Origin of the sequence: Kitasatospora sp. NPDC059088, assembly GCF_042738155.1 — a bacterium.
Classification (GTDB): domain Bacteria; phylum Actinomycetota; class Actinomycetes; order Streptomycetales; family Streptomycetaceae; genus Kitasatospora.
The window spans coordinates 16,825-62,827 of sequence record NZ_JBHYGR010000050.1 but is presented as its reverse complement, the minus strand read 5'-3'; the positions used below and the strand labels follow the sequence as shown (position 1 = coordinate 62,827).

Annotated in this window: 35 protein-coding genes; 11 read left to right on the top strand and 24 right to left on the bottom strand. The window is 74.2% G+C overall.

Annotation, left to right across the window (positions count from 1 at the left end; all coding sequences use genetic code 11):
* Positions 1 to 75: 75 nt before the first annotated feature.
* Entirely contained in the window at positions 76 to 720 is a 645-nt protein-coding gene (locus ACFWXO_RS22980; RefSeq protein WP_380525595.1) for a hypothetical protein, read from the bottom strand.
* Between the two features lie 44 nt (positions 721 to 764).
* Positions 765 to 1,271, bottom strand: coding sequence for a GNAT family N-acetyltransferase (locus tag ACFWXO_RS22975; protein ID WP_375895587.1), 507 nt, complete (start codon positions 1,269 to 1,271; stop codon positions 765 to 767).
* A gap of 108 nt (positions 1,272 to 1,379) precedes the next feature.
* Between ACFWXO_RS22975 and ACFWXO_RS22970 the strand changes: the two genes are divergently transcribed.
* Entirely contained in the window at positions 1,380 to 1,868 is a 489-nt protein-coding gene (locus tag ACFWXO_RS22970) for an LURP-one-related/scramblase family protein (protein WP_375895590.1), read from the top strand.
* A gap of 1 nt (position 1,869) precedes the next feature.
* Here ACFWXO_RS22970 and ACFWXO_RS22965 read toward each other — a convergent pair whose 3' ends face one another.
* The gene (locus ACFWXO_RS22965; RefSeq protein WP_375895592.1) at positions 1,870 to 2,202 is read right to left on the bottom strand and encodes a winged helix-turn-helix transcriptional regulator; all 333 of its coding nucleotides are present in this window, start codon (positions 2,200 to 2,202) and stop codon (positions 1,870 to 1,872) included.
* 96 nt (positions 2,203 to 2,298) lie between these two features.
* Here ACFWXO_RS22965 and ACFWXO_RS22960 point away from each other — a divergent pair, with 96 nt between their 5' ends.
* Both ACFWXO_RS22960 and ACFWXO_RS22955 read left to right on the top strand, forming a co-directional pair.
* Entirely contained in the window at positions 2,299 to 3,189 is an 891-nt protein-coding gene (locus tag ACFWXO_RS22960; RefSeq protein ID WP_380525594.1) for an NAD(P)-dependent oxidoreductase, read from the top strand.
* A 23-nt stretch (positions 3,190 to 3,212) separates the two neighbouring features.
* On the top strand, positions 3,213 to 3,782 hold the full coding sequence (locus ACFWXO_RS22955; RefSeq protein WP_380525593.1) for a GNAT family N-acetyltransferase: 570 nt from the start codon (positions 3,213 to 3,215) through the stop codon (positions 3,780 to 3,782).
* 43 nt (positions 3,783 to 3,825) lie between these two features.
* Here the strand turns inward: ACFWXO_RS22955 and ACFWXO_RS22950 are convergent, their stop codons facing one another.
* A complete protein-coding gene (locus ACFWXO_RS22950) occupies positions 3,826 to 4,230 on the bottom strand; it encodes a type II toxin-antitoxin system VapC family toxin (RefSeq protein WP_380525592.1) in 405 nt (134 codons plus the stop codon).
* Positions 4,227 to 4,502 carry a type II toxin-antitoxin system Phd/YefM family antitoxin gene (locus ACFWXO_RS22945; protein ID WP_375895603.1) on the bottom strand — a complete coding sequence of 92 codons (276 nt, stop codon included), beginning with the start codon at positions 4,500 to 4,502 and terminating at the stop codon, positions 4,227 to 4,229. Before ACFWXO_RS22945 ends, ACFWXO_RS22950 begins: the two co-directional genes overlap by 4 nt.
* A gap of 189 nt (positions 4,503 to 4,691) precedes the next feature.
* On the opposite strand from ACFWXO_RS22945, the gene ACFWXO_RS22940 reads away from it, so the two are divergent.
* From ACFWXO_RS22940 to ACFWXO_RS22930, 3 genes are all read left to right on the top strand, one after another.
* Positions 4,692 to 5,687 carry a hypothetical protein gene (locus ACFWXO_RS22940; protein WP_380525591.1) on the top strand — a complete coding sequence of 332 codons (996 nt, stop codon included), beginning with the start codon at positions 4,692 to 4,694 and terminating at the stop codon, positions 5,685 to 5,687.
* Between the two features lie 64 nt (positions 5,688 to 5,751).
* Positions 5,752 to 6,747, top strand: coding sequence for an NAD(P)/FAD-dependent oxidoreductase (locus tag ACFWXO_RS22935; RefSeq protein ID WP_380525590.1), 996 nt, complete (start codon positions 5,752 to 5,754; stop codon positions 6,745 to 6,747).
* A 94-nt stretch (positions 6,748 to 6,841) separates the two neighbouring features.
* Positions 6,842 to 7,741, top strand: a complete 900-nt coding sequence (locus ACFWXO_RS22930) for a class I SAM-dependent methyltransferase (RefSeq protein ID WP_380525589.1) — start codon at positions 6,842 to 6,844, stop codon at positions 7,739 to 7,741.
* 28 nt (positions 7,742 to 7,769) lie between these two features.
* Here ACFWXO_RS22930 and ACFWXO_RS22925 read toward each other — a convergent pair whose 3' ends face one another.
* The gene (locus ACFWXO_RS22925) at positions 7,770 to 8,420 is read right to left on the bottom strand and encodes a LuxR C-terminal-related transcriptional regulator (RefSeq protein ID WP_375895613.1); all 651 of its coding nucleotides are present in this window, start codon (positions 8,418 to 8,420) and stop codon (positions 7,770 to 7,772) included.
* The gene (locus tag ACFWXO_RS22920) at positions 8,384 to 9,748 is read right to left on the bottom strand and encodes a sensor histidine kinase (protein WP_375895616.1); all 1,365 of its coding nucleotides are present in this window, start codon (positions 9,746 to 9,748) and stop codon (positions 8,384 to 8,386) included. Before ACFWXO_RS22920 ends, ACFWXO_RS22925 begins: the two co-directional genes overlap by 37 nt.
* A 263-nt stretch (positions 9,749 to 10,011) precedes the next feature.
* On the opposite strand from ACFWXO_RS22920, the gene ACFWXO_RS22915 reads away from it, so the two are divergent.
* Entirely contained in the window at positions 10,012 to 12,054 is a 2,043-nt protein-coding gene (locus ACFWXO_RS22915) for a serine hydrolase domain-containing protein (protein ID WP_380525588.1), read from the top strand.
* Positions 12,055 to 12,654: 600 nt separating this feature from the next.
* Here the strand turns inward: ACFWXO_RS22915 and ACFWXO_RS22910 are convergent.
* The 11 genes from ACFWXO_RS22910 to ACFWXO_RS22860 form a co-directional block, all read right to left on the bottom strand.
* On the bottom strand, positions 12,655 to 13,764 hold the full coding sequence (locus ACFWXO_RS22910) for a methyltransferase (protein ID WP_375895624.1): 1,110 nt from the start codon (positions 13,762 to 13,764) through the stop codon (positions 12,655 to 12,657).
* A 46-nt stretch (positions 13,765 to 13,810) separates the two neighbouring features.
* Positions 13,811 to 14,551 carry a 3-oxoacyl-ACP reductase FabG gene (gene fabG, locus ACFWXO_RS22905; protein ID WP_375895627.1) on the bottom strand — a complete coding sequence of 247 codons (741 nt, stop codon included), beginning with the start codon at positions 14,549 to 14,551 and terminating at the stop codon, positions 13,811 to 13,813.
* On the bottom strand, positions 14,548 to 15,588 hold the full coding sequence (locus ACFWXO_RS22900; RefSeq protein ID WP_375895630.1) for a beta-ketoacyl synthase N-terminal-like domain-containing protein: 1,041 nt from the start codon (positions 15,586 to 15,588) through the stop codon (positions 14,548 to 14,550). The genes fabG and ACFWXO_RS22900 overlap by 4 nt, the downstream gene beginning before the upstream one ends.
* Positions 15,585 to 16,817, bottom strand: a complete 1,233-nt coding sequence (locus ACFWXO_RS22895; protein WP_380525587.1) for a beta-ketoacyl-[acyl-carrier-protein] synthase family protein — start codon at positions 16,815 to 16,817, stop codon at positions 15,585 to 15,587. Before ACFWXO_RS22895 ends, ACFWXO_RS22900 begins: the two co-directional genes overlap by 4 nt.
* Positions 16,814 to 17,062, bottom strand: coding sequence for an acyl carrier protein (locus ACFWXO_RS22890; RefSeq protein WP_375895633.1), 249 nt, complete (start codon positions 17,060 to 17,062; stop codon positions 16,814 to 16,816). Before ACFWXO_RS22890 ends, ACFWXO_RS22895 begins: the two co-directional genes overlap by 4 nt.
* A gap of 58 nt (positions 17,063 to 17,120) precedes the next feature.
* Positions 17,121 to 17,327: an MbtH family protein gene (locus tag ACFWXO_RS22885; protein ID WP_030289532.1), complete on the bottom strand. Its 207-nt coding sequence runs from the start codon at positions 17,325 to 17,327 to the stop codon at positions 17,121 to 17,123.
* Positions 17,328 to 17,431: 104 nt separating this feature from the next.
* Positions 17,432 to 24,658: an amino acid adenylation domain-containing protein gene (locus ACFWXO_RS22880; RefSeq protein WP_380525597.1), complete on the bottom strand. Its 7,227-nt coding sequence runs from the start codon at positions 24,656 to 24,658 to the stop codon at positions 17,432 to 17,434.
* 71 nt (positions 24,659 to 24,729) lie between these two features.
* Positions 24,730 to 32,592, bottom strand: a complete 7,863-nt coding sequence (locus ACFWXO_RS22875) for an amino acid adenylation domain-containing protein (protein ID WP_380525586.1) — start codon at positions 32,590 to 32,592, stop codon at positions 24,730 to 24,732.
* Positions 32,589 to 33,593 (bottom strand): 2,3-diaminopropionate biosynthesis protein SbnA, encoded by a 1,005-nt coding sequence (gene sbnA / locus ACFWXO_RS22870; protein WP_380525585.1) that lies wholly within the window; start codon positions 33,591 to 33,593, stop codon positions 32,589 to 32,591. Before sbnA ends, ACFWXO_RS22875 begins: the two co-directional genes overlap by 4 nt.
* Before the next feature lie 247 nt (positions 33,594 to 33,840).
* On the bottom strand, positions 33,841 to 34,152 hold the full coding sequence (locus tag ACFWXO_RS22865) for a hypothetical protein (protein ID WP_380525584.1): 312 nt from the start codon (positions 34,150 to 34,152) through the stop codon (positions 33,841 to 33,843).
* Positions 34,153 to 34,405: 253 nt separating this feature from the next.
* On the bottom strand, positions 34,406 to 34,708 hold the full coding sequence (locus tag ACFWXO_RS22860) for a hypothetical protein (RefSeq protein ID WP_375895646.1): 303 nt from the start codon (positions 34,706 to 34,708) through the stop codon (positions 34,406 to 34,408).
* 236 nt (positions 34,709 to 34,944) lie between these two features.
* Between ACFWXO_RS22860 and ACFWXO_RS22855 the strand changes: the two genes are divergently transcribed.
* Positions 34,945 to 35,874: a LuxR family transcriptional regulator gene (locus ACFWXO_RS22855; protein ID WP_375895648.1), complete on the top strand. Its 930-nt coding sequence runs from the start codon at positions 34,945 to 34,947 to the stop codon at positions 35,872 to 35,874.
* Positions 35,875 to 35,963: 89 nt separating this feature from the next.
* On the opposite strand, the gene ACFWXO_RS22850 is transcribed toward ACFWXO_RS22855, so the two are convergent.
* Both ACFWXO_RS22850 and ACFWXO_RS22845 read right to left on the bottom strand, forming a co-directional pair.
* Positions 35,964 to 36,782 carry an ABC transporter permease gene (locus ACFWXO_RS22850; protein WP_380525583.1) on the bottom strand — a complete coding sequence of 273 codons (819 nt, stop codon included), beginning with the start codon at positions 36,780 to 36,782 and terminating at the stop codon, positions 35,964 to 35,966.
* Positions 36,779 to 37,876 carry an ATP-binding cassette domain-containing protein gene (locus ACFWXO_RS22845; RefSeq protein ID WP_380525596.1) on the bottom strand — a complete coding sequence of 366 codons (1,098 nt, stop codon included), beginning with the start codon at positions 37,874 to 37,876 and terminating at the stop codon, positions 36,779 to 36,781. The genes ACFWXO_RS22850 and ACFWXO_RS22845 overlap by 4 nt, the downstream gene beginning before the upstream one ends.
* 461 nt (positions 37,877 to 38,337) lie before the next feature.
* On the opposite strand from ACFWXO_RS22845, the gene ACFWXO_RS22840 reads away from it, so the two are divergent.
* Both ACFWXO_RS22840 and sbnB read left to right on the top strand, forming a co-directional pair.
* On the top strand, positions 38,338 to 40,569 hold the full coding sequence (locus tag ACFWXO_RS22840; protein ID WP_375896276.1) for an MMPL family transporter: 2,232 nt from the start codon (positions 38,338 to 38,340) through the stop codon (positions 40,567 to 40,569).
* A 72-nt stretch (positions 40,570 to 40,641) separates the two neighbouring features.
* A complete protein-coding gene (sbnB, locus tag ACFWXO_RS22835; RefSeq protein ID WP_375896278.1) occupies positions 40,642 to 41,649 on the top strand; it encodes a 2,3-diaminopropionate biosynthesis protein SbnB in 1,008 nt (335 codons plus the stop codon).
* Positions 41,650 to 41,770: 121 nt separating this feature from the next.
* Here the strand turns inward: sbnB and metG are convergent, their stop codons facing one another.
* The 3 genes from metG to ACFWXO_RS22820 all read right to left on the bottom strand — a co-directional run bounded on the left by metG (position 41,771) and on the right by ACFWXO_RS22820 (position 44,671).
* Positions 41,771 to 43,492: a methionine--tRNA ligase gene (gene metG / locus ACFWXO_RS22830; RefSeq protein WP_380525582.1), complete on the bottom strand. Its 1,722-nt coding sequence runs from the start codon at positions 43,490 to 43,492 to the stop codon at positions 41,771 to 41,773.
* Positions 43,493 to 43,625: 133 nt separating this feature from the next.
* On the bottom strand, positions 43,626 to 43,826 hold the full coding sequence (locus ACFWXO_RS22825) for a DUF397 domain-containing protein (RefSeq protein WP_375896283.1): 201 nt from the start codon (positions 43,824 to 43,826) through the stop codon (positions 43,626 to 43,628).
* A complete protein-coding gene (locus ACFWXO_RS22820) occupies positions 43,823 to 44,671 on the bottom strand; it encodes a helix-turn-helix domain-containing protein (RefSeq protein ID WP_375896286.1) in 849 nt (282 codons plus the stop codon). Before ACFWXO_RS22820 ends, ACFWXO_RS22825 begins: the two co-directional genes overlap by 4 nt.
* Positions 44,672 to 45,028: 357 nt before the next feature.
* Between ACFWXO_RS22820 and ACFWXO_RS22815 the strand changes: the two genes are divergently transcribed.
* Positions 45,029 to 45,184: a hypothetical protein gene (locus ACFWXO_RS22815; RefSeq protein WP_380525581.1), complete on the top strand. Its 156-nt coding sequence runs from the start codon at positions 45,029 to 45,031 to the stop codon at positions 45,182 to 45,184.
* Positions 45,185 to 45,204: 20 nt separating this feature from the next.
* On the opposite strand, the gene ACFWXO_RS22810 is transcribed toward ACFWXO_RS22815, so the two are convergent.
* Positions 45,205 to 45,807: a GNAT family N-acetyltransferase gene (locus ACFWXO_RS22810; RefSeq protein ID WP_375896291.1), complete on the bottom strand. Its 603-nt coding sequence runs from the start codon at positions 45,805 to 45,807 to the stop codon at positions 45,205 to 45,207.
* Positions 45,808 to 46,003 lie beyond the last annotated feature (196 nt).

Sequence of the window (46,003 nt, the reverse complement as noted above, 5' to 3'; positions counted from 1 at the left end):
GGGCGGTGGCCCGCGCGCCCGTGGGGGGTGGGGAGGGGGAGGGGGTGCTGTGGGTGGGGTGGGTGCGGGGTGGGGTCAGGGGAGGAGGCGGAGGTCGGTGGGGGGTTGGGTGGCGGTCTGGTGGCGGAGGAGGTGGGGGCCGAGCCGGAGGGTGAGGTCGAGTTGTTCGCCGGGGCGGGTGAGGGTGGCGGTGAGGTGGTCGGCGAAGGTGTCGAGCTGGTCGGGGGTGATCTGGCGGCCGGTGTAGCGGGTGGTGTGCTGGGTGGGGGTTTCGGTGCCCCAGCAGAGGGTCAGGTCGATGTCTGCGGGCTCCGGGGCGAGCAGGGTGCGGGCGGCCGTCCAGTAGTCGTCGGCGCCGGGGGAGTCGATGCCGAAGGCGGCCTCGATCAGGCCGTGGGGGCGGAGCAGGGTGATGGTCTCGCGGGCGTGGGCGCGGAGTACCGCGTAGGTGTCCAGGGGGTACGGCTCGCGGCGGGCGGTGGTGAGCAGCAGGCAGTGGTCGTAGCGGTGCTCGGCGCCCCGGCCGGGGCGGGGGCCGAGGAGGTCGGCGGGGTCGGTGGAGATGCGGATCCGCATGGTGCTGCGGCCGTCCGGGGCGGTGGCCTCGCCCCAGGGGCCGCCGTCCGCCCCGTACCGGAGGCCGAGCAGGGCGGCCAGTTCGCCGGTGGTGGGGGCGAGGCCGTCGGGCCAGCGCAGGTGGAGGTCGGCGTCGACGGACACGGGGTGCTCCTGGGCTGCCGGGCGGGGGCGGGGTTGCTCGGATGCTACGGGTGCGGAAGATCGGCCTGCCAGCGGATTTCGCCGTCCACGGTGTGCGGGGTGGGGTGCAGGCCGAGGGTGCGGGCGATGCGGGCGGAGGCGTGGTGGTCGGGGTGGACGTGGGCGACGGCGGTGGTGATGCCGGCGGCGGTGAGGTGGGCGAGCAGGGTGCGGGCCGCCTCGGTGGCCAGGCCGCGGCCCTGCCAGGGGGTGCCGACCACCCAGGCGAGTTCGGCCTCGGCGGCCGCGGGGTGGACGGTGGCCTGGACGTAGCCGGTCAGGGCGTCGTCGGTGCGGAGACGGAGGACCCAGTTGCCCCAGATCTCGGCCGGGTCCGGGGAGCCGGCGGCGAGCCGGGTGCAGCGGGCGCGCCACTGGGCGGGGGTGGCCGGGCTGCCGCCGGTGAAGGTGTGCAGGGCCGGGTCGGCGAGGGCGGCGGCGAGGTCGTCGGCGTGCTCGGGGGCGAGGGGGAGGAGGTCGAGGCGCTCGCTGTGGAGGGTGGTGATCAGCATGGCGGTATTCAAGCGGGTGGGGGTGGCGGCCTCGGCGCGGCGTCCTTTCCGGTGGGCGCGGGGGAGGGTCGAATGGGTGGTTCGAGTCGGACGACGGAGGAGGCCCACGTGCGGTACCTGGTCAGGGAGAAGCTGTTCGCGGTCGGCGACGACTACTGGATCGAGGACGACCGGGGGCACAAGGCCTACCTGGTGGACGGCAAGGTGCTGCGACTGCGGCACACCTTCGAGCTCAAGGACGCGCACGGGCACGTGGTCGCGGTGGTGAAGGAGAAGATGCTCACCGTCCGGGACGCGATGAAGATCGAGGACGCCGAGGGCGAGGTCGTCGCGACCGTCAGGGAGAAGCTGTTCACGCCGTTCCGGGACAAGTACCTGGTGGAGCTGGCCGGCGGTGGTGAGCTCAGGATCCACGGTGACCTGGTCGACAAGGACTACCGGGTCGAGAACCAGCACGGGGACCGGCTGGCCCGGATCTCCCGCAAGTGGTTCCGGGTCCGCGACACCTACGGGGTGGAGGTCGCCGACGGGGCGGACACCGGGCTGCTGCTCGCGATCGCGGCCTGCGTCGACCACCTGGTGGCGGAGGAGCACTGAGTCAGCGGTTCAGGACGTGGTCCCGGCCCCAGGCGCCCAGCGGGGCCAGGGCCGCGTTCAGCTGCCGCCCGGCGTCGGTCAGCGCGTACTCGACCCGGGGCGGCACCTCGTCGTAGGCCTCCCGGCGCACGATGCCGTCCGCCTCCAGTTCGCGCAGGTGGGCGGCCAGCACCTTCTCGGTGATCCCCGGCACCAGCCGGCGCAGCTCGCCGAAGCGGCAGTGCGGGCGCTCGCCGAGGGCCCAGAGGATCAGTACCTTCCACTTGCCGCCGATCACGTCCATCGCGGCGTCGATCCCGCAGACGTGCGCCCCCGGCCTCGGCACGGTCGCCATGCCCACCCCTTCCGACCTCGTCGCTCACCCCAGGGTAACCACCCACTCCGAAGTGCGTACTTGATCACGGGTGGGGCCGGGACGAGGCTGATCGGCATGGCACAGAAGACAGTTGAGACCTCACCCGAGACCCACGTCACCCTGCTCGGCCTCGGCGCGATGGGCACCGCGCTGGCCCGCGCCTGGCTCGCCGCCGGGCACCCGCTCACCGTCTGGAACCGCACCGCCGCCCGCGCCGAACCGCTCGCCGCCGAGGGCGCGGTGGTGGCGGCCACCGTCGGTGAGGCCGTCGCGGCCGGGCGGCTGGTGGTGGTCTGCCTGCTCGACGACGACTCGGTGGAGCGGGCGTTGGAGGGGGTGGAGCTGGCCGGGAAGGACCTGGTCGACCTGGTCACCAGCACCCCGGGGCAGGCCCGCGCCCGGGCGGCCTGGGCCGAGGCGCGTGGCGCCCGCTACCTGGACGGCGGGATCATGGCCGTGCCGCCGATGATCGGCGTACCGGCGGCCGGGGCGTATGTCTTCTACAGCGGTTCGGCGGCGGTCTTCGAGGAGCACCGGGAGGCGTTGGGCGTGCCGGCGGGGGCCCGGTACGTGGGCGCGGACGCCGGGTACGCGGCGCTGCACGACGTGGCGCTGCTCAGCGCGATGTACGGGATGTTCGCCGGGGTCGCCCACGCCTTCGCGCTGGTCCGGGGCGAGGCGGTGGCGCCGGGTGACCTCGCGCCGCTGCTGCGGGACTGGCTCACCGCGATGGCCGGATCGGTCGAACGGACGGCGGCGCAGCTGGAGAGCGGGGACCTCACCACCGGCGTGGTCTCCAACCTGGCGATGCAGGTCGCGGGCCGGGGGACGCTGCTGCGCACCGCCGAGGAACAGGGGGTGAGCGTCGAACTGCTGGCCCCGTACTTCCGGTTGATGGAACACCGGTTGGCGCTCGGCAGCGGCGCCGAGGACCTCACCGGGGTGGTCGACCTGCTGCGGCGGTGAGGGCCGGCCGGTAACGTACCGGCATGGCTGACCTTGAAGAACGCGCCAATGTCGTCGCGTCCGGACCTCGGCAGACCGGTGCGGGGGTGGGCGTCCGACGGCGCCGCGCCGCCGATCTCGCCGACTGCGTACGGGCCCTGGGCGACGTCCACACCATCGACGGCTACCCCGCCGAGTGGCCCGAGCGGCCCGCCGCCTGGCTCAGCCCGGACGGCCTGCTGGCCGCCTGGGTCGCCGAGGCGGACGGCCGGATCGTCGGCCACGTCGGCCTGGTCCGCTGCGGCCCCGGCGACCTCGCCCCCGGGCTGTGGAGCCTGCGCACCGGCGGCAGACCGGAACTCACCGCCCTGATCGGCCGCCTGTACGTCGCCCCGGCCGCCCGCGGCCGCGGGGCCGGCACCGGGCTGCTCGCCCACGCCGTGGTGCACGCCCGGACCCTCGGCCTGCACCCCGTGCTCGACGTGCTCGCCACCGACACCGCCGCCCTGGCCCTCTACCGGCGCCTCGGCTGGACCCTGCTCGGCAGCGGCGAACAGCGCTGGGCCTCCGGCCGCACGGTCGACGTGCACTGCTTCGCCGCGCCGCGGGGGTAGCGCGCGGGTGGCTCCGGCGGCCCGGCGCCCGGGCCGCCGGACGTCAGAGCGGAACGACCTGGACGCCCGCTTCCAGGCCGATGAAGTCGGCGGCGTTCCGGGTGTAGAGCGGCAGGCCGTGGGCGGCCGCCGTCGCCGCGATCATCAGAGCCATGCGGCGGGGCCGGGGATCACGCTTGGCCTGGATGGTGAGCGCCGTCAGTGTGCCGAACCTCCGGGCTGCCTCGCGGTCGAACGGGAGCGCGGTGAACTCCGCCTCCACGTCCGCGAGCCGCTGTGCCCTGGCCAGCACCTGCACGGGATCCTTGGCCATCGCGACGCCCTGGGCGAGTTCGGCCAGCACGATGGATGCCACCGCGGCCTCGACCGGCAGGAGCCGTGGGTCGATCCGCGGCAGGTCGATCACGACGCAGGTGTCGAGCAGTCCGCGTTGGTGTCGCCCGGTCACGCCTGCTCCCACGGGTCGTCGCCGCCGACCCGGTCCTCGTCACCGTAGAAGGCATCGGCTTCGGCACGCATCTCCGCTGCGTCGATCACGGGTGCGTTCTGCCACTTCCGCTGGAGCTCTTCGACGGGGACGAACCGGCGGCGACTGCTGATCGGCCGGACCTCGGCGATCTCGGTGCCGTTCCGGGTGATGTGGTAGATCTCTCCGGCTTCGACGTCGTCGAGCACGGCCTTGGACCGCGCCGCGAGCTCGCGCTGCGTGATGGTCTTCATGGAGCCATTGTATCGCGCTGTAATGCGCCGTGTAGCAGTTTGCGTGGAGCCCCGGGCCGGTCGGGATGCGGGGCGGTCCGGGGCTCCACGAGGGCGGCGGGTCAGGGACGCGGGGATCCCCCGGTGGGGGGAGGGGGATGGTCACGCCGGGGGAGGCCGGGGCCGGGGCGGGCGGGTGAGCCTGGGGCCATGATGATCGGGGAGTGGGTGCGGGACGGTCGGGCGGTGGCCGGCTGGGGCCTCGGGTACGCGGGGTTCGGGGCGGGCTGCGGGTTGGGCGGGACGGCGCTGTGGGGGGCCGGCTGGGTCGGGTGGGCGGTCGCCGGGGTCGGGGCGGTGGCGGTCGGGGCCGGGTGGGCGGCGGCCCGGGGGCGGCCGGGGCGGGGGCTGACCCGGGGGGTGTGGCTGCTGTGCGGGTTGGCCGCGGTGGCGTCCTGGAGCCTGCTGATGGACGTGGTGACGCTGCTGTTCGGGCAGGGCGTGGACAGCGTCCCGGACGCGGTGCACAAGGTGCTGGCCGCGGCCGGGGCGCTGCTGCTGGCGGGCACCGCGCGGGCCCGGGGGCCGGTCGCGGCGCGGACGGCCTTCCGGGCGGCGCCCTCGGCGGCCCCGGCCACCGTCCAACTCGCGGCCTGGGCGGGGACCTTGGCCTTCGTGCCGTATGTGGTGATGAAGCTGGTCTGGGCCTTCGGCGGCAGCTTCGCGGGGATCAGCGGCGACCGGATGTACGCCGACTACGTGCGCAACGGCTCCTCCGGGATCTGGCTGGCCCTGGAGCGCCGGGGGCTGGACGGCACCGTGCTGCTGGCGGCGCTCGGGGTGTTCCTGCTGTGGGGGCTGGTGCGGCCGTGGGGGCAGGTGTTCCCGCGCTGGACCCTGCCGCTGCGCGGCCGGCCCGTACCGCGTTGGCTGCCGCTCGCCCCGGCGCTGATCGGCGCGGTCACGCTGGCGCCGTACGGGCTGCTCGGGATCGGCTACCTGTCGCTGTGCGCCGCCGGGGTGACCGGGATGCGGGTGGGCGCGCTGGGGACGCCGGAGCAGGCGATGCAGATCGGGTGGGTCGGGATGGGCGCCTTCGCCGGGTACGGGGTGGCGCTGGCGGTGGCCACCCGCTCGTACTGGCGGCGGACCGGACCGGGGCGTGAGCGGGGGCGGGGGCGGGGAGGGCAGGGAAGTGTTTGCTGAGGCGGCAACAAAGCTTGCCGATACGGGATGGTCGGTCGCAGCCTGGCGGTGGAGGTGAGCGACGATGACCGAGAAGACGACGACCGGGAAGAACGGCGCGAACGGCACGGCGGAGGGCTACGACGCGGTGGTGGTCGGCGCCGGTGCGGCGGGACTGAACGCCGCCCTGGTGCTGGGCCGGGCCCGGCGCCGGGTCGCGGTGGTGGACGCGGGTGAACCGCGCAACGCCCCCGCCGCCCACATGCACGGCTTCCTCAGCCGGGAGGGCATGCCCCCGGCCGCGCTGCTCGCGGTCGGCCGCGAGGAGGTCGCCCGGTACGGGGTGCACCTGATCGACGGCCGGGTCGAACACGTCGAGCGGGCCGGACCGGCCGAACCCGGCTTCGTGGTCCGGCTGGCCGGCGGGCCGGTGCTGCACGCGCGCCGGCTCGTCGTCGCCACCGGGCTGCGGGACGGCCTGCCCGACCTGCCCGGCCTCGCCGAACGCTGGGGCCGGGACGTCCTGCACTGCCCGTACTGCCACGGCTGGGAGGTCCGCGACCGCCCGCTCGGGGTGCTCGGCACCGGCCCGGGGGCCGTCAACCAGGCGCTGCTGCTGCGGCAGTGGTCGGACGACGTGGTGCTGCTCGCCCACACCCTGGAGCCCACCGCCGCCGAGCGGGAACGGCTCGCGGCGCGCGGCGTCCGGGTCGTCGAGGGCCGGATCGTCCGGGTGGTCGCCGACGACGGGCGGCTGCGCGGCGTCGAACTCGACACCGGGCGGGTGGTCACCCGGGAGGCCGTCTTCGTCGCCCCCCGGCCGGTGCCCCGGGACGCGCTGCTCCTCGGACTGGACTGCGCCCGGGACGACGACGGCTGGGTCACCACCGACCGGACCGGCCGCACCAGCGTCCCCGGCGTCTGGGCCGTCGGCAACGTCGCCGACCCGCGCGCCCAGGTGGTCGTCGCCGCCGGGGCGGGAGCGGCCGCCGCCTTCGTCCTCGACCACGACCTGGTGGACGAGGAGATCGGACGGGCGGTCGCCCTGTGCCGCGCGTCCGGGCCGGCCCTGCCGGTCTGAGCGGGGAAGCTACCAGCGACCGACCGACCGACCCACGCACCCAGCCACGCACCCAGCCACCCACCCACGCACCCACCACCGGAGAGGCACCACCATGTCCGCACACCAGCACGGTCAGCACCAGCACGGGCACCAGCACCAGCACGGCCCCGGGCAGGTCCCGGCCGCCGACCTCGACTGGGACGCGCTCGCGGCACACCTGGAGCGGGAGGCCGACCTGCGGGCCGACGCCGTCACCGCGGCCGGGCAGTGGCTGTCCGGCCTAGCCGGGGACGGCACGGTCCGCCGGGTCCTCGACGTCGGCGCCGGACCCGGGGTGATCGCCCAGCAGCTCGCGGCGGTCCTCCCGGCCGCCGAGGTGGTCGCCGTCGACCGGTCGGCCGCCCTGCTGGAGCGCGCCCGGACCCGCTCCGGCGGCCGGCTCGGCATCCAACAGGCCGACCTGCCCGCCGAGTTCGACAAGCTCGGCGAGGCCGACCTGATCTGGTCCGGCAACGCGATCCACCACCTCGGCGACCAGCAGGCCGCGCTCACCGCGCTGGCCGGCCGGCTGCGCCCCGGCGGCCTGCTCGCCGTCGCGGAGAGCGGCCTGCCGCCGCGCTTCCTGCCCCGCGACTTCGGCCTCGGCCGGCCCGGCTTCCAGGCCCGGCTGGACGCCGCCCACGAGGACGGCTTCGCCGCCATGCGGGCCGAACTGCCCGACGCCACCGAGGAGGTCGAGGACTGGCCGGCCATGCTCCGGCGGGCCGGACTGGAGCCCAGCGGCACCCGGACCTTCCTGGTCGACCACCCGGCACCGCTGGCCCGCCCGGTCCGCGAGTACCTGCACACCCAACTGGTCCGGCGCCACGACCAGTTGGCCGAGGCGATCGACCCGCGGGACCGGGCGACCCTGGAGGCGCTGATCGACGAGGACGCGCCGACCGGGATCCTGCGGCGGCCGGACGCGTTCTACCTGTCGGCGATGACGGTGCACACCGGGCGCAAGGCCTGAGGGGGTCGCCGCGCCCTGCCGGGGCGGCTCAGGGAGCGACCTGGAGGAAGGCCAGGACGGCCAGCACCCGGCGGTGGTCCTCCTCGGAGGGCGGCAGGTCGAGCTTGAGGAAGATGTTCGCGGTGTGCTTCTTCACGGCCCGCTCGGTGATCACCATCCGCTCGGCGATGGCCCCGTTCGAGCGCCCCTCCGCCATGAGCTCCAGGACTTCGCGCTCACGCGGCGTCAGGCGCTCCAGCGGCTTGCTGCGGCCGGTGTTGTTGACCAGCATCGCGATCACCTGCGGGTCCAGCGCGGTGCCGCCCGCCGCCACCCGGTGGACCGTCGCCACGAACTCGTCGGGGTCGAAGACCCGGTCCTTGAGCAGGTAGCCGATCGCGCCGGTGCCGTCGGCGAGCAACTCCTTGGCGTAGAGCTGCTCCACGTACTGGGAAAGCACGAGCACCGGCAGACCGGGGATCTGCCGGCGCGCTTCCAGAGCCGCCTGCAGGCCCTCGTCGGTGAACGTCGGGGGCAGTCGTACGTCGACGACTGCCACGTCCGGCCGTTCGGTGAGGAGGGCCTGCAACAGGTCCGGTCCGGTGTCCACCGCGGCCACGACCTCGAAGTCGTAGGCCTGCAGCATCCGGACCAGGCCGTCCCTCAGGAGGAAGAGGTCCTCCGCGAGTACAACTCGCACGGCAGCTCCATCGTCAGGGTCGTGGGGCCGCCGAGCGGGCTGCGGACGGCCAGGACTCCGTCGAAGGTAGCAAGTCGGCGCTCCAGGCCGCGCAGGCCGGTGCCGCGGGAGGGGTCGGCGCCGCCGGTGCCGTCGTCCGTGATCTGGGCCTTCAGGGTGCCGTTCTCGTACCAGAGTTGGACGTCGACGTGGCTCGCGCCGGAGTGCTTGGCGGCGTTGGTGAGCGCCTCGGAGACGGCGAAGTAGACGGCGGACTCGACCGGGGCCTCGGGGCGGCCGGGCAGTTCGGCGGAGACCGTCACGTTCAGCGGGCTGTCCATGCCCAGGGCCCGGACGGCGTCGGCCAGGCCGCGGTCGGCCAGCACCGGCGGGTGGATGCCGCGGACCAGGTCGCGCAGCTCGTTCAGGGCGGAGGCGGAGGCCTGGCGGGTCTCGGCGAGCAGCTGCTTGGCGGCCTCCGGGTCACGCTCGACCAGCCGCTCGGCGACGCCCAGGTTCATGCCCATGGCCACCAGCCGGGCCTGCGCACCGTCGTGCAGGTCGCGCTCGATCCGGCGCAGCTCGGCGGCCTGGGTGGTCAGCGCGTCGCGCCGGGTCTCGGTGAGGTGGGCGACCTTGCGCTCGGCGGCCAGCGCCTCGGCCCGGGCGGTCGGGCCCAGCAGCGCCTTGGCGAGCGCGGTGTGGCCGCGCAGCGCGGCGGGGGCGATCGCCAGGCCGGCCAGCATCACCGGGACGCCGAACAGGGCGGCGGTGCCGGCGGCACCCGAGTCGGTGACGTGGATCCACAGGTACCAGGTGTTGCCGCCGTTGTCGGCGATCGACTGCCAGACCTGCGGCAGCACCAGGCCGAAGGCGCCGTAGGCGACCACCAGGAGCGGGAACAGCGCCACCGTGAAGCCGACCACCGGGTCGACCACCAGCCAGAGCAGGTCGCGCCAGGTGGCCTGGTCCGCCAGCATCGCCTGGCAGCGCTTCCAGGCCCCCTGGAGGCCGGGTGCGGCCTCCGGCAGCGGCTGGTAGGGGTCACGGATCTCGACGCCGTTCCAGCGGGCGGCGAGCCGGCGCCGCAGGCCGGCCAGGCCGCGGACCGCGAGGAGCGTGGGCGGCACCAGCAGCGCGCCGACCGCGAGGCCCATCAGCGAGGCGGTGACCGAGGCGGCGGTGAGCAGCAGCAGCTGCGGCACGGCGAACGCGGCCAGCGCGGGGCCCCGCAGCAGGGACCGGACGGCGTTGCCCAGCATGCCGAGCGGGTTGCGCCGGCTGCGGCCGCCCGTGGTGTCGGTGTTCTGCACGTTGTTCACAACTCCCGTGGTGATGCTGCTGGTCATGACCGCTCGGCCCTTTCCGTGACGGCCTCGCGGCCGGTATCCCTACCCGTTGCTTGCTGACGACATCCAGACTGCCGTCCGCCGCCGTTCCGATCACTGGGCCCTGGACCCCTGTTGGTGGTACCTGGGTACACCCCCCGATCGACGCCCAGAGGCCATGTCCCGGAAACGGTGCCCGGCCTAGTGTTGCGGGTGTCGGGGAGCGACCCGCCGCAAGGGCGCCGGAGCTTCCGTAAATCACTTGTATCGAACGGGAGTTCATCATGAGCGCGCGACGTGGCGAGGCGAACCGGCCGCTGGCCCGGCGGGGTTGGGTGCGACTGGTCCTGGTGCTCGCGGCGATCGGCCTGTTCCTGTACGGGCTCACGCCGGACCGGGCCCACGCGGCCACCGCGACGGCGGGCAGCGGGAGTTCGGCGGCGGCCGGCGGCTCGGCACCACCCGACCCCGGATCGGTGAAACGGCTCTTCGACGAGATCGTGCCGAAGCTGCTCGCCGAGCACCGGATCCCCGGCGCGGCGGTCAGCGTGGTGGCCGGCGGCCGGCAGGTCTTCGCCGGCGGCTACGGCGTCTCCGACGTGCCCGGGCACAAGGCCGTCGACCCCGACCGGACCGCGTTCTTCACGGGCTCCAACGCCAAGGTGTTCACCGCCGTCGCCGTCCTCCAGCAGGTCCGGGCCGGGAAGTTGGACCTGCACGCGGACGTCAACACCTACCTGAGCACATTCAAGGTCAGGGACAGCTACCCGGGACACCCGGTCACCGTCGAGAACCTGCTGACCCACACCGGCGGCTTCGACGACACCTTCATGGGGCTGGCCCAGGCCGGGCCGCAGCACGTCGGGAGCCTCGGCGACGCGCTGGCCGCCCACCAGCCGGACCGGGTCCGGGCGCCGGGGGTGGTCGCCGCGTACGACAACTACGGTGTCGCGCTGGCCGGTTACCTGGTCGAGGTGGTCTCCGGACAGCCCTTCGACCAGTACGTCGCGCAGCACGTGCTGCAACCGCTCGGGATGGAGCGCACCACCTTCACCCAGCCCCACCCGGCTGCCATCGACGCCGAACTCGCCCACGGCTACCGGCCCGAGGGCGACGGCCAGACCGAGACCGAGGGGCTGTACGGGCCGCTCACCCCGACCGGCGCGGCCGCCGTCACCACCGTCACCGACATGGGACGGCTGATGCTGGCCCTGCTGAACGGCGGCTCCCTGGAGGGCCGTCCGGTCCTGGACCGGGACGGCACCGCGCAGCTGCTCGCCCGGCACTTCGGGCCCGACCGGCGGATGCCCGGGATGGCCTACCTGCTCGAACAGCGCGACCGCAACGGGCAGCAGCTGCTGGTCAAGGACGGCGACGTGCCCGGCTTCCACAGCAACCTGGCGCTGCTGCCGGAGCGGGGGGTCGGACTGTACGTGACCGTCAACGGGGACGGCGAGGACTCCACCGGCGGGTGGGCGACCCAGCAGGTGCTCAACGCCTTCGTGGACCGGTTCTACCCGGCTCCGGCCGCTGCCGCCCCGGCGGTGGTGGGCGGGGACCTGGGGAAGTTCACCGGCGACTACCGGTCGACCCGGGTCAGCCAGTCCAACCTGACCAGGGCGTCGGCACTGATGGGGTCCGTGCACGTGGGGGCGCGGGGCGCGGAGCTCGTCGTGAGCGGGCCGGTCGTCCGGGACCCGCAGGCGGGCGAGACCCGGTGGCAGCAGGTGGAACCGGGGCTCTTCCAGCAGGTGGGCGGGAGCGCCCGGATCGCCTTCGAGCTGAACGGCGACGGGGACGTGGTCTCGATGCTGACGGACGGCGACCCGACCGTCGCGTACCAGCCGCTGGCCTGGTACCAGGCCCCGGAACTGCACCAGCGGGTGGCCCTCGGGAGCCTGGTGGTGCTGGGTCTCACGGTGATCGGGTGGCTGGTCGCCGCGGTGGTGCGGTCGGTGCGGGGCAAGGGGCGGGCCGGGGCGCCGGCGGCCCGGCTGCTGGGGTGGGTGACGGGACTGCTGCTGGTCGTGGCGACCGGGTGCTTCGCGCTGCTGACCTCGGACTCCAACGCCCTCAACCAGACGCTGTTCCTGGGGGATTCGCCGCTGCTGACGGTGGTGCCGGCGATGTACCTCGGGGCCCTGGGGCTGACCCTGCTGACGGTGCTCTGCGCGGTCCTCGCCTGGGTGCGGGGCTGGTGGGGGGTGTTCGGTCGGCTGCACTACACGGTGCTGGCCGTGGCGGCGGTGCTGTTCCTGGTGCTGGCCGGGGGCTACGACCTCATCGGGACCGGGCACGTGGCGGGCTCCTTGGATCTGATCGGGTGAGGCGGGGCGGGGCGGACGGAAGGGGACGGCCACGGCCCCCGGCGGCGACGCCGGGGGCCGTCGGGTGTCAGGCGACGATCTGCCAGGAGGTGGTGGGGACCGGCGGGCGGAGCGAGACGTCGTGCCAGCGGACGGTGCGGCGGGTGGGCCCCCGGGGGGGGGTCGGGGGGGGGCGGGGGGGTGTGGGGGGCGGGGTGGCGGGGGGGGGGGGGGCCCGGGGGGGGGGGGGGGGGGGTGGGGCCCGGGGGGGGGGGGGGGGGGGGGGGGGGTCGCGGCGGCCGCCGCGGCGAGGGTGGCCCTGTGCTGGAGCAGGAGCACGGTGAGGGCGGCGATCTCCTCGGGGGTGAGGTCCTGGTCGGTGCGGAAGAGGACGGGGCGGAAGAGGTCGGTGCGGAAGAGGGCGGGGCGGAAGAGGGCGGGGCGGTCGGTCACGGGAGCCTCCGGGTGGGGGAACCCCGACGGGGCGCCCCCCCGCGCGGGGGGGGGGGGGGGGGGGGGGGGCGGGGGGGGGGGGGGGGGGGGGGGGGGGGGGCGGGGGGGGGGGGCCCCCCCGCGCGGCCGCGGGGGGGGGGGGGGGGCCCGTCGAGGGGGGTCGTCGGATCAGGCGTGCTTGACCAGGAGGAGACGGTGCATGGGGGTGTCGAGCAGGGCGACGCGGCGCAGCCCGGCGTCGGCGAGCCACTGGTCGTAGTCCTGGACGGTGAAGGCGTCGCCGCCGCCGGTGGCGAGCATGGAGGCGGCGAAGAGGCGGAAGAAGCGGTTCTGGGTGTTCCCGTCGGTGCTGTCCTCGTCGACGATGTGGTCGGCGATGGCGATGACGCCGTCCTCGGTGAGGGACTTGGCGGAGCGGAGGAGGAGTTCGCGGGCCGACTCGGGGGTCTGGAGGTGGAAGATGTTGACGAAGAGGGCGACGTCGACGCCGGTGCCCCAGTCGTCGGACCAGAAGTCGGCGATCTCCGGGTTGAAGCGGTCGGCGACACCGAGGCGGTGAGCCTGGGCGTTGGCGATCGGGACGATCCGCTCGGCGTCCAGGGCCCGGGCGTTGAGGCCGCTGAACTCCTGGAGCAGCAGCTGGCTGTAGATGCCGGTGCCGCAGCCGACGTCGAGCAGGGTGCGGCCGGCGCCGTCGGTCCAGCCCTGCTCGCGCAGGGCATCGGCGAGGGTGGCGGCGATCGGCGGGGCCCAGAAGTTGATGCCGCGGACGAGGGAGGTGTAGTCCTCCTCGGAGATCTGGTTGAGCTGCTGGGAGCCCTCGGAGTTGCGGGCGCCGGAGCGGACGTTGCCGGCCAGGTTGCGCCAGGCGCCCCAGGCGACGTTGCGGTCGTGCCGGATCTTGCCGACCAGGCTGTACAGGCCCTCGGGGGCGAAGACGTCGTGCATCTCCGGTGGCAGGGTGTAGACGGCCTGGCCGTCCGCCGCGCGGCTGCGCTCGACCACGTCGTAGGCGGCCAGGCCGTCCAGCAGGACGCGGGTGGCGCGCAGGTCGGTGCCGAGCCGGCTGGAGAGCTCCCCGGCGGTGGCCGGGGCGGCGATCAGGGCGGTGAAGGCGCCGAGGTCGTGGGCGGCCTCGATGACGCCGGTGGCCCAGATGCCGATGAGGTGCTCGTACATCCGGTGGGCGGCGTTGACGCCGGTGCCGCGGCCGGGGAGCAGCTCGGTGTCGACGAGCGGGGTGTGGTTGTCGAAGGTGCGCACGGCGGGGATGGTCATGGTCGTTTCTCCTAGTCGAGGTGGACGGTGCGTCTGGTGCGTCTGGTCACAGGACGATTCCGCCGTCGATCTGCAGGACCGAACCGGTGAGGTAGGCGGACTGCGGGCCCGCCAGGAAGGCGACCGATTCGGCCACCTCGTCCGCCGTGCCGAAGCGGCCGAGCGGGATGTGCTTGAGGGCGTCGGTGCGTTGGGCGTCGGTGAGCACCGAGGTCATGTCGGTCTCGATCATGCCGGGGGCGACCGCGTTGACCCGGACCCCGTAGCGGCCGACCTCCTTGGCCAGCGCCCGGGTGAGCGCGATGATCCCGGCCTTGGAGGCCGCGTAGTTGCTCTGGCCGGGGTTGCCGTAGACGCCGGAGACGGAGCTGAGGGTGATGATCGAGCCGGCGCGGCGCTTGACCATCGGGAAGGCCACCGCGCGGCAGAGGTTCGCGGTGCCGGTCAGGTTGGTGTCGGTGACGGACCGCCAGTCGTCGTCGGACATCAGGAGGAGCGGCTTGTCGCGGGTGATTCCGGCACTCGCGACGGCGACGGTGATCGGGCCGAGCTCCTCCTCGGTGCGGGTGACCCAGGCGCGGACGGCGGCGGCGTCGGTGACGTCGACCTTCTCGGCCAGGACGGCGACGCCGAGGGCGTCGAGTTCCTTGGCCAGGACGTCGGCGGCCTGCCGGTCGGACTGGTAGCAGAAGCTGATCGGGTGCCCCTCGGCGGCGAGCCGCAGGGCGGCGGCCTTGCCGATGCCGCGGGAGCCGCCGCTGATCAGGACGGTGCCGGGAGTGCTCATCGGTCACCGCCGGTGAGGCGCAGGACGGCGCAGGCGGCCAGGCCCTGGTGGTCGAGCGAGGCGATCACGGCGAGGCGGCCGGCGGCCGCGGGATCCTGCTCGGCCAGGGACAGGACGGTGGTGAGGGAGAAGACGGTCGCGGCGGATCCGGTGTCGCCGAGCAGGTCGGGGACCCGGTCGACGGCCTCGGAGCCGACCAGCTCGGCGAGCCGGTCGCGGGCCGGCTGCCCGGTGACGGCCGCGGCCCAGACCTGGTCGGCGGTCGCGTCGGCCTGGGCGAGGGCGTCGAGGACGGTGGCGGCCAGGGCCGCCTGCGGGTCGTCGTCGACGTCCAACCGGACGTCCAGGGCCAGCAGTTCGGCCAGCACCCGGCGGCCGGGCGGCAGGGTCCGCCCGGTCTCCACCAGCAGGACGGCGCTGCCCTCGCCGCTGGGCCGGTCGCTCTCCCCGGCCAGCCACTCGCGGGTCTCGGACTGCTCCTCCACCGCGCCGACCAGGGCGCGTTCGGCGCGGCCGGCCGCCAGCAGGCGGCGGGCGTAGCCGAGGGCGAGCAGCCCGCCCGCGGCGCCGCCGGCCAGGGTGGTGTTGGGGCCCTTGAGGTCGAAGCGGATGGCGGTGGCCGCGGCCGGGCCGTTCATCAGCACGTTCGGCATCAGCTGGGCGGGCACGTCGTAGGGCTTGTCGCCCTCGAAGGAGGCCCGGCTGAACCCGGCGGCGCTGTGGGCGCTGCCGAGGGTGGTGCCGAGGACGAGGGCGGTGCCGCCGCCGGTGGCGATCGGGCTCTGCGCGGCCTCGGCCTCGCCGAGCAGTTCGCGGACGGCGGTGACGGCCAGGCCGGTGGCCCGGTCGAAGGTGCGGGTGCCGGCCTTGCCGAGCACCTTGCGGGTCTCGAAGTCGGGTACCTGGTGGGCCGGTTCCCCCCGGCCGACCCCGGCCGCGAACGCGTCGCGGCCGAGGCCGAAGGGGGAGACCGCGGACCATGCGGTGATCAGCGGCCGGTCCCGATGGATCGTGGTCGAGCTCGTGCGCTCGCTCATCGGCTGGGCTCCTCCTCGTGGCGCCCCAGGACGACGGAGGCGTTGTTGCCGCCGAAGGCCAGTCCGTTGTTGACCACCACCCGGAGGTCCGCGGGGACGGAGTGGTTGGGTACGCAGTCGATCTGGCACTGGGGGTCGGTGGTGCGGTGGTTGACGGTGGGCGGGACGAAGCCGTGGGCCAGCGCGAGCGCCGAGGCGGCCGCGCCGAGCGCGCTCGCCGCGCCCATCGAGTGGCCGAGCATCGCCTTGAGGGCGACGGTGCGCGGCGGGGTGTCGCCGAAGACCTCGCGGATCGCGCGGGTCTCGGTGATGTCGTTGGTGGGGGTGCCGGTGCCGTGGGCGGATACCAGGTCCACCTCGGCCGCCTTGACCCCGGCGTCGTTGAGCGCCAGTTCCATGCAGCGGGCGACGCTCGACTGGTCGGGGGCGGTGGGGTGGTGGGCGTCGCAGTTGAGCCCGTAGCCGAGCAGCTCGGCGTAGATCCGGGCGCCGCGGCGCCGGGCCGAGTCGAGGGTCTCCAGGACGAGGACCCCCGCGCCCTCGGCCGTGAGGAGCCCCTCGCGGTCGGCGTCGAACGGACGGCAGTAGTCGGAGGAGACCAGGCCGAGCCGGCTGAACCCGGCGAAGGTGCGGCGGCAGATCGCGTCCGCGCCGCCGACGACGGCGATGTCCGCCTCGCCGGTGCGCACGGCGTCGAAGCCGTCGCCGATCGCGTAGTTCCCGGCCGCGCAGGCGGTGCCGAGGACGGCCGGGACGACCCGCGGGAGCCGCAGCTCCCGGGCGATCGCCAGGGCCAGCTGGTGGGCCGGCAGGCGGCCGGCCACCAGCTGGTCGACCGGGTGCTCCGGCCCGTTGGCGACCGACTCCGCGATCAGCTTGTCCAGCTCGGGCGCCTCGCCGTCGGTGGTGCCGATGGTGATCTGGGCGCGGAGCCCGGCGAGCTCCTGCTCGTCGAGCCCGGCGTCCCGGACGGCCATCCGGGCCGCCGCGACGGCGAACTGGGTGGCGCGGCCGAGCTCCTCGACCGGGAGGCGGTGGATCCACTGCTCCGGCTCGAAGCCGTCGACCTCGTGGCCGGAGGTGCGCAGGAACCCGTCGGTGTCGAAGCTGGTGATCGGACCGGCACCGCAGCGGCCCTCGCGCAGGGCCGAGGTGAAGTCCTCGACCCCGTTGCCGATGCTCGACAGGACGCCGATGCCGGTCACCACCACGCGCTGCGGCGCGGTCATCGGGCGGTCGCCCGGGACAGGACCTCCAGCACGGCGCCCAGGTTGACCATGTTGGGCAGCTCCTCCTGCGGGATGGTGACGTGGAACTCCTTCTCCAGACGGGCGAGCACCTCGATGGCGTTCAGCGAGTCGGCGCCGTAGTGGTCGATGAAGTGGTCGGTGAGGGTCAGTTCGTCCAGCTCCAGGTCGAGGCAGTCGGCGACGATCTCGCGGACCTTGGACTCGTCGATGGCGACGGTGCTCATGGGGTGCTCCTCAGGTGGTGTCGGATCGGTGGTGCTCTGGTCGGGCGGTGTTCGGGGGTCAGGCGGTGGCGTCGATCAGGCTCTGCGGGCGCAGGTCGGTCCAGGTGCGCTCAATGTGGTCCAGCGCCTCCTGCCGGGTGCTCGCGCCCTTGACGGTCCGCCAGCCGGCCGGGACCTCGGCGAAGGCGGGCCAGAGGCTGTGCTGGTTCTCGTGGTTGGCGAGGACGAGGAAGGTGCCTTGCTCGTCGTCGAACGGGTTGCTCATGATTTCTCGGTCCTTTCGGAAATCCCGGAAATCGTCCGGTTCTCGGGCGCAGTGCCCCCGGGATGGAATTTCCGGGGCGGCCACCGGTATTTCGGTGCGGTGTTTCAGGATTCCTTGCGGAGGACGGCGGAGAGGGTTTTTCCGATGGATTCGGCCGGCGCCGGTTCGAGCATCGAGTCGTGGTCGCTGTCGACCGGGTGCCGGAGGATCCGGCCGGTCACGTGGGCCTGCCAGGACTCCTCGTCCGGGTCGCCCGGGGCCCGGCCCCGGGTGGCCGCGAACAGGAGGAGGTCCCCCTGGAAGCGGCCGGGGCGGTGGGCCTCGCCCAGTGCGCTGTGGGTGCGGATCACCCCGAGCAGTCGGACCAGCTCGGTCTCGTCCAGCTCCGCGAGCGCGTTGCCGGCCTCGGCCAGGCGCCGGCGTGCGGTGCCGGGGTCGAGCGGGCCGTCGCCGGGGAGGCCGGCCCGTTCGAGCAGTTCGGCGAGGACGGCCCGGTCGTCCGGCAGCTCCTCGGCCGGCGCGCCGGTCCCGGGGTAGCCGTCCAGGTCGGCGAGCAGTTCGACCTGCTCGCCGCGGGCCTGCAGCTGGACCGCGATCTCGTGGGCGACGAGCCCTCCGAACGACCAGCCGAGAATACGATAGGGCCCCGCCGGCTGGATTTCCAGCATTTCGCCGAGATATTTTCCGGCGATTTCCCGGACGGACTCCGGGGTCTTTTCCGGGGAGCGTACCCCACCGGTCTGGAAAGCGTACACGGGAATGTCCGTGTCAATTTCCGCGGCGAGCGTCAGGAAAGGCCAGCCGAGCCCGACCGCGCCGTGCACGCAGAACAGCGGACGGCTGCCGCCGGTCGGCCGGACGGCCAGGACGGGCGCGAACGGGTCCTCGGGCGCACCGGTGCCGTCGGCCGTGCCGGTCACCAGGGCCAGGCCGGCCACGGTGCGGTGGGCGAAGACGTCGGCGGGGGTGAGCGAGAGCCCGGCCGCGCGGGCGCGGCTGACCAGTTGGATCGATTTCAGGCTGTCGCCGCCCAGCTCGAAGAAGCCGTCCTCGGCCCCGACCCGGTCCAGGCCGAGCACCTCGGCGAAGACCCGGGCGAGGGCGCGTTCGACCGGTCCGTCGGGCGCGCGGCCGTCCGAGCGGGCCACCGCCCGGTCGTCGGCCGCGGGCGCGGGCAGCGCCTTGCGGTCCACCTTGCCGTTCGGGGTGAGCGGCAGGGCGTCCAGCTGGACGTAGGCGGCCGGGAGCATGTACTCCGGCAGCACGGCGGCCAAGTGGGCCCTCAGCGCCGCCGGTTCGGGCCGTTCCGGGCCGGCCGGCACCACGTGGGCGACCAGCCGGCGGACACCGGGCGGGTCCTCCCGGTCGGTCACCGAGGCCCGTTCGACCAGCGGATGGTCCGTCAGCACGGCCTCGATCTCGCCGAGTTCGATCCGGAAGCCGCGGATCTTCACCTGGTGGTCGACCCGGCCGAGGTAGTCGAGCGAGCCGTCCGGCCGCCAGCGGGCGAGGTCCCCGGTGCGGTACATCCGGGAGCCGGGCGGGCCGTACGGGTCGGCGGTGAAGCGTTCGGCGGTCAGGCCGGGGCGGTCCAGGTAGCCGCGGGCGAGGCCGGTGCCGGCCAGGTACAGCTCGCCGACCACCCCCGGTGGTACCGGGCGCAGCGCGGCGTCCAGCAGCCGGGCCTGGTTGCCGGCCAGCGCGCGGCCGATCGGCGGGGTGCCGGTGTGGTCGGGCGGCAGGTCGACGCCGAGCGAGTAGATCGTGGTCTCGGTCGGGCCGTACAGGTTGCTGACCTTCGCCGCGGCGCCGGTCAGCGCGGCGGCCAGGGCCGGGCTGAGGGCCTCGCCGCCGGTGAGCACGTGCACCCGGGCGAGCGATTCGGGCCGGGCGGTGACCAGGGCGTGCCACAGCGTCGGGGTGGCCTGCATGACGTCCGCCCCGGTGGCCAGGGCGAGGTCGGCGAGCAGCTCCGGGTCGCGGACGGTGTCGTGCGGGGCGAGCACCAGCCGGGCGCCGCCGAGCAGCGGGCCGAACAGTTCCAGGTTGGCGATGTCGAACCCGAAGGTGGTGACCGCGAGCAGGGTCCGTCCGGGGGCCAGGGCGACCCGTTCGGTGAGGTCCAGCAGGTGGTTGACCAGGGCGCCGCGCGGCACCACGACGCCCTTGGGGCGGCCGGTGGAGCCCGAGGTGTAGATGACGTACCCGCCGTGCTCGGGCCGTACCGGGCCGGCCAGTTCGGCCGGGCGCAGGTGCTCGGAGGGCTGCTCGTCGACCCGGGCGCGGGTGGCCGGGTCGTCCAGCAGCAGCAGCCGGCCGGCCTCCAGGCCGGGGACGGCGGCGGCCACCTCGGCGGTGCTGAGGGTCAGCACCGGCTGGGCGTCCTTGAGCATCCCGGCGATCCGGTCGGCCGGGTAGGAGGGGTCGATCGGCAGGTAGACGGCGCCGCTCTTGACCGTCGCGAGCGCGGCGACCACCAGGTCGACCGAGCGCGGCAGTGCGATCGCCACCAGCCGGTCCGGCTCCGCGCCCTGGACGACCAGGGTGCGGGCGAGCCGGTTGGCCCGCCGGTGCAGCTCGGCGAAGTCGAGCTCCAGGCCGGCGAATTCGAGCGCGACCGCGTCCGGGTGGGCGTCCGCGGTGGCCTCCAGCAGGGCGGCCAGCGGCTGGCCGTCGCCGCGGGCGGCGGCGCCGTCGCCGAGGGCGAGCAGCTCCTCCCGCTCGCCGGGCAGCAGCACCGGGGCGGTGCCGATCGGCTTGTCCGGCCGGTCGACCAGCACGCCCAGCAGGTGCACCAGCCGGTCGGCCAGCCGCTGGGCGCCGGCCGCGCCGAACAGGTCGGTGCTGTACTCCAGCCGCCCTTCCAGGCCGCCGGGGCCGTCCGGGCCGCTGAGCTCCGCGAGTTCGAAGCAGAGGTCGAGCCGGGCCACGCCGAGCTCGGCCGCGCCCGCCTCGGCGGTGACGCCGGGCAGCTCCAGCCGGGCGGCGGCGTTGTTGTGCAGGGCCAGCAGGGTCTGGAACAGCGGGTTGCGGCCGTGGGCGCGCTCGGGGCCGAGGGCGTCGACCAGCTTCTCGAACGGCAGGTCCTGGTGGGCGTAGGCGGCCAGGTCGACGGCCTTCACCCGGTCCAGCAGCTCGCGGAAGGTCGGGTCGCCGGACAGGTCGGTGCGCAGCACCAGGGTGTTGACGAACATGCCGACCAGGTCGTCCAGGGCGTCGTCGGTGCGGCCCGCGATCGGGGTGCCGAGCGGGATGTCCTCGCCCGCGCCGAGCTTGCCGTACAGCGTGGCCAGCGCGGCCTGGAGCACCATGAACAGGCTCGCCCCGCTCTGCCGGGCCAGGGCGAGGGCCCGGTGGTGCAGTGCGGCGGGGACGGCGAAGCGGACGGCGGCGCCGCGGTAGCCGGCGGTGACCCGGCGGGCGCTCTCCACCGGCAGCTGGAGCTCCTCCGGCAGCCCGGCCAACTGCTCCTTCCAGTAGGTGGTCTGGCGGGTGAGGAGGGACTCCTCGTCGTCCTCCGCGCCGAGCAGTTCGCGCTGCCAGAGCGCGTAGTCGGCGTACTGCACCGGCAGCGGCGTCCAGGCGGGCGCGCGGCCGGCCAGCCGGGCGGCGTAGGCGGTGGAGAGGTCGCGGGCGAGCGGCCCGTTGGACCAGCCGTCCCCGGCGATGTGGTGGATCACCACGACCAGCAGGTGGTCCTCGGGGCCGGCCGCGAGCAGGGTGGCCCGGATCGGCGGCCGGTGCGCCAGGTCGAAGGTTCCGGTGGCGAACTCCGCTGCTGCCTCGGTGAGTTCGGCCTCGGACCGGTCGCCGAGGGGCAGCTCGCGGACGGGCAGCTCGACGGCGGCCCGCTCGACCGGGAGGACCAGCTGGTACGGCAGGCCGTCGCGGTCCGGGAAGACGGTGCGCAGGCTCTCGTGCCGGCCGACCACGTCGGTCAGCGCGGCGGCCAGCGCGGCGCGGTCCAGCGGGCCGCGCAGCCGCAGCGTCCACGGCAGGTTGTAGGTGGCGGAGGGGCCCTCCAGCCGGTCCAGGAACCAGAGCCGCTGCTGGGCGTACGACAGCGGCAGCCGGTCAGGTCGGGCCCCGGCGGTCAGCGCGGGACGGACGGCGTCCTGGGTGAGCCGGCCGGCCAGGGCGGCCACGGTGGGCGCCTCGAAGACGGTGCGCAGCGCCAGTTCGGCGCCGAGCAGCGTACGCACCCGGCTGACCAGCCGGGTGGCCAGCAGCGAGTGGCCGCCGAGCTGGAAGAAGTCCTCGTCGATGCCGACCGCGGGCCGGTCGAGCACCTCGGCGAAGGCGGCGCAGAGCACCTCCTCCTGCGGGGTGCGCGGGCCGCGGCCGGTCGCGGTGGTGAGGTCGACCTCGGGCAGCGCCTTGCGGTCCACCTTGCCGTTGGGGGTCAGCGGCAGGGCGTCCAGCACCACCAGGGCGGAGGGCACCATGTACTCGGGCAGCAGCGCGGCGGCCGCGGCCCGGCAGCGGGCCGGGTCGACCGGGCCGGTCAGGTAGCCGACCAGCCGGGCGTCGCCGGCCCCGCCGCGGCGGACCACCACCACGGCGTCGCCGACCTGCTCGATCGAGCGCAGCGCGGCCTCGACCTCGCCGGGCTCGATCCGGTGGCCGCGGATCTTGACCTGGTGGTCGACCCGCTCCAGGAACTCCAGCTGGCCGTCCGGCCGCCGGATCACCCGGTCGCCGGTGCGGTACATCCGGGCGCCCGGCAGCGGGCTGAACGGGTCGGCGACGAACACCGCGGCGGTGCGGCCGGGCTGGTCGAGGTAGCCGCGGCCGACGCCGCGCCCGCCCACGTACAGCTCGCCGGGGACGCCGTCCGGGACGGGGCGCAGCGCGTCGTCCAGGACGTACAGTCCGGTGCCGCGCACGGCGCGGCCGATCGGGGCGCGCACCGAGTCCAGCTCGGCCGGGGAGCCGATCACGGCGTGGGTGACGTCGTCCGAGCACTCGGTCGGCCCGTACGCGTTGACCAGCGGGATCGCCGGGTAGCGGGCGAACCAGCGGTGCGCCAGGTCGGCGGGCAGCGCCTCGCCGGTGACGACCAGCTTGCGCAGCCCGTCCAGGACGGGCGGCTCGGCGCCGTCGTCCCAGCTGTCCAGGGCGGTGCGCAGCAGCGAGGGGACGACCTCCAGCACGGTGACGCCCTCGGGGGCGACCAGGCCGAACAGGGCCTGCGGGTCGGCGGCGAGGTCGCGGCCGGTGACCCGCAACCGCCCGCCGACGACCAGCGCGGCGAGCATCTGCCAGACCGAGATGTCGAAGGTGACCGGGGCGTTGTGGACCAGCACGGTGTCCCCGTCCAGCTCCAGGTCGGCGACCTTGGCGAGCAGGTGGTTGACCATGCCCGCCCGGTGCACCATGGCGCCCTTGGGGCGGCCGGTGGAGCCCGAGGTGAAGATGACGTACGCCAGGTCGTCGCCGGCCCCGCGCGGGGCGGGCAGCCGCTTGGCGGTCCCGGTGCCGGTGGCGAGGGCCGTGATGTCCAGCACCGGGACGTCCAGGCCGGCCGCGGCCAGCAGTTCGGCGGCCGCGGCGTGCTCGTCGGGGCCGACCAGCAGGGCGCCGATCCGGGCCTCGGCGGCCAGCACGGCGGCGCGCGCGACCGGCGCGGCGACGTCCAGCGGCAGCCAGGCCGCGCCCGCGCCGAGCACGCCGAGGACGGCGGTGACGAAGCCGCAGCCGGGCGGGGCCAGCACCCCGACCGGACCGGTCGCGGCGCCGGCCCGGGCCAGGGCCCGGGACACGGCGCCGGCCCGGGTGGCCAGTTCGCGGTAGCCGAGCCGCTCGGTGCCGTCGGCGACGGCGACGGCGTCCGGGCGGGTCCGGGCGAACCGCTGCACCCGTGCCACCACGTCCGTCCACGGGTCGGTCTCGGCCGGCTCCGGGGCGGGGACGGCGAGCCGGGCGCGCTCGCCGGGCAGCAGCAGGTCCAGCCGCCCGAGCGGGCGGTCCGGCTCGGCCTGGGCGGTGCGCAGCACGTGCAGCAGCCGCTCGGCGACGAGGGCGGCCTCGGCCGGGGTGAACCGGGCGGTGTCGTAGCCGATCTGGAGGCGCAGCCGCTCGCCGGGCAGGGCCATCAGGCTGAGCGGGTAGTGGTTGGCGTCGCCGGCCCGGAGGCCGGTCAGCCGCAGTCCGGCGACCTCGCCGGCCAGCGCCTGCGGGTCGAGCGGGTAGTTCTCGAAGACCAGCACGCTGTCGAAGAGGTCGCCGACCCCGGCGTTGCGCTGGATGGTGTCGAGGCCGAGGTGCTGGTGCGGGAGCAGCAGCGACTGGCGGTCCTGGAGCGCGGACAGCAGCTCGGTGAAGCTCTGCGCCGGGTCGAGGTCGACCCGGACCGGCAGGGTGTTGATGAACAGGCCGACCATGCCCTCGACGCCGGGCAGCTCCGGCGGGCGGCCGGAGACGGTGCCGCCGAAGACGATGTCGCGCAGCCCGGTGAGGGTGCCCAGCACGGTCGCCCAGGCGCCCTGCACCACGGTGTTGACGGTCAGCCCGCGGGTGCGGGCCCAGCCGGTGAGCGCGGCGAACTCCGGCGCGTCCAGCTCGACGGCGTGCTCGCCGGGCATGCCGGGCCGGCCGGGTTCGGCGGCGGCCGTGCCGGACAGCCGGGTGGGCTCGGTGAAGCCCTCCAGCGCGGCCGTCCAGGCCGCCTCGGCCGCCGCCCGGTCCTGCCGGGCCAGGTGGGCCAGGTAGGACTTGTACGGGGCGGGGCGGGGCAGCGAGACGCCGCCGTCGGCGTAGCAGGCGAACAGTTCGCGCACCACGACCGGCATGGACCAGCCGTCGAACAGGATCTGGTGGGAGGTCAGCACCAGCCGGTGCTCGCGCTCGCCCAGCCGCAGCAGGCTGAACCGCAGCAGCGGCGGGCGGGCCAGGTCGAAGGGGCGCAGCCGGTCGGCTTCGGCGAGCTCCTCGGCTGTTGCTCGCCCGCTCGCCTCCGGGCGCTCGGACCCGGTGCCGACACTCCTCGCTCCGGCACTCCCTCCTCCGTCGGTCGCCCGTCGCTCGTCGCTCTCGGCACCGGCGCGCCCTTCCGCTCGGGGCGGGGCCGAGGACGGCAGGCCGCGCAGGTCGACCTCGCGCCAGTCCAGCGCGACCTCGCGCGGTACGACCTGGACCGGGTCGCCGTTCTTGCGGTAGCGGAACGCGGCCCGCAGGTTGGGGTGCCGCTCCAGCAGGGCGGTGACCGCCCCGCGCAGCCGGGCCGGGTCCAGGTCGCCGGCCAGGTCCAGCACCAACTGCACGGTGTAGACGTCGAGTTCCTCGCGGTGGTACTGCGCGTGGAACATCAGTCCTTCCTGCAGCGGTGCCACCGGCAGGATGTCGCTCAGATTGGAGCTCCGTCCGGGGCGTCGCCCGGTGCGGGGCTCGGCCGAGGCCGTGGTCACAGCTCGTCCCCCCAGTCGTCCATCTCGTCCTCGAATTCGTCGATCTCGTCCTGGCTGAGTGCCACCAGGTCGAGGTCGGACGGCGTCCAGCCGCCCGCGCCGGGTTCCCGGGTGTGTCGCACCAGGGCCCGCAGGGCGGTGAACCAGCCGTCGGCCACGGCCTCGGCGTCGGCCTGCGCCAGGGCCCGGCCGGCCCAGGTCCAGCGGGCGTTCAGCCGCGGTCCGTCCGCGCCGTCCTCGGTCACCGCGTTGACGTCCAGGACGTGCGGCAGCGGCATCCCCGGGTCGGACCCGGCGGCCAGTGCGGCGGACCGCTCGGTCAGCGACCAGTCCTCGTCGGTGGGCGCGGGCAGCCGGCCCAGGTAGTTGAAGCCGAGCTGCGGCCGGGCGGCGCCGGACAGCTCCGCGGTGCCCGCTCCGTCCGGGCCGTGCTCGGCCAGGTACCGCAGCAGGCCCCAGCCGAGCCCGTGTCCGGGCACCATCCGCAGGTGCTCCTTGACCAGCTTGAGGCTGTGTCCGGCGGCCGGACCGCCGGCCAGCGCCTCCGCCAGGTCCACCGGGCCCGGGTCGAGCCGCAGCGGGTAGGCGGTGGTGAACCAGCCGACCGTGCGGGACAGGTCCACGCCGGGGGCGAACTCCTCGCGCCCGTGGCCCTCCAGCTCCACCGGGACGGCGCCCTCGGGCCGTCCGGTGCGCCGCCGCCAGTCGGCGACGGCCAGTGCCAGGGCGGTCAGCAGCACGTCGTTCACCTCGGCGTGGAACGCCCCGGTGACCTCGGTGAGCAGCGCCGCCGTGGTGTCGGTGTCCAGGACGCGGTGCAGCGTCCGGGCGGTGGCGACGGTGTCCACCGCCGGGTCGGCGGCCCGGTGGCCGAGCGGGGCCTGCCCGCCGGCCGACTCGGCGCGCCACCAGTCGAGTTGGGCGCGCAGCTCGGGCGTGCCCGCGGTCCGCTCCAGCAGCGCGGACCAGTGCCGCAGCGAGGTGCCGACCGGCTGCAGCCGGACCGGCTCGCCGGCCCGTACGGCCGCGTGGGCGCGGGCCAGGTCGGGCAGCAGCACCCGCCAGGACACCCCGTCGACCACCAGGTGGTGCAGGGTGAGCAGCAGCTCGCCGCCGGCCGGGTGCCAGAGCGCCCGGACCATCCCGCCCTCGTACGGTGCCAGCCGCTCGCGGTTGGCGACCGCCTCGGCGGGCCAGTCGGCGGCCGGGCCGTCCAGGACGGACAGCAGCGTGCCCGCGTCGACCGTGCCGGGCTCGCCGATCAGCAGCGACCAGTCCGGCAGCAGCCGCATCCGCAGCCCGTCGTGGTGGTCCAGCAGGGCCTGGAGGGCCGCGGTGAGCGACTCCCGGGTGGCGTCGGCCGGGGTGCGGACCAGCACGGCCTGGTGGAAGCCGTCCACCGGCCCGCCGAGTTCGCGCAGCCAGTGCCCGATCGGCAGCTGGCCCAGCGGGCCGACGCCGTCCTCGGTGCCGACCGTGGCGACCGCCTCCGGGCCCTCGCCGTCGCGGGCCACCACGGCCAGCGCCGCCGGGGTCCGGTGGGTGAAGACGTCCTGCGCGGTGACCACCAGCCCGGCCGCGCGGGCCCGGCTGACCAGCTGGATGGAGACGATGCTGTCGCCGCCCAGGTCGAAGAACCCGTCGTCGGCGCCGACCTCGGGCAGTCCGAGCACCTCGGCGAAGACCGCGCAGAACGCGGCCTCCCGGGCGCCGGCCGGGGCCCGGCCGGTGGAGGCGGAGGCGTAGTCGGGCGCGGGCAGTGCCCGGCGGTCCAGCTTGCCGTTGCCGGTCAGCGGCAGGGTCTCCAGCGGGACGAACGCGGAGGGCACCAGGTAGTCGGGCAGTTCCGCGGCGAGCGCGGCCCGCAGCTCGCCGACCGGCAGGCCGGCCGGGGTCACGTAGGCGACCAGCCGCTTGTCGCCGGGGCGGTCCTCGCGGACGATCGCGGCGGCCTGCTCGACGCCGGGCCGCGCGAGCAGCGCGGTCTCGATCTCGCCGAGCTCGATCCGGAAGCCGCGCAGCTTGACCTGCTCGTCGACCCGGCCGACGTAGTCCAGCTGGCCGTCGGCCGTCCAGCGGACCAGGTCCCCGGTGCGGTACATCCGGTCGTTCGGGTCGCCGTACGCGCCGGCGTACGGGTCGGCGGTGAAGCGCTGGGCGGTGAGCTCGGGCCGGTGCAGGTAGCCCAGGGCCACCCCGGCGCCGGCCACGTACAGCTCGCCGATCACGCCCGGCGGGACCGGCCGCAGGGCCTCGTCCAGCACGTACACCCGGGCGCCGGCCAGCGGTCGGCCGATCGGCGGCTTGACCGCGCCGGCCAGCGGCTCGCTGACGGTGGCGCAGACCGTGGTCTCGGTCGGGCCGTACGCGTTGAGCATCCGCCGGCCCGCGGACCAGCGCTCGACCAGCTCGGGCGGGCAGGCCTCGCCGGCCGTGATCAGGGTCAGCCCCTCGGGCATCGGCAGCCGGGCGGGCCAGGCGGCGAGCACCGTCGGCGGCAGGCAGACCACCTCGATGCCGGCCGCCCTGACCAGCTCGGCGAGCGGCTCGCCGGGCGCCCGGTCGGCCTCCGCGGCCAGCACCAGGACGGCGCCGTTCAGCAGCGCGGTGAGCAGCTCCCAGGCCGCGGCGTCGAAGCTGAACGAGGCGAACTGGAGCAGCCGGGTGCCCTCGCCGACGCCGAAGCGGTCGTGCTCGGCGGCCAGCGCGGCCACCGCCCGGTGCGGCACCAGCACGCCCTTGGGGCGGCCGGTGGAGCCCGAGGTGTAGATCACGTACGCCGGGTGGTCCGGCCCCAGCGGGGTGGTCCGTTCGGCGTCCGTCGGGTCGTGCGCGGGGGCGGCGGCGATCGCGGCGGCGGTCGCCGGGTCGTCCAGCAGCAGCAGCGGTGCGTCCTGCCGCTCCGGCAGCCGTCCGGCCACCGAGCCGTGGCCGATGACGGCCAGCGGGGCGGAGTCGGTCAGCAGGTAGGCGATCCGCTCGCGCGGGTACGCCGGGTCGACCGGCAGGTAGGCCGCGCCCGTCTTGAGGACCGCGAGCACCGCGACGACCGCGTCGACCGTGCGCGGCAGCGCCAGGGCGACGATCCGTCCGGGGCCCGCGCCCAGGGCGATCAGGTGGTGGGCGAGCCGGTTGGCGCGCTCGTTGAGCTCCCCGTAGCCGACCTCGGCGCGCACGGCGCCGTCCTCGAACCAGCGCAGCGCGGGCCGGGCGGGCGCGCGGTGCGCCCGCTCCTGGAACAGCGCCGGGAGCTGGACCGCGCCGACGGTGGTCGGGGCGGCGGCCCCGCTCCAGGAGCCGAGCAGCCGCTCGCGCTCCTCGGGCAGCAGGGCGTCCACGCCGCTCAGCGGCCGGTCGGGCGCGCCGGCCAGCAGGCCGAGCAGGTGGGTCAGGCGGTCCGCCAGGCCCCGGGCCGTCCGCTCGGTGAACAGGTCGGTGCTGTACTCCAGGGTGCCGGTGAGGCCGTCCGGCTCGCCGGCGGCGCCGTGCCGCTCGACCAGCTCGAAGGCCAGGTCGAACTTGGCGGTGCCGTTGCCGACCGGGCTGACCTCGGCGGTGATCCCGGGCAGCTCGGGGCGGGCCCCGGCGTTGTTCTGGAAGGCGAGCATCACCTGGAAGAGCGGCTGGCGGGCCAGCGAGCGCCCGGCGCCGAGCCGGTCGACCAGCTTCTCGAAGGGCACGTCCTGGTGGGCCAGGGCGGCCAGCACGGTCTCCCGGGCCCGGCCGACCAGCTCCCGGAAGGTCGGGTCGCCGGACAGGTCGGTGCGCAGCACCAGGGTGTTGACGAAGAAGCCGACCAGGTCGTCCAGGGCGTCGTCGGTGCGTCCGGCGACCGGGGTGCCGAGCGGGATGTCGGTGCCGGCGCCGAGCTTGCCGAGCAGGACGGCCAGGGCCGCCTGCACCACCATGAACGGGCTGGCGCCGGTGGACCGGGCCAGCTCGGCCAGGGCGCGGTGCGCCCCGGCGTCCAGCCGCAGCGGCACGGTGGCGCCCCGGTAGCTGGGTACGGCCGGCCGCGGGAAGTCCGCCGGCAGCGCCAGCTCCTCCGGGAGCTCAGCCAACTGGTTTGCCCAGTAGTCGAGCTGACGGTTCATCAGGCTCGCCGGGTCGTCCTGCTCGCCGAGCAGGCGGCGCTGCCAGAGGGTGTAGTCCGCGTACTGGACGGGCAGTTCGGCCCAGGCCGGGGTACGCCCGGCCAGCCGGGCGCGGTAGGCGGTCTGCAGGCCCTCGACCAGCGGGCGCACCGACCAGCCGTCGGCCGCGATGTGGTGCTGCACCAGCAGCAGCACGTGCTCCTGGACGCCGGTCTCGAACAGCACCGCGCGCAGCGGCGGTTCGACGGCCAGGTCGAAGGGCGCGCCGGCCCGGGCGGCCAGTTCGGCGTCCAGCTCCTCGGCCGGGCGGCCGGTGAACGGCACCACGGGCAGCTCGGGGCAGGCCTCGCCGACCGGCAGCACCAGCTGGTGCGGGCGTCCGTCCTCGGCGGGGAAGACGGTGCGCAGGCTCTCGTGCCGGGCGACCACGTCGGCCAGGGCCTCGGCGAGCGCCGCCCGCTCCAGCGGGCCGGTCAGCCGGACCGCGTGGGACAGGTGGTAGGTGGCGCCGGCCGCGTCCAACTGGCTGAGGAACCAGAGCCGTTGCTGCCCGGGGGAGAGCGGGATCCGCTCCGGCCGGGGGCCGGCGGTGAGCTCCTCCCGGGCCGGCGCGGCGCCGTCCAGGGCGAGGGCCAGGGCGGCCGGGGTGGGCGCCTCGAACAGGGTGCGGATCGGCAGTTCGACGCCGAGCCGGGCACGCAGCCCGGTGACCACCCGGCCGGCCAGCAGCGAGTGCCCGCCGAGCGCGAAGAAGTCCTCGTCGGCGCCGACCCCGTCCAGCTCCAGCACCTCGGCGAACAGCGCGCACAGCAGCGCCTCGCGCTCGGTGGCCGGTGCCCGCCGCTCGCCGCGCAGCGCCCCGAAGTCCGGGACGGGCAGGGCCTTGCGGTCCACCTTGCCGTTGGGGGTCAGCGGCAGCGCCGCCAGCGGCACCAGCGCCGCCGGGACCATGTAGTCGGGCAGCACCCGGGCGAGTTCGGTGCGGACGGCGGCCGGGTCGGCGCCGCCGGTCAGGTGGGCGACCAGCCGGGTGCCGCCGGAGGGGTCGCGGGCGACGGTGACCACCGCGTCGGCGACGCCGGGGACGGCGCGCAGCGCGGCCTCGACCTCGCCGGGCTCGATCCGGTGGCCGCGGATCTTGACCTGGTGGTCGACCCGCTCCAGGAACTCCAGCTGGCCGTCGCCGCGGTGCACCACCCGGTCGCCGGTGCGGTACATCCGGGAGCCGGGCGCGGCCGCGTACGGGTCGGCGACGAAGGCCCCGGCGGTGCGCCGGGGGTCGTTCAGGTAGCCGCGGCCGACGCCGCGCCCGCCCACGTACAGTTCGCCGGGCTGGCCGGCCGGGACGGGCTGGAGCGAGTCGCCGAGCACGTAGAGCCGGGTGTCGCGGACCGGGCGGCCGATCGGGGCGCGCACCGAGTCCAGCTCCGCGGGGGAGCCGATCAGGGCGTGGGTGACGTCGTCCGAGCACTCGGTCGGCCCGAAGGCGTTGACCAGCGGGATGCCGGGACGCAGCGCGAACCAGCGGCGGGCCAGGTCGGCGGGCATCGCCTCGCCGGTGACCACCAGCCGGCGCAGCGCGGACAGCGCGGGCAGCGGGGCGCCGGCCTCCCAGGAGTCCAGGGCGGCGCGCAGCAGGGAGGGGACGACCTCCAGGACGGTGACGCCCTCGGCGTCGGCGAGCGCGAACAGGGCGCCGGGGTCGGCGGCGAGCTCGCGGGAGACCACCCGCAGCCGGCCGCCGGCGACCAGCGGGCTGAGCATCTGCCAGACCGAGATGTCGAAGGTGACCGGGGCGTTGTGCACCACGGTGTCGGCCTCGGACAGCTCCAGGTCGGCGTGCTTGGCGAGCAGGTGGTTGACCATGCCGTCGCGGTGCACCATGGCGCCCTTGGGGCGGCCGGTGGAGCCCGAGGTGTAGATGACGTAGGCCAGTTCGGCGGGGCCGCCGGCGGGTGCCAGCAGGTCCGCGTCCCGGGCGTCGTCGAGGGCGAGGACGGCGGGGCGCTGCGGCAGGGCGCCGAGCAGGGTGTCGGCGTACGGCCGCTGGTCCTCGCCGTGCAGCAGGACGGTGGCGCCCGCGGCCTCGACCAGCGCCGCGCCTCGGGCGGCCGGGGCCTGGACGTCCAGCGGGAGCCAGGCCGCGCCGGCGCCGAGCACGCCGAGGACGGCGGTGACGAAGCCGGTGCCGGGGGCGGCGGCGATCGCCACCAGCCGGTCCGGTCCGGCCCCGGCGGCGAGCAGCCGGCGGGAGAGGGCGCTGGCCCGGGCGACCAGCTCGGCGTAGTCGAGCCGGCCGGCGTCGTCCTGGACGGCGACGGCGCCGGGACGGGCCTGGGCGAGGGCGCGGATCCGGGGCAGCACGTCGGTGAACACCTCGGGCTGCTGCCGGTAGCTGTTCCACTCGACCAGGACGCGCTCGCGCTCGGCGGCGGGCAGCGCGGTGATCCGGCCGACCGGCAGCGCGGTGGAGACGGTGGCGAACGCCTCCAGGTACCCGAGCAGGGCGTCCCGGAAGAGGTCGAGGCGCTCCTGGGGGTAGCGGTCGGCGTCACCGTCGACGCGCAGCTCGCAGCCGTCCTCGCCGCTGTCCAGGAACAGGATCTGGAGGTCCGGGACGGGGCCGGTGGACAGGTTGCGGACCAGGGCGCGGCAGTCGCCGAGGGCGAACTCGCCACCGGTCTGCAGCACGTTGACGGTGGGGCCGAAGGTGCGGCCGGCGTCGCCGGTGAGTCCGAGCTCGCGGCGGATCGCGTCGTGCCGGTGGCGCTGGTGGCGCAGCGTGCCGCGCAGAGCCGTGGCGACCTGGGTGAGCAGGCCGTCGCGGCCGAGCGCGGGGTGGGCGGTGAGCGGCAGCGGCAGGAAGTTGGCGCGCATGCCGGGGACGGACTGGGCGAGCGGGGTGGTGCGGGCGGCGACCGGGAGGGTGAGCACGACCCGGTCGGTGCCGCAGAGTTGGGCGAGGCAGCCAGCGGTGGCGCCGATCAGCAGGGTCTGCCAGGTGACCCGCTCGGCCCAGGCGGTGTCCTGCAGCCTGGTGACGGTGGCGGCGGGGATCAGGCCGGTGCTGCGCAGGGTGTCGCGGGCGGGCGAGCCGAGGTGGCCGGAGAGCACGGTGGGTTCGATGCCGTCGGCCAGCCGCTCGGTCCAGTAGGCGCGGTCGCGCTGGTGGGCGGGGGAGGCGAGGTAGTCGCGCTCCTCGGCGAGCAGTTCGGCGAGGGTCGGGTCGAGGGCGGGTTCGGCGTCGGGCAGGTCGTACTCGGCGGCGAGGCGGCGGTAGACCAGGGCGCGGCTGAACCCGTCGACCAGGATGTGGTTGGCCCGGACGTACAGCCAGGCCAGTTCGGGGCCGATCAGGACGAGGGTGGCGGCGAAGGCGTCGGGGCCGAGGGTGGACGGACGGTGTCCCTCGGACTCCAGAAACGTTTCGGCAGCCGCGAGCGGGTCGGCCTCGCCGGTCAGGTCGAGCACCGGGAGGGGGCGCTCCCGGGGCGGTTCGACGATCTGCACCGGCAGGCCGTCGCGCTCGGCGAAGCGCACCCGCAGGCACTCGGTGCGGTTCAGCACGCGCTGCCAGGCGGCCCGCAGCCGCTCGTGGTCCAGCGGGCCGGTCAGCTCCAGGAGGTCCGCCATGGTGAACACCGGGTTGCCCGGGTCGAGCTGCTGGGCGAACCACATCTCGCGCTGGGCGTCGGACAGCGGCAGTTCTCCGGGCCGCCCCGGTTCAGGAAAATCGGAAAATGGCGCGGCATGACGCATCGTCATCTTACCCCCGTGGCAATGGCGTTGGGCGGCGTGAGGCGGTCGACGGCGTCAAGCGCGTCGGCCCCGTAGATGTCGCGCACCCAGGCGCTCTGGTAAATGGTGTCGAGGTATCGGTCGCCCAGGTCCGGCGAGACGGCGACGGCGACCACGTCCTGGCCGAGGCGGTGCTCCGCCAGCCAGGCGGCCGCTCCGCTGACCACCGTCCCGGTGGAGCCGCCGAACAGGAAGCCGCCGCGGGCCAGTCGGTGGCAGGTGCGGACGGTGTCCAGTTCGGGCACGTGCACCACGTCGTCGACGAAGCTCTCGTCCAGCAGGGCCGGCCGGACGCCGGCGCCCAGGCCGGGGAGCATCCGCGGGCCGGGCTCGCCGCCGAAGGTGACCGAGCCGACGCTGTCCACCGCGACGATCCGGGTGTCCGGCCGGTGCTCCTTGAAGTAGCGGGCGCAGCCCATCAGCGTGCCGGTGGTCCCGGCGCCGATGAACAGCAGGTCCAGGTCCGGGAACTGGCGGTGGATCGAGGGCGCGGTGGTGCGGTAGTGGGCGCGCCAGTTGTCCGGGTTGGCGTGCTGGTTGAGCCAGACGTACCGCGGCGAGGAGGCGCACAGCTCGCGGACGAAGTCCAGTCGGGCACCGAGGAAGCCGGTCTCCGGCGACGGCTCGGTGATCATGTGGACTTTGCCGCCGAGTGTTTCGATGAGCTGACGGGTGGACAGGTTCGTCCGTGGGTCGACGACGCAGATGAACTGGTAGCCCCGGACGGAGGCGATCATGCTCAGCGCCATCCCCAGGTTCCCCGAGGAGGACTCCACCAGGACGGAGTCCCGGTTCAGCCGGCCGTCCCGTTCGGCCGCGTCGACCATGCTGAGGGCCGCCTTGAGCTTGACGGAGCCGGCGAAGTTGAAGCCCTCGCACTTGAGGTACAGCGGGTAGTCGAACATCGCCCGGAGGTCGACGAAGAGTTCGTCCTCGTTGAACTCCTGCGGCGTTCTGATGATGGGCATCGCCCGTTCCCCTTCGGTGTCAGGAGAGTGACGGGACGTCAGTCCCAGATGATGTCGTCGCCGTGCGCGGAGCCGGTGCCCGGGCCGGCCGGGCCGGTGGCGGTGCGGGCGGTGGTGGCGGTGGTGCTGGTCATGGTGAACCCCCGGTGGCGATGGAGCCGCGGGCCGTGGAATCGGCGGCGGCGGGAACGGCGTGGGCGGATGGGTGTGCTGCTGGGCCCGGTCCCCGTGCCGGACCGCCGGGAGGTCAGTCCCAGATGATGTCGTCGCCGTGCACGGAGCCGGTGCCCTTGGCGACCGGGGCGTGGGCGACCGGGGAGTCCCAGATGATGTCGTCGCCGTGCACGGAGGCGGAGGCGGTGGTCACGTGGACCGGGGCGGCCTTGGCGGCCGGGCCGTCCCAGATGATGTCGTCGCCGTGCACGGAGCCGGCGCCCTTGGCGACCGGGGCGGCCACCGAGGTGGCGGCGCCGGCGACCGGCGCGGTGAGGGCGGCGCCGGCGACCAGCAGGCCGAGGGCGGCGGCGGTGCGGGCGGCGACAATGGTGATGCTGCTCATGGTGAACCCCCGGTGGCAATGGAGCCGCGGGCCGTTAAATCGGCGGCGGCGAGACAGACGAAACGGATGAGTGCTGTGCCTGGTTCAATTCCCGCGGTGAATGACCGCGCGGGACCGGCTCTCGAATCCTGCGGGAGGGGGTTCCGGCCCCCTTCGGCATGACCAAGTCTGTCTCGCACACACGTTCCGTGCCACAGTTCTCCATGTCAGGGTCCTGCCCTGGCAGCACCCTGCAGAGCGCCCGCCCCGCGGGTCACTCCTCCAACAACGGCAGCCGGTCGTCGCTGAATTCGGTCGCCAGCCGCCATCCGCGCAGTTCAGGCGCGTCCCGCAGGCAACGGCGGGTGATCCGGTGAGCGGCGGAATCCGACTCTCCGGATTTCGGAGGGCCGAGAAAGAAGACCAGATCGGCACCGAGGGGGTCGATCTCGACGTAAACGTGCTCCAGTCCGTCGGCCGGCTCGGCGGCGTTCCGGAGCAGTTCGACGAGTTTGTCGGGCGTGACCTGTTCCGGTTCGACGATACCCCGAACCAGACGTCCGACAGTGATATACATGTCAAATCCTCTCGTGGGTGGACCCGCTCGAAGTCCGCAGGAAAGGGCCTGGGCCCGAACGGTGGGTGGTTGTGGGCAGGGTGTCGTAGCATGCCCCCGAGATCCGGCAATGACGTGGCGTCATCAGGTTCGCAATATCGGGGGGGCAGGCGGTGCTGTCAGTGTTAGGACTGGATCCCGACGCCGAGGCCGTGTACCGGACGGTGCTGGCCAGGCCTGAACTCGGAATCCCAGGAGTGGCACAGGACCTCGACTGGCCCGAACAGCGGGTCCGGGACGCCCTGGACGGACTGGCCCGGCTCACCCTGATCAGGCACTCCGAGCTGGAGCCCGGACACCTCCTCCTGGTCAACCCCGAGGTCAGCCTGGCCATGCTGATCGGCCGCCAGGAGGTCGAACTCGCCGAGCGGCAGCGCCAGATAGCGCACAGCCGGCTGGAGGCGGCCAAGCTGGTCGCCCAGTACGCCGAGAGCCGCAAGGGCGAACGGGGCCTGGGCGTCGAGCAGTTGGAGGGCGTCGACCAGATCCGGCTCCGACTGGAGGAGCTCTCGCACTCCTGCGCCAGCGAGATCATGGGCTTCGCGACCGGCGGCGGACAGTCGCCGGCCGCCCGAAGAGCCGGCCAGGTCGCCGACCAGGAGGTCTTCGACCGGGGCGTGCAGATGCGCAGCATCTACCTGGAGAGCGCCGCCAACGACGGCGGCACCATCGCCCACCTGGAGTGGCTCACCGAGCGGGGCGCCCGGGTGCGGATAGCGCCGTCGCTGCCGATGCGCCTGGTGATCTTCGACCGGAAGGTCGCGGTCGTCCCGACCGATCCGGACGACACCAGCGTGGGGGCCCTGGTGCTGTCCGGTCCGGGACTGGTCTCCGCGCTCTGCGCGCTGTTCGAGTACGTCTGGGAGAACGCCGCCCCGTACGGGAAGGCCCCGGCCAAGGGGGCCGAGGGCCTCAACCCGCAGGCGATGGCCGTGCTCAGCCTGCTCGCCCAGGGCCACACCGACGAGGTGGTGGCCCGCAAGCTCGGCGTCTCGGTGCGCACCTCGCGCCGGATCACCGCGGAACTGATGGCCTGGCTCGGCGGCCGCAGCCGCTTCCAGGCCGGGGTGATCGCCGGCGAGCGCGGCCTGCTCCAGGGCGGCGCGCCGCCGCGCGAGGGCGACTGAGGGCAGCTGCCCGGCGGCGCGCGGACGCGGCCGGCCGGTTCGCACGGGACGACTGCCGTCCCGTCCGAACCGGCCGGCCGGGTGGTGCGTCAACGCGTCACCGCGGTGCGGTAGACCCGCAGGTTGACCGGGATCAGCACCGCGATCAGGGCCGCCACCACGATCACCGCGAGCAGCACCGGGTGCCGGTCCGGCAGGCTGCTGCCGACCACCGACGGGGCGTTGCCCCACAGCTCCCGGCAGGCCGCGGCCACCAGGCTGACCGGGTTCCACTCGGCCACCGCGCGCAGCCAGGCGGGCAGCCCGGACAGCGGCATGAACGAGTTGGACAGGAACGACAGCACGACCAGGAACAGCGCCGAGATGCCGTTGATCGCCTCGGCGTTGCGCATCAGCATGCCGACCAGCGCGCCCAGCCAGAGCATCGCGTAGGCGAAGGCCAGCACCAGGACGAAGCCCAGGGCCGCCGAGCCGACGTCCTTGTGGATCCGCCAGCCGACGCCCAGGCCGGCCAGGGTGACGGCGAAGGTGGCGGCCGCGGCGGTCAGCAGGTCGGCCGCGGTGTGGCTGACCAGCACGGCGGAGCGGCCCATCGGCAGCGAGCGGAAGCGGTCGATCAGCCCGGTGCGCAGGTCGGTGGCCACGCCCAGCGCGGCGACGCCGACGCAGGTCAGGCCGACCTGGGCGAACACCCCGGCCATCACGTAGTCGTGGTACTCGCCGGAGCCGGTCACGGTCACCACGCTGGCGAACAGGTAGCCGAGCACGACCACCATGGTCACCGGGGTCAGGGTGATCGCGATGATCTTCTCCGGGGTGCGCCGCAGGTGCCGCAGGTGGCGGCCGATCAGCGCGGCGGTGTCTCCGATGGCCGTGCCGAGGCCGGCCGAGGCGCCGATGTCGCTCACTGCTCGTCTCCCGTCCGTCCGGCGGCGGCCGCCACCGGTTCCCGTTCGCCCTGCTCGGCCACTTCGCCCTGCCCGGGCCGGTCGCCCTGCCCGGTCCGCGGCTGCGGTGCGCCCGGTGCGAGCGCGGGTGCGCCCTCCTCGGGGGCCCGGCCGATCTGGGTGCCTCGCCCGGTCAGGTGGAAGAACACGTCGTCCAGCGAGGGACGGCGCAGCGCGAAGTCCGTCACCGGCACCCGGGCCGTCTCCAGGGCGACCGCGGCGGCGGCGATGGTGCCGATGCCGTCGGCCAGTTGGACGGTGATCCGGCGCCCGGTGCGGTCCACCTCGGGTTGGGCGGCGGCCACCGGGGCGAGCACGGCCAGGGCCTGGGCGATGGCCGCGTCGGTGCCGACGCCCACCTCCAGCCACTCCTCGCCGACCTTGCGCTTGAGCTCGTCCGGGGTGCCCTCGGCGATCACCGTGCCGGTGTCGATGACCAGGATCCGGTCGGCCAGGAAGTCGGCCTCCTCCAGGTACTGGGTGGTGAGCAGCACGGTCACCCCCTGGGCGACCTGTTCGCGGACCATCTCCCAGAGCACCAGCCGGCTCGCCGGGTCCAGCCCGGTGGTCGGCTCGTCCAGGAACAGCACCTCGGGCCGGCCGATCAGCGCGGCGGCCAGGTCCAGCCGGCGGCGCATGCCGCCGGAGTAGGTCTGGGCCGGCTTCTCGGCGGCGTCCTCCAGCTCGAACCGGGCGAGCAGCTCGGCCGCCCGCTCCCGGGCGCCCTTGCGCCCCAGGTGCAGGAGCCGGCCCAGGAGTTCGAGGTTCTCGCGACCGGTGAGCAGCCCGTCGACGGCGGCGTACTGACCGGCCAGGCCGATCCGCCGGCGCACCTGGCGCTGCTGGCGCACGACGTCGAAGCCGGCCACCTCGGCCCGCCCCTGGTCCGGTTCGAGCAGGGTCGCGAGCAGTCGGACGGTGGTGGTCTTGCCGGCGCCGTTGGGGCCCAGCAGGCCGAGCACGGTGCCGGCCGCGACCTCGAGGTCCACGCCCTTGAGCGCGTGGTGATCGCCGTATCTCTTGCCGAGTCCGGTCGCCCTGATTGCGGTGTCCATCATTCATTCCCCCTTCCACGGAGGTCTGTGGATCGTTCGGAAAGCAGACGCCGGAGCACATTCCGGCGCGGAATCGTGAAATTCGGTGGAATCGTTCGGGTCGGCCCGCGGGCCCGGTCGGGTACTCGCGCACTCGACGACCGGTCGGTCGCTCGGGGCGGCCGGCCGACTTTCCCGAATCATCGGCCCGGCGTCACTCGAATGTGGTCCGCTCGAATGGTTGTCCCTCAACGGGGACCGACCGTAGCACCGGGGAAACGAGGCCGGTAAGGGGCTCCGGCCCGCCTCCGCTGGCAGCAGCTTGCCACCGCAGGATGCTGCAACTCCCAGGGGCTCCAAAGCCGTTCGCGAGGGCCTACGGTCATGGTTATTCCGCCGGTCACCCTCGAGCCGGTCAGGACACATCCAACCCGTCTGTCGCCACCGCGGCTTGATCATTGCCGCCGATCGCAGGAGAGGTAATGGCACGTCAAAGCAATTTCGCGGCCCGGCTGGGCGAGTGGAGTGCCCAGCACCGCAAGACAGCCGTCTTCGGCTGGATCATCCTGGTCATCCTGGTCACCGTGCTCGGTGGCATGGTCGGGCAGAAGAGCCTGACCCAGGCCGACTACGGGACCGGGGAGTCCGGCAAGGCCGCCCAGATCCTCAAGGACGCCGGGATCAACGACCCGGTCAACGAGCTGATCCTGGTCCACAGCGACGCGCTGACCGCGGACTCCGCGGAGTTCCGCGGCGCCGTCCAGGCCACCGCCGACGCGGTCAACAAGACCGGTCTCGCGGAGAACCTGCGGGACCCGTACACCACCCAGGCCTTCTCGGCCGACAAGCACTCGGCGCTGATCATGTTCGCCGTCACCGGCGACCCGGACACCGCGGCCGACCGGATCGACCCGGTGATCACCGCCGTCCAGGACACCGCCAAGGCCCACCCCCAGGTGACCCTCGGCGAGTTCGGCGGCGCGACCGCCCTCAAGGGCATCAACGACAGCCTCGGCGACGACTTCACCCGCGCCGAACTGACCGCCCTGCCGGTCGCGTTGGGCATCCTGCTGGTGGTCTTCGGCGCCTTCGTGGCGGCCGTGCTGCCGGTGGCCCTGGCGGTCACCGCCTGCATCGGCGCGCTCGGGCTGCTCGCGCTGAGCAGCCAGGCGGTGCCGGTGGACGGCATGACCAACTCGGTGATGTTCCTGATGGGCCTCGCCGTCGGCGTCGACTACTGCCTGTTCTACCTGCGCCGCGAGCGCGAGGAGCGGGCGGCCGGCCGGGACAAGGCGACCGCGCTGCGGATCGCCGCCCACACCTCGGGCCACTCGGTGATGGTCTCCGGCCTCACCGTGATGGTCGCGATGGCCGGCATGTTCCTCTCCGGGCTGACCGTCTTCGAGGGCTTCGCGATGGCCACCATCGAGGTCGTCGCGGTCGCGGTGGTCGGTTCGATGACCGTGCTGCCGGCCCTGATGTCGATGCTCGGCGACAAGGTCGCGGCCGGCCGGATCCCGTGGATCAGCAAGCGCCGTCAGACCGCCGCGGCGAGCCCGAAGCCCGCCAACGCGCTGCTGCGCGGCGTGCTGGCCCGCCCGGGGATCTTCGCCCTGCTGTCCGCCGCCGTGCTGCTGGTGCTGGCCCTGCCGGCGCTCGGCATGAAGACCGAGAAGCTCGGCATGGACAAGCTGCTGCCCTCCGACAACCCGCTGGTCTCGGTCTCGCAGCGGATCGACCGCGAGTTCCCGGGGTCGCCCTCGCCCGCCACCGTGGTGGTCAAGGCCGACTCCATCGACTCGCCGCAGGTCGCCAAGAGCATCGAGGACTTCAAGCAGGCCGCCCTGGCCTCCGGGAAGACCGGCAACCAGATCGACGTGCGGTACTGGAAGGACAAGAACATCGCCCAGATCAGCGTTCCGCTGGCGGGCAACGGCACCGACGCCACCTCCAAGGCGGCCCTGTCGGCGCTGCGCGGGCAGATCGTCCCGCAGACCCTCAAGACCGTTCCGGGCACCACCGCGCTGGTCGCCGGCGACCTCGCCTTCTCGGTCGACTACAACAACCAGCTGGACCGCAGCATCGTCCCGGTGTTCGCCTTCGTCATGGGCGTCACCTTCCTGCTGATGCTGGTCTCCTTCCGCTCGCTGACCATCTCGATCACCTCGATCCTGCTCAACCTGCTCTCGGTGGCGGCCGCGTACGGCGTGATGACCGCGGTGTTCCAGCACGGCTGGGGCGCCTCGCTGGTGGGCACCAAGGCGCCGGGGGCGATCGAGTCCTGGATGCCGCTGTTCGTCTTCGTGGTGCTCTTCGGCCTCTCGATGGACTACCACGTGTTCGTGGTCTCCCGGATCCGCGAGGCCTACCTCTCGGGCAGGTCCAGCCGGGAGGCGGTCGGCCTCGGCATCCGCAACACCGCCGGGGTGGTCACCAGCGCCGGTCTGATCATGGTCGCGGTGTTCGCGGTCTTCGGCACCCTGGGCATGCAGGACTTCAAGCAGCTCGGCATCGGCCTGGCGGTCGCGGTCCTGCTGGACGCCACCCTGGTCCGCGCGGTGCTGCTGCCCGCGGTGATGGCCCTGCTCGGCGACGCCAACTGGTACCTGCCGCGCTGGCTGGGCGGCGGCCGCACCACCCGCGCCGCGCACGCCGCCGGGGCGCACCACGCCGCCGGCCAGCACGAGCCGGCCGGCACCGCCTACGTCGGCTGACCCGGCCCCGCCCGCCCCTCAGCACCGCCCGACCCCCGCCCGCACCGGGCGGACCCGACTGGAGCCACCACCGTGTTCGAGTTCAGAGTCATCGACGGCACCACCGCCCGCGAGCTCATCGCGGGAGCCCGCCCGAGGATCGTCCAGGAGGTCCGGGAGACCTACCTGACCCACGGCGCCGGCGAGTCCGTGAACCCCGACAGCTACTTCCTGCGGTTCCCGGCCAAGCCGGACGCCCGGATCATCGCCCTGCCGGCCTACCTCGGCGGCGGCGTCGGACTGGCCGGGATCAAGTGGATCAGCAGCTTCCCGGCCAACGTCGAGCGGGGCTTCCCGCGCGCCTCGGCCGCCCTGCTGCTGAACGACTACGAGACCGGCTACCCGTTCGCCGTCCTGGAGGCCTCGCAGATCAGCGCGGCCCGCACCGCGGCCTCCGCCGTGCTCGCCGCCGAGGTGCTCAGCGGCGGCCGTACGGCGGGCCGGCTGGCGGTGGTCGGCGCCGGCATCATCGCCCGCAACATCCTGGAGTTCTTCGGCGCCCAGCAGTGGGAGATCGACGAGCTGGTGGTGCACGACCGCAAGGCCGAGTACGCCCGGGCGCTGGTCGACCACGCCGACGCCGAACTCGGCTACCCGGCCCAGGTGGTGGAGGACCTGCACGAGGCGCTCAAGGGCGCCGACGTGGTGGTGCTGGCCACCACCGCGGGCGAGCCGTACATCCTCGACCCGGAGACCTTCGCCCCCGGGCAGCTGGTGCTCAACATCTCGCTGCGCGACCTCGCGCCGGAGATCATCGGCGGCGCGTACAACGTGCTCGACGACGTGGAGCACTGCATGAAGGCGAACACCTCTCCGCACCTGGCCGAACAGCTCTACGGCAACCGGGAGTTCGTCACCGGCACGCTGGCCCAGGTGATCGAGGGCGAGGTCGCCGTCGGCACCGACCGCCCGGTGGTCTTCTCGCCCTTCGGCCTCGGCGTGCTCGACCTGGCGGTCGGCGCGCTGGTGCACGACGAGGCGGTGGCGGCCGGCCGGGCGACCGAGATCCCCGGCTTCTTCGCGGAGACCACCCGCTGGTAGCCCCACCCCGGGCCCGCCCCACCGGGCCCGCCGACCCCGGGCCCGCCCCCCCACGAAGGGCCCGGCACCACCGACGAGGGCCCCGACCGCCGTGACCGCGGTCGGGGCCCTCGTGGCGTGCTCAGGCCTGCGCGCCGCCGAAGCGCGCCGCCCAGGCCGCCAGGTCCTCGTCGGTGACCTTCGCGAACAGCACCGGCGGCACGGTGAACGGCGTCCCGGCCGGGACGAGGTCCAGCGCCCGGGCCGCGTCCCCGTCGATCCAGGTCCGGGTGTCCCCGGGCAGCGCGAAGGCGCCGCGCATCGCGGCCGCCGCGGTCGGGACGAACGGCTCGGACACCACCGCGTACAGGTGGATCAGGTTCATCGCCGTCCGCAGGGTCAGCGCCGCCGCCTCCGGGTCGGTCTTCACCTGGAGCCAGGGCGCCTTCTCGTCCAGGTAGGCGTTCCCGGCGCTCCACAGCGCGCGCAGCGCCTGCGCCGCCTTGCGGAAGTTGAGCGCCTCCAGCTGGGCCTCGTACTCGGCCAGCAGGCCGGCGGTCTGCTCGCCGAGCCGCTCCTCGGCCCCGCCCGGCGCGGCCCCGGCCGGGACTTCGTCGCCGAAGCGCTTGCGGCTGAACGAGAGCACCCGGTTCACGAAGTTGCCGAGGGTGTCGGCGAGGTCCTTGTTGACCACCGAGGCGAAGAGGTCCCAGGTGAAGCTGGAGTCGTCCGACTCGGGGGCGTGCGCCATCAGGAAGTAGCGCCAGTAGTCGGCGGGCAGCAGCTCCAGCGCGACGTCGGTGAAGATGCCGCGCTTCTGGCTGGTGGAGAACTTCCCGCCGTAGTACGTCAGCCAGTTGAAGGCCTTGACGTAGTCGACCTTCTTCCACGGGCGGCGCGAGCCGAGGATCGTCGCCGGGAACATCACGGTGTGGAACGGGACGTTGTCCTTGGCCATGAACTCGGTGTAGCGGACGGTGTCGTCGGCCTCGTACCACCAGGACCTCCAGTCCCGCGGCTGCCCGGCCGGGGCGGCGTCCGCCCACTCCTTGGTGGCGCCGATGTACTCGATCGGGGCGTCGAACCAGACGTAGAACACCTTGCCCTCGGCGGCCAGTTCGGGCCACACGTCGGCCGGCACCGGGACGCCCCACTCCAGGTCGCGGGTGATCGAGCGGTCCTGGAGGCCCTCGGTCAGCCACTTGCGGGCGATCGAGGAGGCCAGCACCGGCCAGTCGTCGCCGTGCGCGGCGATCCAGGCCTCGACCTCCTGGGTCAGCTTCGACTGGAGCAGGAACAGGTGCCTGGTCTCCCGGACTTCGAGGTCGGCGCTGCCGCTGATCGCCGAGCGCGGCTCCAGCAGGTCGGTCGGGTCCAGCACCCGGGTGCAGTTCTCGCACTGGTCGCCGCGCGCCTTGTCGTAGCCGCAGTGCGGGCAGGTGCCGACGATGTAGCGGTCCGGCAGGAAGCGGCCGTCGGCGTTGGAGTACACCTGGCGGACCGCGCGCTCCTCGACGAAGCCGTTGCGCTGGAGCTCGCGGGCGATCTCCTGGGTGATCTCCCGGTTCTGCGGCGAGGAGCTGCGGCCGAAGTGGTCGAAGGACAGCCCGAAGCCGTCGTACACCGCCCGCTGGGCGTCGTGCGCCCGGGCGCAGAACTCGGCGACCGGCAACCCGGCCTCCTGCGCCGCCAGTTCGGCGGGCGTGCCGTGCTCGTCGGTGGCGCAGATGTACAGCACCTCGTGGCCGCGTTGGCGCAGGTAGCGGGCGTGGACGTCCGCCGGGAGCATCGACCCGACCAGGTTGCCCAGGTGCTTGATCCCGTTGATGTACGGAAGGGCGCTGGTGATCAGGTGCCGAGCCATCCTCGGATGCTCCGATTTCTCCCGCACGCGCACCCCACCCGGAGTGCGGTGCCAGGCGCAGGGGTCCACTGTGGGCTGCCAAGCCTACCGTCGGCCGCTCCGCCGACCGGCTCGCGACGGGGGCAGCGCGGCCTCACGGACGGGTGAAGTCGGCGTACCGGTCGAACTCCCCGGCCTTGACCCCGCGGACGAACGCCGCCCACTTGCGCGGCGTGGTCCGCACGACCACCTCGGGCAGGTCCGACTCGCGGATCTCCACCTGCCCGGCGTAGGTTCTGACCTCCACGCAGTCGGTGCTCTCGCCGCTGGCCGACGCCTTGCGCCACGTACTCATGAGAAGTCTTTCAGTAAGGCCCGGATGAACTCCCGGGACTCCGCCGCCCCCAGCGCGATCGCCGCGGTCTTCTCCTTGATCCGTCGGTAGGACGACAATTCCGCTTCGGAGTGCACGAACTTCGGCCCGTGCACGAGCTCGATCTGGACGGTGTCCAGCTCCGGGACGGGCCCGCGCGCGAGATACGGGCTCTCCGAGGAGCCGGTGTACGTGGGCACACTGAACGGGATCACCCGGATCTCCAGTCCGGGCCGCTCGGAATTCAGCAGCAGGCTGTGCAACTGGTCGCGCAGCACGGCGGGGCCGCCGAACTGCATCCGCAGCGCGGATTCGTGCAGGATCGCGCTGTACGGCTTCGGGCGGTCGACGAAGATCTGCTGGCGCCGAATCCGGAATTCCTTCCGGACCTGCGCCTCCTGGCGGTGCTGGGCGGGGAGCCGCTCGAACACCGCGGCCGCGTAGTCCGGGGTCTGCAGCAGCCCGGGGATGAAGGTGCTGTTGAGGATGGAGAGCGACGCGGCGTGGTGCTCCATCTCGGCGATGTCGATGATCCCGCCGGGCATCCGGCCCCGGTAGCCGTCCCACCAGTACTTGCGGCGGTCCTGGGTCATGGCGAGCAGCGCGTCCAGGTACGGGCCGTCGGGGCAGCCGCAGGTGCGCGCCCAGGTCCGGAGCCGTTCGGCGCTGATGCCCGACTTCCCGTTCTCCATCTGGGAGATCTTGGGCAGGTCGGTGCCGATCGTGGCGGCCAGGCTCTTGGGCGTCACGCCCACGCGTTCGCGCATCTTGCGCAGCTCGATCCCCAGGCGCTGCTGGCGGACGGTCGGCGACAAGCGGGGTGGCATGACTCTCTTCTCCGGATCGCGGCTTCGGTCGATGCTTCCGGTGAAGTGTGACGTGCACACCGGGCCCTAGCTAGCGAATTGGGGGATACCCCACGATGGAGTGAACGTCCAGTCCCTCGGTAGCAACTCTGGCACCCTGACCCTATGGTCGTCCGTGTCACTCGCTGACTTGTTGTCCCCTAAACAGTCGCCAAGTCGCCTATCGGCCCTGCCAATCAGCCGTAAATACACCCAGATGCACGGTCAGGGCGTTCGGCATCACCGACCGGAGACAGCCGTGCCCCTTCCTCCCCCTCCCGGCCCCCCGCACCCGCGCCCCCACCGCCCCCACCTCCCCCAGCGCATTTCCGTACCCCGGTGAATGCCCTTCTGGTCGCCGGATTGTCCGCCCTCCTCCTCGCCGTCCTTTTCGTCGGCTGGCTGGTCTGGCTGGTCAACATGCAGCCCCGGGAACTCCGCTCGACAAAACGGGAGTTGATCCCCCGTCATTCCACCCGCGCCGAGCACGAATAGCCCCGGCCCGGGGCCCGCCGTCAGCCGCGGGCGAGGCGGGCGGTCAGGCGGGCCTTGGCGGGGGGCCACTCGTCGGCGAGCATCGAGAAGTAGGCGCTGTCGCGCCAGGTGCCGGTGGGGCGGAGGCGGTGGCGGCGCAGGACGCCCTCGAACCGGGCGCCGAGGCGCAGGATGGCGTTGCGGGAGCGCTCGTTGAGGGCGTCGGTCTTCCAGTAGACGCGGCCGGTGCCGAGGTCCTCGAAGGCGTGGGTGAGCAGCAGCAGCTTGGCCTCGCTGTTGACCGCGGTGCGCCAGACGGAGCGGGCGTACAGGGTGCCGCCGATCTCGACGGACTCGTCCGTGGGGTTGATGTCGTGGTAGCCGGTGATGCCGACGGCGGTGCCGGCCGCGAGGTCGACGGCGGCGAACCAGACCGAGTCGCCCCGCTCGGCCCCGGCGATGCGGAGGTCCAGGATGCGGCCGAGCTCCTCCTCGGAGGCCGGCGGGAGGTCCATGGTCCAGCGCCAGACCTCGGGGTCGGAGCCGATGGCGGCCCACAGGTCGGCGAGGTGGTGGCGCCCCAGCGGCTCCAGGCGGATGTGGCGGCCGGTGAGGGTGATGGCGGTGGGCGGCTTCGCGGTCATGCCCCCGAACGTAGCGCGCCTCTGCACTAGATGCAATGGATTTACGTACTAGTGCAATGAGTCGAGGGCAAAGCGCAGGGCCCCCCCGGGGCGGGGGGGGCCCCCGGCCGGGCCGCCCCCCCCCCCCAGACAGACAGGCGGTGGAGGGTCAACCACGCACCACACCCAAGCAGAAGACAACCAACCCACCCCCCAC

Coding starts and splice junctions, on each gene's coding strand:
- ACFWXO_RS22975 (WP_375895587.1), bottom strand. CDS start 1,271: ATGCTGATCACCACCCTCCACAGCGAGCGCCTCGACCTCCTCCCCCTC.
- ACFWXO_RS22965 (WP_375895592.1), bottom strand. CDS start 2,202: ATGGCGACCGTGCCGAGGCCGGGGGCGCACGTCTGCGGGATCGACGCC.
- ACFWXO_RS22960 (WP_380525594.1), top strand. CDS start 2,299: ATGGCACAGAAGACAGTTGAGACCTCACCCGAGACCCACGTCACCCTG.
- ACFWXO_RS22955 (WP_380525593.1), top strand. CDS start 3,213: ATGGCTGACCTTGAAGAACGCGCCAATGTCGTCGCGTCCGGACCTCGG.
- ACFWXO_RS22945 (WP_375895603.1), bottom strand. CDS start 4,502: ATGAAGACCATCACGCAGCGCGAGCTCGCGGCGCGGTCCAAGGCCGTG.
- ACFWXO_RS22940 (WP_380525591.1), top strand. CDS start 4,692: ATGATGATCGGGGAGTGGGTGCGGGACGGTCGGGCGGTGGCCGGCTGG.
- ACFWXO_RS22935 (WP_380525590.1), top strand. CDS start 5,752: ATGACCGAGAAGACGACGACCGGGAAGAACGGCGCGAACGGCACGGCG.
- ACFWXO_RS22930 (WP_380525589.1), top strand. CDS start 6,842: ATGTCCGCACACCAGCACGGTCAGCACCAGCACGGGCACCAGCACCAG.
- ACFWXO_RS22920 (WP_375895616.1), bottom strand. CDS start 9,748: ATGACCAGCAGCATCACCACGGGAGTTGTGAACAACGTGCAGAACACC.
- ACFWXO_RS22915 (WP_380525588.1), top strand. CDS start 10,012: ATGAGCGCGCGACGTGGCGAGGCGAACCGGCCGCTGGCCCGGCGGGGT.
- ACFWXO_RS22910 (WP_375895624.1), bottom strand. CDS start 13,764: ATGACCATCCCCGCCGTGCGCACCTTCGACAACCACACCCCGCTCGTC.
- fabG (WP_375895627.1), bottom strand. CDS start 14,551: ATGAGCACTCCCGGCACCGTCCTGATCAGCGGCGGCTCCCGCGGCATC.
- ACFWXO_RS22900 (WP_375895630.1), bottom strand. CDS start 15,588: ATGAGCGAGCGCACGAGCTCGACCACGATCCATCGGGACCGGCCGCTG.
- ACFWXO_RS22895 (WP_380525587.1), bottom strand. CDS start 16,817: ATGACCGCGCCGCAGCGCGTGGTGGTGACCGGCATCGGCGTCCTGTCG.
- ACFWXO_RS22890 (WP_375895633.1), bottom strand. CDS start 17,062: ATGAGCACCGTCGCCATCGACGAGTCCAAGGTCCGCGAGATCGTCGCC.
- ACFWXO_RS22885 (WP_030289532.1), bottom strand. CDS start 17,327: ATGAGCAACCCGTTCGACGACGAGCAAGGCACCTTCCTCGTCCTCGCC.
- ACFWXO_RS22875 (WP_380525586.1), bottom strand. CDS start 32,592: ATGACGATGCGTCATGCCGCGCCATTTTCCGATTTTCCTGAACCGGGG.
- sbnA (WP_380525585.1), bottom strand. CDS start 33,593: ATGCCCATCATCAGAACGCCGCAGGAGTTCAACGAGGACGAACTCTTC.
- ACFWXO_RS22865 (WP_380525584.1), bottom strand. CDS start 34,152: ATGAGCAGCATCACCATTGTCGCCGCCCGCACCGCCGCCGCCCTCGGC.
- ACFWXO_RS22860 (WP_375895646.1), bottom strand. CDS start 34,708: ATGTATATCACTGTCGGACGTCTGGTTCGGGGTATCGTCGAACCGGAA.
- ACFWXO_RS22845 (WP_380525596.1), bottom strand. CDS start 37,876: ATGGACACCGCAATCAGGGCGACCGGACTCGGCAAGAGATACGGCGAT.
- ACFWXO_RS22840 (WP_375896276.1), top strand. CDS start 38,338: ATGGCACGTCAAAGCAATTTCGCGGCCCGGCTGGGCGAGTGGAGTGCC.
- metG (WP_380525582.1), bottom strand. CDS start 43,492: ATGGCTCGGCACCTGATCACCAGCGCCCTTCCGTACATCAACGGGATC.
- ACFWXO_RS22825 (WP_375896283.1), bottom strand. CDS start 43,826: ATGAGTACGTGGCGCAAGGCGTCGGCCAGCGGCGAGAGCACCGACTGC.
- ACFWXO_RS22820 (WP_375896286.1), bottom strand. CDS start 44,671: ATGCCACCCCGCTTGTCGCCGACCGTCCGCCAGCAGCGCCTGGGGATC.
- ACFWXO_RS22810 (WP_375896291.1), bottom strand. CDS start 45,807: ATGACCGCGAAGCCGCCCACCGCCATCACCCTCACCGGCCGCCACATC.